Annotated in this window: 59 protein-coding genes and 1 pseudogene (2 of these 60 running past the window's edge); 38 read left to right on the top strand and 22 right to left on the bottom strand. The window is 57.8% G+C overall.

Annotation, left to right across the window (positions count from 1 at the left end; translation table 11 throughout):
* Together BW940_RS16220 and BW940_RS16215 are read right to left on the bottom strand one after the other, a co-directional pair.
* A protein-coding gene (locus BW940_RS16220; protein WP_076610256.1) for a saccharopine dehydrogenase family protein crosses the window boundary here: on the bottom strand, positions 1–240 show its beginning. It extends 1,020 nt beyond the left edge of the window; the window shows 240 of its 1,260 coding nt (coding positions 1–240); the start codon lies at positions 238–240; the stop codon falls past the left edge of the window.
* 77 nt (positions 241–317) lie between these two features.
* On the bottom strand, positions 318–878 hold the full coding sequence (locus BW940_RS16215; protein WP_084776792.1) for a DUF2703 domain-containing protein: 561 nt from the start codon (positions 876–878) through the stop codon (positions 318–320).
* Between the two features lie 140 nt (positions 879–1,018).
* Here BW940_RS16215 and BW940_RS16210 point away from each other — a divergent pair, with 140 nt between their 5' ends.
* Together BW940_RS16210 and BW940_RS16205 are read left to right on the top strand one after the other, a co-directional pair.
* A complete protein-coding gene (locus BW940_RS16210; RefSeq protein WP_076610255.1) occupies positions 1,019–1,432 on the top strand; it encodes a winged helix-turn-helix transcriptional regulator in 414 nt (137 codons plus the stop codon).
* Between the two features lie 169 nt (positions 1,433–1,601).
* On the top strand, positions 1,602–1,835 hold the full coding sequence (locus tag BW940_RS16205; protein WP_076610254.1) for a hypothetical protein: 234 nt from the start codon (positions 1,602–1,604) through the stop codon (positions 1,833–1,835).
* A 16-nt stretch (positions 1,836–1,851) separates the two neighbouring features.
* Here BW940_RS16205 and BW940_RS16200 read toward each other — a convergent pair whose 3' ends face one another.
* The 3 genes from BW940_RS16200 to BW940_RS16190 all read right to left on the bottom strand — a co-directional run bounded on the left by BW940_RS16200 (position 1,852) and on the right by BW940_RS16190 (position 4,526).
* Positions 1,852–2,346, bottom strand: coding sequence for a peroxiredoxin family protein (locus tag BW940_RS16200; protein ID WP_076610253.1), 495 nt, complete (start codon positions 2,344–2,346; stop codon positions 1,852–1,854).
* 340 nt (positions 2,347–2,686) lie between these two features.
* A complete protein-coding gene (locus BW940_RS16195; protein WP_076610252.1) occupies positions 2,687–3,466 on the bottom strand; it encodes a DUF547 domain-containing protein in 780 nt (259 codons plus the stop codon).
* A gap of 79 nt (positions 3,467–3,545) precedes the next feature.
* Complete coding sequence (locus BW940_RS16190; RefSeq protein WP_076610251.1) at positions 3,546–4,526, bottom strand: prenyltransferase; 981 nt, start codon at positions 4,524–4,526, stop codon at positions 3,546–3,548.
* 350 nt (positions 4,527–4,876) lie between these two features.
* On the opposite strand from BW940_RS16190, the gene gfo6 reads away from it, so the two are divergent.
* From gfo6 to BW940_RS16155, 8 genes are all read left to right on the top strand, one after another.
* Positions 4,877–5,956 carry a D-xylose 1-dehydrogenase Gfo6 gene (gene gfo6, locus BW940_RS16185; RefSeq protein WP_076610250.1) on the top strand — a complete coding sequence of 360 codons (1,080 nt, stop codon included), beginning with the start codon at positions 4,877–4,879 and terminating at the stop codon, positions 5,954–5,956.
* A 139-nt stretch (positions 5,957–6,095) separates the two neighbouring features.
* The gene (locus BW940_RS21870) at positions 6,096–6,266 is read left to right on the top strand and encodes a hypothetical protein (protein WP_173834903.1); all 171 of its coding nucleotides are present in this window, start codon (positions 6,096–6,098) and stop codon (positions 6,264–6,266) included.
* Positions 6,267–6,321: 55 nt separating this feature from the next.
* A protein-coding gene (locus BW940_RS20880) for an IS630 family transposase (RefSeq protein WP_216819671.1) occupies positions 6,322–7,451 on the top strand; the annotation gives its coding sequence in 2 pieces (ribosomal slippage) (positions 6,322–6,757 and positions 6,757–7,451; 1,131 coding nt in all).
* 144 nt (positions 7,452–7,595) lie between these two features.
* A complete protein-coding gene (gene trkA, locus BW940_RS16170) occupies positions 7,596–8,930 on the top strand; it encodes a Trk system potassium transporter TrkA (protein WP_076610247.1) in 1,335 nt (444 codons plus the stop codon).
* Between the two features lie 212 nt (positions 8,931–9,142).
* Positions 9,143–9,349, top strand: a complete 207-nt coding sequence (locus BW940_RS16165) for a hypothetical protein (protein WP_076610246.1) — start codon at positions 9,143–9,145, stop codon at positions 9,347–9,349.
* A 525-nt stretch (positions 9,350–9,874) separates the two neighbouring features.
* A complete protein-coding gene (locus BW940_RS21540) occupies positions 9,875–10,039 on the top strand; it encodes a hypothetical protein (protein WP_159440179.1) in 165 nt (54 codons plus the stop codon).
* A 6-nt stretch (positions 10,040–10,045) separates the two neighbouring features.
* Positions 10,046–11,866 (top strand): NAD(P)/FAD-dependent oxidoreductase, encoded by a 1,821-nt coding sequence (locus tag BW940_RS16160; RefSeq protein WP_076610245.1) that lies wholly within the window; start codon positions 10,046–10,048, stop codon positions 11,864–11,866.
* On the top strand, positions 11,863–13,329 hold the full coding sequence (locus BW940_RS16155; RefSeq protein ID WP_143823917.1) for a hypothetical protein: 1,467 nt from the start codon (positions 11,863–11,865) through the stop codon (positions 13,327–13,329). Before BW940_RS16160 ends, BW940_RS16155 begins: the two co-directional genes overlap by 4 nt.
* A 19-nt stretch (positions 13,330–13,348) precedes the next feature.
* On the opposite strand, the gene BW940_RS22400 is transcribed toward BW940_RS16155, so the two are convergent.
* Entirely contained in the window at positions 13,349–13,813 is a 465-nt protein-coding gene (locus BW940_RS22400) for a HalOD1 output domain-containing protein (protein WP_268875557.1), read from the bottom strand.
* A gap of 441 nt (positions 13,814–14,254) precedes the next feature.
* Here BW940_RS22400 and BW940_RS16140 point away from each other — a divergent pair, with 441 nt between their 5' ends.
* From BW940_RS16140 to BW940_RS16125, 4 genes are all read left to right on the top strand, one after another.
* Positions 14,255–17,227, top strand: coding sequence for a bacterio-opsin activator domain-containing protein (locus tag BW940_RS16140; protein WP_084776791.1), 2,973 nt, complete (start codon positions 14,255–14,257; stop codon positions 17,225–17,227).
* Between the two features lie 382 nt (positions 17,228–17,609).
* Positions 17,610–18,167, top strand: a complete 558-nt coding sequence (locus tag BW940_RS16135) for a hypothetical protein (RefSeq protein WP_159440177.1) — start codon at positions 17,610–17,612, stop codon at positions 18,165–18,167.
* Between the two features lie 421 nt (positions 18,168–18,588).
* The gene (locus BW940_RS22685) at positions 18,589–18,768 is read left to right on the top strand and encodes a DUF7331 family protein (RefSeq protein ID WP_076610239.1); all 180 of its coding nucleotides are present in this window, start codon (positions 18,589–18,591) and stop codon (positions 18,766–18,768) included.
* Between the two features lie 399 nt (positions 18,769–19,167).
* Positions 19,168–19,362, top strand: coding sequence for a hypothetical protein (locus BW940_RS16125; protein WP_076610238.1), 195 nt, complete (start codon positions 19,168–19,170; stop codon positions 19,360–19,362).
* A 238-nt stretch (positions 19,363–19,600) separates the two neighbouring features.
* On the opposite strand, the gene BW940_RS22475 is transcribed toward BW940_RS16125, so the two are convergent.
* Complete coding sequence (locus BW940_RS22475; RefSeq protein ID WP_328586630.1) at positions 19,601–19,909, bottom strand: hypothetical protein; 309 nt, start codon at positions 19,907–19,909, stop codon at positions 19,601–19,603.
* A gap of 214 nt (positions 19,910–20,123) precedes the next feature.
* Positions 20,124–20,357 (bottom strand): S1C family serine protease, encoded by a 234-nt coding sequence (locus tag BW940_RS22470; protein WP_328586631.1) that lies wholly within the window; start codon positions 20,355–20,357, stop codon positions 20,124–20,126.
* Between the two features lie 554 nt (positions 20,358–20,911).
* Here BW940_RS22470 and BW940_RS22520 point away from each other — a divergent pair.
* Entirely contained in the window at positions 20,912–21,334 is a 423-nt protein-coding gene (locus BW940_RS22520) for a winged helix-turn-helix transcriptional regulator (RefSeq protein ID WP_084776790.1), read from the top strand.
* Positions 21,335–21,763: 429 nt separating this feature from the next.
* Positions 21,764–25,045, top strand: a complete 3,282-nt coding sequence (locus tag BW940_RS16100; protein ID WP_076610235.1) for a bacterio-opsin activator domain-containing protein — start codon at positions 21,764–21,766, stop codon at positions 25,043–25,045.
* Positions 25,046–25,200: 155 nt separating this feature from the next.
* Here the strand turns inward: BW940_RS16100 and BW940_RS16095 are convergent, their stop codons facing one another.
* Positions 25,201–25,821 carry a MaoC family dehydratase gene (locus BW940_RS16095; RefSeq protein ID WP_076610234.1) on the bottom strand — a complete coding sequence of 207 codons (621 nt, stop codon included), beginning with the start codon at positions 25,819–25,821 and terminating at the stop codon, positions 25,201–25,203.
* Positions 25,822–26,213: 392 nt separating this feature from the next.
* Here BW940_RS16095 and BW940_RS21865 point away from each other — a divergent pair, with 392 nt between their 5' ends.
* Positions 26,214–26,387: a hypothetical protein gene (locus tag BW940_RS21865; RefSeq protein ID WP_173834902.1), complete on the top strand. Its 174-nt coding sequence runs from the start codon at positions 26,214–26,216 to the stop codon at positions 26,385–26,387.
* The gene (locus BW940_RS22680; protein ID WP_449406680.1) at positions 26,341–26,496 is read left to right on the top strand and encodes a DUF7563 family protein; all 156 of its coding nucleotides are present in this window, start codon (positions 26,341–26,343) and stop codon (positions 26,494–26,496) included. The genes BW940_RS21865 and BW940_RS22680 overlap by 47 nt, the downstream gene beginning before the upstream one ends.
* 75 nt (positions 26,497–26,571) lie before the next feature.
* Here BW940_RS22680 and BW940_RS16090 read toward each other — a convergent pair whose 3' ends face one another.
* Positions 26,572–27,591 carry a DUF4352 domain-containing protein gene (locus BW940_RS16090; RefSeq protein WP_076610233.1) on the bottom strand — a complete coding sequence of 340 codons (1,020 nt, stop codon included), beginning with the start codon at positions 27,589–27,591 and terminating at the stop codon, positions 26,572–26,574.
* Positions 27,592–27,825: 234 nt separating this feature from the next.
* Here BW940_RS16090 and BW940_RS16085 point away from each other — a divergent pair, with 234 nt between their 5' ends.
* Positions 27,826–28,812 (top strand): alpha/beta fold hydrolase, encoded by a 987-nt coding sequence (locus BW940_RS16085; RefSeq protein ID WP_076610232.1) that lies wholly within the window; start codon positions 27,826–27,828, stop codon positions 28,810–28,812.
* Between the two features lie 294 nt (positions 28,813–29,106).
* Positions 29,107–29,814 carry a hypothetical protein gene (locus tag BW940_RS16080; RefSeq protein ID WP_076610231.1) on the top strand — a complete coding sequence of 236 codons (708 nt, stop codon included), beginning with the start codon at positions 29,107–29,109 and terminating at the stop codon, positions 29,812–29,814.
* 53 nt (positions 29,815–29,867) lie between these two features.
* Here BW940_RS16080 and BW940_RS22395 read toward each other — a convergent pair whose 3' ends face one another.
* Positions 29,868–29,990: a hypothetical protein gene (locus BW940_RS22395; protein ID WP_268875556.1), complete on the bottom strand. Its 123-nt coding sequence runs from the start codon at positions 29,988–29,990 to the stop codon at positions 29,868–29,870.
* Between the two features lie 68 nt (positions 29,991–30,058).
* The gene (locus BW940_RS16075) at positions 30,059–31,462 is read right to left on the bottom strand and encodes an FAD-dependent oxidoreductase (RefSeq protein ID WP_076610230.1); all 1,404 of its coding nucleotides are present in this window, start codon (positions 31,460–31,462) and stop codon (positions 30,059–30,061) included.
* Between the two features lie 758 nt (positions 31,463–32,220).
* On the opposite strand from BW940_RS16075, the gene BW940_RS16070 reads away from it, so the two are divergent.
* Positions 32,221–32,874 carry a helix-turn-helix domain-containing protein gene (locus BW940_RS16070; RefSeq protein ID WP_084776789.1) on the top strand — a complete coding sequence of 218 codons (654 nt, stop codon included), beginning with the start codon at positions 32,221–32,223 and terminating at the stop codon, positions 32,872–32,874.
* A 125-nt stretch (positions 32,875–32,999) separates the two neighbouring features.
* Here the strand turns inward: BW940_RS16070 and BW940_RS22675 are convergent, their stop codons facing one another.
* Positions 33,000–33,332, bottom strand: coding sequence for a DUF7344 domain-containing protein (locus BW940_RS22675; RefSeq protein WP_449406681.1), 333 nt, complete (start codon positions 33,330–33,332; stop codon positions 33,000–33,002).
* A 327-nt stretch (positions 33,333–33,659) separates the two neighbouring features.
* Here BW940_RS22675 and BW940_RS16060 point away from each other — a divergent pair, with 327 nt between their 5' ends.
* The 9 genes from BW940_RS16060 to BW940_RS16025 all read left to right on the top strand — a co-directional run bounded on the left by BW940_RS16060 (position 33,660) and on the right by BW940_RS16025 (position 39,227).
* Complete coding sequence (locus tag BW940_RS16060) at positions 33,660–33,938, top strand: HalOD1 output domain-containing protein (protein ID WP_076610228.1); 279 nt, start codon at positions 33,660–33,662, stop codon at positions 33,936–33,938.
* A 26-nt stretch (positions 33,939–33,964) separates the two neighbouring features.
* On the top strand, positions 33,965–34,165 hold the full coding sequence (locus tag BW940_RS16055; RefSeq protein ID WP_143823915.1) for a hypothetical protein: 201 nt from the start codon (positions 33,965–33,967) through the stop codon (positions 34,163–34,165).
* Between the two features lie 311 nt (positions 34,166–34,476).
* A complete protein-coding gene (locus tag BW940_RS16050; RefSeq protein WP_076610226.1) occupies positions 34,477–34,782 on the top strand; it encodes a putative quinol monooxygenase in 306 nt (101 codons plus the stop codon).
* Positions 34,783–34,921: 139 nt separating this feature from the next.
* Positions 34,922–35,050 (top strand): hypothetical protein, encoded by a 129-nt coding sequence (locus BW940_RS22390; protein WP_268875555.1) that lies wholly within the window; start codon positions 34,922–34,924, stop codon positions 35,048–35,050.
* Positions 35,051–35,449: 399 nt separating this feature from the next.
* Positions 35,450–36,328, top strand: a complete 879-nt coding sequence (locus BW940_RS16045; RefSeq protein WP_394329405.1) for a sulfite exporter TauE/SafE family protein — start codon at positions 35,450–35,452, stop codon at positions 36,326–36,328.
* Positions 36,329–36,464: 136 nt separating this feature from the next.
* Positions 36,465–37,328, top strand: coding sequence for an SDR family oxidoreductase (locus tag BW940_RS16040; protein ID WP_076610225.1), 864 nt, complete (start codon positions 36,465–36,467; stop codon positions 37,326–37,328).
* Positions 37,321–38,343 (top strand): patatin-like phospholipase family protein, encoded by a 1,023-nt coding sequence (locus BW940_RS16035; RefSeq protein WP_076610224.1) that lies wholly within the window; start codon positions 37,321–37,323, stop codon positions 38,341–38,343. Before BW940_RS16040 ends, BW940_RS16035 begins: the two co-directional genes overlap by 8 nt.
* Before the next feature lie 20 nt (positions 38,344–38,363).
* Positions 38,364–38,933 (top strand): carboxymuconolactone decarboxylase family protein, encoded by a 570-nt coding sequence (locus BW940_RS16030; protein WP_076610223.1) that lies wholly within the window; start codon positions 38,364–38,366, stop codon positions 38,931–38,933.
* 87 nt (positions 38,934–39,020) lie between these two features.
* Positions 39,021–39,227, top strand: coding sequence for a hypothetical protein (locus tag BW940_RS16025; protein WP_076610222.1), 207 nt, complete (start codon positions 39,021–39,023; stop codon positions 39,225–39,227).
* Positions 39,228–39,776: 549 nt separating this feature from the next.
* Here BW940_RS16025 and BW940_RS16020 read toward each other — a convergent pair.
* From BW940_RS16020 to BW940_RS16005, 4 genes are all read right to left on the bottom strand, one after another.
* Positions 39,777–41,138 (bottom strand): dihydrolipoyl dehydrogenase family protein, encoded by a 1,362-nt coding sequence (locus BW940_RS16020; RefSeq protein WP_076610221.1) that lies wholly within the window; start codon positions 41,136–41,138, stop codon positions 39,777–39,779.
* 107 nt (positions 41,139–41,245) lie between these two features.
* On the bottom strand, positions 41,246–41,758 hold the full coding sequence (locus BW940_RS16015) for a hypothetical protein (RefSeq protein ID WP_076610220.1): 513 nt from the start codon (positions 41,756–41,758) through the stop codon (positions 41,246–41,248).
* Positions 41,759–42,089: 331 nt separating this feature from the next.
* Positions 42,090–42,707 (bottom strand): hypothetical protein, encoded by a 618-nt coding sequence (locus BW940_RS16010; protein ID WP_076610219.1) that lies wholly within the window; start codon positions 42,705–42,707, stop codon positions 42,090–42,092.
* Complete coding sequence (locus tag BW940_RS16005; protein ID WP_235847823.1) at positions 42,704–43,789, bottom strand: DUF3179 domain-containing protein; 1,086 nt, start codon at positions 43,787–43,789, stop codon at positions 42,704–42,706. The genes BW940_RS16010 and BW940_RS16005 overlap by 4 nt, the downstream gene beginning before the upstream one ends.
* Positions 43,790–43,907: 118 nt before the next feature.
* On the opposite strand from BW940_RS16005, the gene BW940_RS16000 reads away from it, so the two are divergent.
* The 5 genes from BW940_RS16000 to BW940_RS22465 all read left to right on the top strand — a co-directional run bounded on the left by BW940_RS16000 (position 43,908) and on the right by BW940_RS22465 (position 47,951).
* Positions 43,908–45,215, top strand: coding sequence for a YncE family protein (locus tag BW940_RS16000; protein WP_216819670.1), 1,308 nt, complete (start codon positions 43,908–43,910; stop codon positions 45,213–45,215).
* 180 nt (positions 45,216–45,395) lie between these two features.
* Entirely contained in the window at positions 45,396–45,698 is a 303-nt protein-coding gene (locus BW940_RS15995) for a hypothetical protein (RefSeq protein ID WP_076610216.1), read from the top strand.
* 59 nt (positions 45,699–45,757) lie between these two features.
* Positions 45,758–46,129: a helix-turn-helix domain-containing protein gene (locus BW940_RS15990; protein WP_076610215.1), complete on the top strand. Its 372-nt coding sequence runs from the start codon at positions 45,758–45,760 to the stop codon at positions 46,127–46,129.
* A gap of 202 nt (positions 46,130–46,331) precedes the next feature.
* Positions 46,332–47,405, top strand: a complete 1,074-nt coding sequence (locus BW940_RS15985; protein WP_076610214.1) for a hypothetical protein — start codon at positions 46,332–46,334, stop codon at positions 47,403–47,405.
* Between the two features lie 6 nt (positions 47,406–47,411).
* Entirely contained in the window at positions 47,412–47,951 is a 540-nt protein-coding gene (locus tag BW940_RS22465) for a cupredoxin domain-containing protein (RefSeq protein WP_076610213.1), read from the top strand.
* On the opposite strand, the pseudogene BW940_RS22120 reads toward BW940_RS22465, so the two are convergent.
* Both BW940_RS22120 and BW940_RS15975 read right to left on the bottom strand, forming a co-directional pair.
* Positions 47,940–48,500, bottom strand: a pseudogene (locus BW940_RS22120) (IS6 family transposase); the annotation flags it as partial. The gene BW940_RS22465 and the pseudogene BW940_RS22120 sit on opposite strands and share 12 nt — an antisense overlap.
* A gap of 960 nt (positions 48,501–49,460) precedes the next feature.
* The gene (locus tag BW940_RS15975; protein WP_076610212.1) at positions 49,461–50,471 is read right to left on the bottom strand and encodes an aromatic ring-hydroxylating oxygenase subunit alpha; all 1,011 of its coding nucleotides are present in this window, start codon (positions 50,469–50,471) and stop codon (positions 49,461–49,463) included.
* Between the two features lie 261 nt (positions 50,472–50,732).
* Here BW940_RS15975 and BW940_RS15970 point away from each other — a divergent pair, with 261 nt between their 5' ends.
* Positions 50,733–51,524: a hypothetical protein gene (locus BW940_RS15970; protein WP_076610211.1), complete on the top strand. Its 792-nt coding sequence runs from the start codon at positions 50,733–50,735 to the stop codon at positions 51,522–51,524.
* A gap of 60 nt (positions 51,525–51,584) precedes the next feature.
* On the opposite strand, the gene BW940_RS15965 is transcribed toward BW940_RS15970, so the two are convergent.
* From BW940_RS15965 to BW940_RS15950, 3 genes are all read right to left on the bottom strand, one after another.
* Positions 51,585–51,962, bottom strand: coding sequence for a hypothetical protein (locus tag BW940_RS15965; protein ID WP_076610210.1), 378 nt, complete (start codon positions 51,960–51,962; stop codon positions 51,585–51,587).
* A 52-nt stretch (positions 51,963–52,014) separates the two neighbouring features.
* Positions 52,015–53,148 carry an aromatic ring-hydroxylating oxygenase subunit alpha gene (locus BW940_RS15960; RefSeq protein WP_076610209.1) on the bottom strand — a complete coding sequence of 378 codons (1,134 nt, stop codon included), beginning with the start codon at positions 53,146–53,148 and terminating at the stop codon, positions 52,015–52,017.
* A gap of 221 nt (positions 53,149–53,369) precedes the next feature.
* The gene (locus tag BW940_RS15950; RefSeq protein WP_076610208.1) at positions 53,370–54,485 is read right to left on the bottom strand and encodes a hypothetical protein; all 1,116 of its coding nucleotides are present in this window, start codon (positions 54,483–54,485) and stop codon (positions 53,370–53,372) included.
* Positions 54,486–54,764: 279 nt separating this feature from the next.
* Between BW940_RS15950 and pabB the strand changes: the two genes are divergently transcribed.
* Together pabB and BW940_RS15940 are read left to right on the top strand one after the other, a co-directional pair.
* On the top strand, positions 54,765–56,276 hold the full coding sequence (pabB, locus tag BW940_RS15945) for an aminodeoxychorismate synthase, component I (RefSeq protein ID WP_076610207.1): 1,512 nt from the start codon (positions 54,765–54,767) through the stop codon (positions 56,274–56,276).
* Positions 56,273–56,382, top strand: partial view of an anthranilate synthase component II gene (locus BW940_RS15940; RefSeq protein ID WP_076610206.1) — the 5' end (the start) only. Its footprint extends 463 nt past the window's final position; the window shows 110 of its 573 coding nt (coding positions 1–110); the start codon lies at positions 56,273–56,275; its stop codon lies beyond the right edge, outside the window. Before pabB ends, BW940_RS15940 begins: the two co-directional genes overlap by 4 nt.

Below are 56,382 nucleotides of genomic sequence, written 5' to 3'. Positions count from 1 at the left end.
GATCTCCCGGAGGCTTTCGGGATCAGTTGCGTCACCGAGCACAATCGGGATCTCGCTCCACTCACTCTGGCGGGTGAGGTCCGAGACAAGCGCTTTGAGTCGCTCTGCGTTCCGTCCACCGAGCGCCAACGAGAGGGTGTCTGGCGAATACTGTTCTGTGAGGTATGTGGCCACGAGGCTGCCTGCAACGCCGGTCGCGCCCCACACCACGAGATCGTACTGCCGGTCCGTATCTGACACGTATATCACTGCACGGTACGCTGTCGAGTGGCAAAACGGACATGGTCACACAAGTTATGATCCTCGTGGTCTACTGGCTAGCAATCACAGCCACACTCCGATGTGTCGTCTTCTGTGTCGGTAAAGAAGTTTTTCACGTTCGACGAGAGCTGATAGGCCTGCGTCTCACGTGCGCCATCAAACTGCATCTGTTTCGGTGTAACGGCCTGCACTAGGGATTCGACGAGTAACTCAACAGGTGCCGTCGTGTACTCGTCACCACGGTACCGCCAGAGACGACAATCGACATCACCCTCACATGCACAGAACTCTCCACACGATTCGCAGGTGTTTTCGAGATAGTCGGGCTGGATATCTTGTCCATCGATACGGATCGTCGGTGACACGGCGAGTTGCGTCGTTTTAGCAGCCTCGAGTGTTGAGACATGAATGTCTCTGACGGTAATGGCGACATCCAGCGCATCGAGAATCGGTGCTACACGTTCGAGTGCCGTTTCGAGGGCATCTTCAGTCCCCATACACCGGTCACATGATTCGTTGTCCAGATAGAGGAAATCGACGGTGACCGTCCGCTGTGTGTACTCCTCGGCTGGTGGCTGTACAATCGAGACGATAGTGCTGTCTGTCGGGTCGTTCATCGCAGTTCGCAATACGTCTCGGCGGTATATACATTGATCAGTAATCAGACACAAACGGGGTTAGCGTATCGAAACTGCCAGAGTGAGATACAGCGAGGAACCACGAACGTATATGAAGTTATAACACTGTTATTGAGGTAATGAGCGAGAGCGAGCAATGGCAGGCAAAATGGCACGGGTTACAGGACATTCTTGGGCCGAAGTGGACTCTACACATCCTCCGTCTCCTCTCTGAGGAGTCGTACGGGTTCAACGCAATCCAAAACGAACTCCACGGTCTGACTGCGCCGATGCTTTCCAAACGGCTCAAAGAACTCAGGTGTCATGGCCTCGTCGAGCGATCCGTTGCAGAGACATCACCACCGACCACCACCTACTCACTCAGCGACCGGGGTGAACAGATCGCTACACACCTTCGGAAACTAGAGTCGCTGGTCGAACTGCACAACCAGACGGCAGACGATCATCAGACTGACGACTGCTCCGACACGGCAGCGGAGTGTCGAACTGAAGCACTCTCAGACGGGTGTGTAACGGTTGTCGACCAGTGTTGAATTCCGGTCACTAACCCAAGAGAACGGGTTGTTATCTGACCTCCTCAGTTGTCCGTCAGTATGACGACATCCATGTTAGATTCAGTATGGCTGCTGAAACCTATCATCGATTAAGGGTTTCAATACGGCCACGCGAGAGGAATTGGAACGTACTGCAGAACTGTACCCAATGGCACTGGACGTCGACGGCCCCCTCGAGGGAGCGTTGATCGTAGCCGAGCGCTGTGAGGAAGTGGACAGTCGACTAGCTGACACAAACGTCCGACGGGAGGGGGATCTGATAGAGATTAGCTTCTTTCCGTACCTGATGGCAGCAGTGACGGCTTCACCCGCACGGCAAACGACGTTGGTTTTCGCCTACACCACCCGCAAGCGAGTCTTCGACGTCGGTACAAGCGCCTGATTTATTTTACCGGAACTCACGCCGATCGCAGCTCGTCCAACTCTGCGATTAATTCGTTGATGTCGGGTCGGTCGAACGTCGATCGGCCCCGGTGGGTGGCGGCGATCACTGGCTCGTCACCGCGCCGGTCGACGATGACGACTGCGGGCATTCGGCCAAAGAAATCGCTGAGTGCGCCGAGAATTCCGAACCGAACGGGCTGATCGTAGGCGTCGCCGACCGACGCATCGGGGTCCGCGAGCAGGGGATACGGGAGGTCGTACCGGGACTGCCACTCCTCGACGTGGTCGACCGACTCCGGGACGATCGAGACGACTTCGGTGTCTCGCTCGTGAAACTCCTCGATGCGATCTGCGAGGTCTTGTACCTGACTGCGGCAGTTCGTACAGTAGTGGTCGCGCTGGAAGAACAGCGCGACGAACGCGACGTTGTCAGGGAGCGCGGACAGCGAAAACGGATTCGGTCCCGCTGCCACGTTCGGTCGGGAAAACTCCGAGACCGGGTCGGTCATAGCTAGATTCAGGGGTCGGCGACGCAAAACCGTTCGGTTGGGGGGCGTACGATACACGATCGGATCGTCCAGACGTGTCCCTCACGTTCCGATACGGACAAGCTGTGGTGGCAGTTCGAGGACGTCAGCCGTGTCACTATCAGTTCGAACCGTTCTCGAGCCAGGTTTCCTGGAGATCGAGCCAGACGACACCGCCCGGGGCCGACGAATCGTCTCGAAAGAATGCCGTGCTGATCCGACCAGTCGTGCTGTCGGTTGGTTCCTGCCACTCCTCGTACAGCCGTGAAATCGTCTATCTGCTCGACGACGCGACGGTTCTAATGCTTCGAGCGCCGTCCCGTCACTCGGTTCGATCGGTTTTCCCGAATTTCCGACCCGCTTTCGTCCAGTCGTATCCGTGAAACCGAAGCGACGGCGACGATTCAGGCGGAATCTGCTCGAACTCACGAAGGAGTTGTCGAACGCCCGATCGACCGCCGAAATCACTGATGAACCACAGACACAGCCGTGGGACCCGAACGCGGTTTCGGTCGGCGTCGTAGGTCACCGTCTCATCGAGATACGATTGCGTCGCGTAGTCCAGCGTTTCGTCGATCGTGTCGGGATCGTATGTGAGAATTGCCGGACAGCTCGCGGCCCCACAATTGAGTGCGAAATGGATCCGTGGATCCACCTCGAGCCGGTAGGACCGACCGAGCCCCGTCGACTCGAGTCGCGGAAGATACCCGAGTCCGTACTTTGATTTTCCGCCGCGGAGAACGCCGTGTTCGATGTCGTCGAGGCTGAGGTGGGTGCCGCCGACGGTTACCGCGTGTGCACGGAAGAATCGCAGGCGTGACTCGAAGCGTTCTGGACGGCGCTCGAGCAGGAGCTGAGTGGCTGCGTTGTAGACGTTGAGCCAGAACGCCAGTCCCGCTTGCCGGTCGGTTCGGACGGTAGTAAGATCGTCGTCGGTGGCGCCTGCGAGACGGTTCAGGAACGGCTTGGGCGGCGTCTCGTATTTGACGCTCTCGAGGAGCCGCGAGGCGGCTGTCGTCAGCGACAGATGCGTCGGCGTCGACCCGTCTACAGGAGCAGCTGCGGAAGCAGTTTCGGAATCCCCATCTGGGGGGTTTACCATACATGACAACGGCCATCATGATATAAAATCGTTGTGCGGTCTGGCACCGGCGTCGCGGGAACGGGAGGCCGGCAACGCGCTACGTGACGACGCCCGTCCACCACCACGCGATCGTTCCCGTCACCGCGAGAACGACCATCGCGAGGACGGCCGGGAGCGGCGACCGCTGTCGCGTGAGAACAGCCCAACTCCAGAGGACGAACGGGACCGGAGCGAGATGCGCGAGAGCGACCGCGTCAGGAAGGATCTCCTCGAGCCAGAGGATGACGGTGACAACTGCTGCAGTTGCAGCGAGTGTGGCGAACGCTCGGCGAATACGCGTTGGCGACCACCGAACCGCGAGCGTGCGTTTTCCGACGGCAGCATCTGCAGCTCTGTCCGGCCAGTGTGTCGCCAGGAGGTTACAGCCGACCAGTAATGTGAACGGGACGACCGCGAGTACGACGGTAGGTCGTGGAGACGCGACGACTGCGACACCGTACAACGGAAGCAACACACCACCGAGGACGGCGTTGACGACTTCCCCAACACCGCGTCGAACGAACGCGATCGGCGGCAGCGAATACGCAAGTCCGAGTCCGAAGATCGCCGCGAGCAACGCGATGGCATCGAGTGGAAAACCGCCGATCAAATCGACACCTGCCACAACGACCACCGCGAGCGCAGCCGAGCCCACTGTCGCCGATCGCAGGACCGACGGCGACACCCCCGCCCGATCGATTGCGCCGCTTCCACCCGAAAACGGCGTTCGAGTCGTCAGCGCGTCTGTCTCGACGTCGGCGTACTCGTTGGCGGAGTGGATCGCTACCGCGACCGGTAGAAGAGCGATTACTCCCATCAGAACCGTCTCGAGGAAATGGACAGAGTGTACGCCAGCGGGTGCTGAATCGGCCGCAATCAGTGGGGGACCAGTCGTCGCCATTCCAACGCCGAACATGTAGACCACCACGATGAGCGCGAGTTGGCTCGGTCGGGCAGCCGTCCAGAGCGTCCAGAGTCTCGGGAACCGATCCACAACCCACGAGTCAGTGGTCGATCGGTCGGCGTTCGAGCTGGTCACAGACTCCCTTCACGTCGTCCGACAGTAGCCCTATCGGTGCACTCGCGTTCGCCATCGATGGATGGTGCAGTGATGTTCCATGGCTCATACAGAACGTGCGAGTCGCGACCCTCGTCCTCGGGGGTTCAAATCCGCTTCCGATCTGTGAGACGTTGTCTCAGCACATCCGTCGTGCAATTCTGTGAACTGCCTCGAGGACCATCCGTTTCCAGGTGCCCGTCTCAGTCGGCCGTCCCTGAATCGGAGACGCTCGAAACTGCGCGGTAGTCCGCAACTGATCGCGTCTCTAGCACAAGACACACTGTTCATGCTTACCATACGACCTTACCAGTGGGGATCGTTCATTCGATATGGGACTCGAATCCTACTTCGAGGATTTCGCGCGCCGAGACTGGCAAGAGACTGTTCCAGACGGGACCGTTCGACTGGCGATTGTCGGAATCGGCGGGTTTGCGCGCAATCGCGCCTTACCCGCCATCGACGCGAGCGACTACTGTGAGACGACTGTGCTGGTGACCGGTTCGCCCGACTCGTCCCTCGAGATCGCGGACGAGTACGACGTCGAAACGGTCAGTAGCTACGACGATTTCCTCGAGGGCGATGCCACGGATGCGTACGACGCCGTCTACGTCGCAACCCCGAACGCGACCCACGGTGAGTACGCCGTCGCCGCAGCCGATCGTGGCAAACACGTCCTCTGTGAGAAACCGCTCGATACGACCGTCCAGCGCGCTCGAGCGACGATCGATGCCTGCGACGACGCGGGCGTCACGCTGATGACTGCCTACCGACTCCAGCTCGAGCCGTCAGTTCGACGCACTCGCGAACTGATCGAAGACGGCGTTATCGGGGACGTCGTCCAGATCCACGCTGGGTTTTCGAATCCACTCCTCGAGCAGGCTGGCCCAGAGTCGTGGCGACTCGATCCCGATCTCTCCGGTGGTGGTGCACTCGTCGATCTGGGCGTCTATCCGCTGAACACGATTCGGTTCTTGCTCGAACGTGACCCGATCGCGGTCACTGCGACGACCCACTCGACCGACGAGGCGTTCGCGGATGTCGACGAGCACGTCGCGTTTCAACTCGAGTTTCCCGGTGTAGTGACGGCATCGTGTACGGCAAGTTACAACTCACACCCGACGAGTGGGCTCAGAGTAATCGGAACCGAGGGTCTGGTCTCGGTTTCCTCGCCGTTTGGCGGCGTCGTTCCCCACGACATTTATGTCGAGTGTGGCGACGTTGGAATGGAGTACGGAGGGGCTCCAGGCGACGAAGTACTCGAAGAGTTCGACTACTTCGGGTACTGCATACTCACTGGAACCGAGCCCGAACCGGACGGCGAAGATAGTCTTCGAGATATCGTCGCCGTTGAGGCAACCTACGGTGCAGCAGCGTCGGGAAAAACCGTCGAGATTCCGAGTCTCGAGTGAGGTACCTCGATCATCCGTACCGTCGATCGTGATGCGTATTCGAGTTCCTCGAGCGACCACCCAATGGACGTTGGTCCTATTGCATCAAACTACAGAGGGAGACAACTCACAACAATCCGTGTCGTTTGTACCCACGTAGATGACATCCCACATCAAACTGTACGGGTCGAAAGGTGACCGATTCGAGGAAATCAAAGACAGTATCGAACGACAACTCGGATACGAGCCGTCGAATCCAGAGGTCGTCGGCCTCATCATGGCTGCCTACGAAACCGACGAATCTAGTGCGGCTTCAGCCCTGAACTGCTAGCTTTATCTGCGTAGAGCGCCTCTAGAGTGTGTTCAGAAATTTTCTGAAGTAAATCATGCCACGAACACAACAGTACTCTGTCGATCTGTCTGCCGATGAACGAGCGGAGCTGAATGCAATGCTTTCAGCGGGCACGTACAAAACGCGGGAACTCACACGCGCACGGTGTCTCTTGCACTCGGATGACGGCTTGACTGACCAGCAGGTCAGTGAAGCCGTCGGCTGTCATCCCGGCACAGTTGGACGCGTCCGGAAACGCTACACTGAGGACGGCCTCGCGGCGATCACTCGCCGCAAGGCCGACCGCGTCTACGAGCGTAAACTCGACGGACATGAAGAAGCACATCTCATTGCATTGGCCTGCAGCGACCCACCGGAAGGACGGTCTCGCTGGTCGCTGCATCTTCTAGCCGAGCGCTTTGTCGCCCTCACCGAGATCGACGTCGAGTCGATCTCTCACGAGACTGTTCGACAGGTTCTGAAAAAACACGACTGCACCCTCACCGATCAAAATCATGGGTGATTACGCCTGAAAACAGCGCCGCCTTTGTCTGCCAGATGGAGGAAGTCCTCGATCTCTATCACGAACCATACGATCCACGCCGCCCGGTCGTCTGTTTTGACGAGTCCAACAAGGAACTGCACAAAGAGGTCCGCGACCCGCTCCCGGCACGTCCGGGAGCGGTCGCTCGGTACGACTACACGTACGAACGGAATGGAACACGCAACCTCTTCGTGATGAGCGAACCGCTGACCGGCTGGCGACACGTCGAGGTAACGAAGCGGCGGCGCAAACAGGAGTTCGTCCAGCAAATGCAATCGCTCGTGGATGATCACTACCCGGATGCAGTCGGCATCCGGGTAGTAATGGACAATCTGAACACGCACCAACGGTACGCCTTCTATGAACATCTCCCGCCAGAAGAAGCTCGTCGATTGCTCAACAAGCTCGAATTTCACTTCACGCCGGAACACGGGAGTTGGCTGAACATGGCAGAGATTGAGTTCAGCGCCCTGTGGACGGAATGTCTTGATCGGCGCATTCCTGACGCAGCGACACTCCGTGCGGAGGTCGCTGCGTGGGAACGTACTCGAAACGAGGACGAATCCACGATTGACTGGCAATTCACGACCGACAACGCTCGAATCAAGCTCCGCCAGCTATATCCAACAAATCATGATTGAAGCCGTACTAGTGCGCTCAAGGTCAATAATGCGCTGTTATAAGACTTGTAGACACGAACCCTTTCGATCATTCTCCTCGACGTTTGCTCCAGTCGACTTCGCTATCGTTTCGTGCGACTTCGAACCGAATAGCGGGATCGTTCTATGTACGTGATCGTTGTCGGTGCCGGCGAGGTTGGCTGGGCGATTGCTGCCACTCTCCAGGAATCACACGACGTCGCTGTCATCGATCGGGACGGAACCGTTGTGGCGGCACTCACCAACTCCATGGATGTCCTCGCGGTCCACGGTGACGGTTCCGAGATCGACACACTCCGTGCCGCAGGCCTCGACGATGTCGATCTCGTTGTTGCCTGTACCGACAACGACGAAACCAATATCGTCATCTGTGGGGCTGCAAAGATCGAAAGTGACGCGTTTACCATCGCTCGAGTCAGTCGCTACTCCCTCCTCGAGACGTGGGGCTTATCAGAGGGCTGGCTTGGCGTCGATTTCATGGTCTGTACGGATATTCTCGTTGCCCAAGCGATTTGCCGTATCTCGGGGCTTCCGGCCGTCCAGGACGTGGATATCTTTGCAGGTGGGCTCGTTCGAATGGCGGAGTTCGACGTCAAGCCAGGCTCTTCGATCGCCAACCGCGCTGTCCGGGAAATCGATATTTACGACTCGCTGACCTTCGCTGCGCTGTTTCGAGGCGACGAGATGCTCATTCTTACGGGTGAGTCGGTTATCGAGGCTGGTGATCGAATCGTCGTTATCGGGAGCCCGGACGCGATCGATACCTTCGCCGACGATCTCACGATACCCGACCACGAGGCCGCCAAGGAAATCGTCATTCTCGGAGCGAGCGTGATCGGCTTCCACGTTGCCCGGGAGTTCGAAGCCCACGAGTACCGTACTCGACTCATCGAACACGACCACGAGCGAGCCCGTGAGGCCGCCGAGGCGCTTCCGAAGACACTGGTTCTCGAGACCGACGCAACCGACACCGAATTTCTCGCCAGTGCACACATTGCCGAAGCCGACATCGTCGTCGCAGCCCTCGACAGCGACGAAAAGAATCTCTTGGTTTCGCTGCTCGCGCGTGAAGCTGGTGTCGAGCGAACTGTTGCCGTCATCGAGAAGATCGAATACCTCGAACTGTTCGAGACCGTCGGTGTCACCGTCACGATCAACCCTCGAGAGGAGACAGCCGAGCAAATCGTCGGGTTCACCCGTACAGACCTCACCGAGAAAATCGCCTTTCTCGAACACGACCGTGCAGAGGTCATCGAAGTCGTCGTCGACGCGGACAGCGTTCTCGCCGGTCGTGAACTCGCCGAGTCGACATTGGAGCTCCCTGAGCGTGTCGTGATCGGCGCGATATCTCGAGACGGGGAACTTGTGACGCCTCGCGGAGCGACGGTCGTCAACCCTGGCGATCGTCTCGTGGTTTTCGTCGACACGGCGGTTCTCGAGGAAGCCAGAACGGTTCTTTGAGACGATCCACCGAATTCGTACTGCGTACGCTCGAAATCGAGCGGCCGCGATGTCGCGATTATCGGCCGGTGGTACCCGTGTTGGGCCTCCGAATACCACTGGTACCTATTCGACCAGTGCGGATGTTTCCGGTCCTGATGCTACTTGTTCCAGTTCTCCCAGTGCGGATTCCGCTGGTACCTGTTCGACCAGTGCGGGTGTTTCCGGTTCTGATGCCGCTCGCTCCGGTCCTCCCAGTACGGATTCCACTGGTCCCTGTTCGGCCGGTTCGGATCCCGGTGGTATTCGTTCCAGTCGTGTTGCTGCTGGTCGTTCCGGTAGTGCCGGTCCGGCTAGTGTTGGTGCTACTCGAACTCGAACTGGAAGACGTTTCCGAGGAACTCCTTCCACCAGAGCCTCTTGTGTTCGTCCTCGGCTGAGAGGTCGCTGCGACGGGTCCAGTCCCGGCCAGTCCGAATACGAGTGCGCCTGCTGTGAGGAATCCCTTCGTCAAGAGGGAACGTCGTGATTCATCGGATGATTCTATCGATTTATAGAGTTTTTTATCCATTGTTATCACTCGAGACGGGACTACGAAGACAATTGCTGTGATTTCGGTCATTTGTCGTTATCACGTGTTATCTGTCATATGTAGGCCCGCCCTGTTTTGCATTGGATTCCTGGACATTTAAATTCATGAAGTAGATAGTTAGAAATATATTCGGCAAGTTTCCCGATACAACTCCATTGATACTGTTTTGGTCACAGTGTTTACTACGAATCGCCTTCGGGCGTGTATCGTATCGATACTGTCTTAATATTGTCATAACTGTGTGGGTATCTGGGGACCATATTGTTCGAAACGTACTGAGAATTTGATTTTAGGGGGCGCATCTCCCTGTCTCTTCACCGTTCGTCGTCATTGTTCCTCCCGGCTTCAAAACGATCGCGAGTCATGTACGGGTATGAGTCGTCGAACGCTGCTGATAGCAGTTGCCGGAGTGATAATTGCAGGTCCCGACGAGGACGAACCCCTACCAGAGACGGAGACTGAATCGACAGAGAGCGAGAGAAAGGGTAGAGAGAGGGGAGATGAAAACGGTTCGGACGACAACGCCGACAGCGAGTGACGACGAATGACCGTCGTTTCACTGGTCACACTCGGTTCCGGCGTTCGAAGAACACTGTCTGCGGGGAGAGATCCAGTTCTCGAGCGCACGCTGCTCGCCGGGTTTGTGGCCGGTATCGTTCCCGGTATCATCCTTTCGACGATTATCGAGCCGTGGATACTGGGGGTCGCTCTCGGGCCGGTTTTTGGACTCCTGTACGGACTCGGATTCGGTCCGAGCACGGGCTCGTATCTTGACCACGCAGTCAGTGCTGCAGCAATGAGTGTCCCAGCGTGGCTGCTGGTCCACGTAATCGGGCTCCCCCTTGTTCACTCGAGGCAGCCAGAATGGGGGCTCGAGGGGAGTACTGCCCTCGCGCCCACGCTGGTGGGTTGGACCGTCGCCGGGACGCTCGTTGGTCTGTTGCTGGTGGCGGCGTCGTCTGTGCTCGAGGTGCGATACGGTCGCGTGAGCCGGAAGCCTCGGCAGCCGGCAATCGAAACGCGGATCGTTATTCTTGGTGGTGGCTTCGCCGGTCTGACCGTCGCAAAACGACTCGAGAAGCGATTCGGACCCGATCCGACAGTCCAATTTACACTCGTCAGTGAGACGAACGCAATTCTGTTCACGCCACTACTCGCCGAAGTGGCTGCCGGCGGTCTCGAGCCGACGCACGTCACTACGCCACTTCGAACCAGTTTGAAACGAACGGAGGTACTCATGGGAACGGCAGTCGACGTCGACCTCGAGGAGGGATACGTCGTTCTCGACACGGATGACGACTGTCCAGTCGACGGACGAAGCACCGACATTCCCGCCAACGAGACCCGGTCGATCGGGGATTCAGCGAGTCGAGATCTGGTCCCGTACGATCACCTGGTGGTAGCCCTCGGTTCTGTCGCCGATTACAAGGGGCTCGAAGGCGTTCGCGAGTTCGCGTTCGATTTCAAGACGCTTGCGGATGCGATGGCGATCCGAAACCATGTCATCGGCTGTTTCGAACGGGCCGAACGAACGGCTGATCCGGCGACTCGAGAGCGGTTGCTGACGTTCGTCATCGCCGGTGCGGGATTCGCCGGGGCGGAGTTCGCGGGCGCACTCAACGATTTCGTCCGCGGAACGCTCATTCATTATCCGACTATCTCTTCGGCGGACGTCGAGGTTGTCGTCGTCCATTCCCGCGACCGAATCATGCCCGAATTGAGCGACACGCTCGCAGCGTACGCCCTCGAGCGAATGCGAGACCGTGGCGTTCGCTTCGAACTCGAAACGTACCTCGAGACCGCAGATCGACGAACGGGAGTCGTCTCCCTCTCGACGGGGAAATCGATCGGGACTGAGACGTTGGTGTGGACCGCCGGCAATCGACCGAATCCGTTCGTCGAGTTGCTCGGCGTGCCTGCAGAGCGACCGGGTGCCATCACCGTCGACGCCTCGCTGTCCGTTCCGGGATACGACGGCGTGTGGGCCGCCGGGGACTGTGCGGCCGTACCCGATCCGGAAACCGGCACGCGATCGCCTCCGACCGCCGAACACGCGACCCGGGCGGGGACCGTGCTCGCGGACAATATCTACGCGTCGGTAACCGGCGGCTCCGTTTCAGAACTCGACTACCGGTCGCCGGGATCGCTCGCCGTCGTCGGCTACCAGACGGCGTGTGCGGAACTCTGGGGGAGGCAGTTCTCGGGACTACTCGCGTGGGTGTTGTGGCGACTCGTCTATTTGAGCAAACTTCCCGGAACGGATCGAAAGATTCGAGTGCTCGTTAGCTGGCTCATCGAACTCGTCTTTCCACGAGAGTTCGTCCAGACGATGGGGGAGCGACGACGCCCGCCGGAGGAGCAATGAGACTGACTCCGGCAGTCGATGTGGGTGGTTGGATAACCGAAGCCGATAGGAGACGACGGGGATCGGTCTCGGTGGACGGGTCGACGTCGATGATCGGTGGGAGTGCTGGTCTCCTCGGCGTTCTCTGGCTGATCGGTATCGGTCAGGGACGTGTATACTGGCTTCCTCTCGGAGTTCTCTACGGGATCGTCGTGACGGTCGTGATCGGGTCCCGAGCGACTGATCCGGGACGAGGGTTGATCTGGGGTCTCGGAACGGGAGTTCTCGCGTGGGTGCTCTCCGTGGGGACGTTCCTCTCTCTTTCGTCACTCCTCGGATTCGTCGAACTGACGACTGTCGACACTCACGTTCCGACCCTGATACGGATCCTTCTTGGTCTGGGAGCGCCGGTTGGTCTGGCCGTTGGACTGTGGCAGACGCGACGAACCGACGGCCCGCTCGAGCCAATCGATCCCGTTCGGGCGCTGTTCGCTGGTGGAATCGCCGGCGTCGTCGGTGGATGGGGATTCAGTATCTGGATGGCCGACGTCGGGATGTTTCCACTCGTCGCCGAACTGGTCGGCACGACCAGTCCGGGTCTCGGGCGGCTTGTTCACTTTCTCATTGCCGTCTTCATCGGCGTCACGTTCGGACTGCTCTTCCAGCGGGACGCGCGTGGTCACGGCTCGTCCATGACGTGGGGATTGGCGTATGGGTTGTTCTGGTGGCTTCTCGGAGGACTCACGCTCTTCCCGTTCTTTCTCGGCTCGACGGTCACGTGGACGGGAGCGGCGGTTAGTGGACAACTGGGTTCGTTCGTCGGTCATGCGGTGTATGGCATTCTCCTCGGCGTCCTCTACTCGATCGTAGACCGGACGTGGCTCACGTTGTTCTACGAATCCGATCCACTGAACCGGTCGGTGACTGCGCCCGGCATCACGGTGCTCCAGCGCACAGGGTGGGGTCTCCTGGCAAGTCTCGTCGGGGGGCTTATCTTCGGGGGTATCATGTGGACGACCGGAGACCTGGTCGCGGTCGCAGAGTTGGTAGGCCAGCCGTCTCCCACCGTGGGATTTCTTGTCCACATCGCGATCAGCGCGATCATCGGGGTTACGTATGGACAGCTCTATTGCTACGAGTCGTGGACCGTCGGTTCTGGCGTTGCATGGGGCTTTCTGTACGGACTCATCTGGTGGTTCGTCGGTGCACTCACGCTCTTTCCGGCGCTTTTGGGCGCACCACTCGCGTGGAGTGGGACTGCTATGGCGGCCGCCTTTCCGTCGTTGATTGGTCATCTCGCTTACGGTGGCGCGACCGGCGGCGTATTCTATTTGCTCGAACGACGCCAACGGAAGTGGGGACGACTCCATCCCCGATTCACCGACCGAGAACGTGACCGTCGCCGCACGGCAGGGACTCCCGCACCTGCAGCGTGGCTATTCATCCTCGGTCTCGGCATGTTCGTTCTCGTCGTCGTGTTGTGAATCCACGAGAAGGTGGTCTTCAAAATCGGTCCGTTCTTACAGTGCGCTCTCCATCTTTCTCGTGAGCGGGGTTCGTGATCTCGGAGATCGCGACTTCCAAGTCCGGACCCGCAGACCCGTTGCGAAGCGACCAACTTCCACAGACGTCAATTCCGGTTTGATGAGCAGTTTGAACGACGTTCGAAAGGGTCCGTTCGAAATCAGTGGGACAGTTAGCGAGGCCGATTCCGGCGGGCCGATCGGGAACGAGTTCGACGGGAAAGGCGACGATGCGCCCGTCCTGGTAGACGAACACTGCACATCTCGACAGTTCGAAACTCACGCACACCGACGATTCGGTAGTGCACTGGGGACTCGTTTCGACGAGGGTCCGTAACGCTTCTTTGTCGACGACCTCGCTAACTGGTTCGATCGAATTCGGAGTAGCACACTCTACCGCAGCGACGGCATTTCGGACTGTGGCTACCAACCGACCAGACGTCATTAGCTGTCGTTCCTCGTACAGTGGGGCTGTGTACATAACCATCTCTGCACCACGGTCGCTGCGAGAATAACGATGGTCGCTTGGTGAGTAGTACCGAGCGATTTCGATCACTATCGATCGAGATTTCCTCCGAGGAAGGGTGTTCGAACCGGAGTTGACCTATCAGTCAGTAAATTCTATCCACGTCGGTCGATAGATCCAACGTTCATAGGTACTTGATTCTCACGGCTCCGGCTCTCAGATACACAGTAATGTTGTCTCTGGTATCCCAGCCGTGCCGATGTAGTGGCTGCATCGAATCCAGCACCGGCATGGTGTCGACCGAGGTACAGCAATGACACTCTCCCGTCTCTGCCACTGGCACGTGGTCGATCACCCCTCGTTGAGCGGTCAGTCCCGCTCTGAGAGTCCTGTCGGTCATCATCTCACTTTGGAGTGACTATGGACTCGAGACAGGGTACGGTGGGTGCTGAGGAACCAATAACTGTTCTTCTCGTTGGCACCGATCCGACTGCGGGTGTGAATGTGGGCTCCGTTCTCGAAGACGAGTACGGAATGGACGTCGTGACGGCGACGACCGTCGCGGACGTTTTTGCTGTTCTCGAGGAAGCGTCGCTCGATTGTATCGTTAGCGATGGCCGGTTTCCCGATAACGCCGGTGAACGGTTACTGACGGCCGTTCGTTCGATGTATCCGACGCTCCCATATTTCGTGTTTACGGACGTTACCGCGGCGAATACCGTCAACCGAATTCTCGAAGCAGGTGCGACCGATTACGTCTCTACAAACAGCGGCGATCGGTATTATCGGCTACTGGCCTCGAGGATCGTCAGGACGGTCGAACGGAGAGGAGACGACGAACACCCGCCAAGCCAGCCACCAACGCCCGCTGGTAGCTGTTTGTTGGACGAGGAGTGTTCCTTTGTCGCTGTCAGTGAGGGGTTTGCAAACCCGCTTGGATACGGCGTCGAGGAACTGGTTGGAAACCCGTGGACTGACCTCTGGCCGGACGAGGATCCGAAACGAATCAAACGGAAAGCCACGTCTGACGGCCCGTACAGACGGACGTCCCGTAACGTAACTGCCGTTCGAAAAGACGGTACCAGAGTCCTCACGCGACGAGTAATAGATCGCATAGACGGCGAATATTTGTGCCTCTCCTCGGTGGCTGGCGGGAGGGAATTCAACGGGATCGGACCGTTTCGTTCGATCGACCCTCGACAGATCGTCTCCAAGTTCGTTCCGTCGTCAAACAAGAACCACAGCTTCGAGGCTCGACTCGAGCGAATCGTCTCGTACGCAGCCACCGAACTCGACTGCGAGTACGTGGGCATCTTCGAGCGACGAGCCGACGAGGAGACGATCACACTTCGGGCGGGGGTCGGATGGGAGCAATCAGCGATCGCACGACAGCTGGACGGTTCGGCGGATCCACACGTCGAACGGACGATAGCTGCGGACGAGCCTGTGGTTTTCGAAACCGGTCGGCCGGAGTCACCGTTCGACCGCTCGAGGATCCTCACTGCTCACGACATCGCGGGCGGAATCAGCGCTAAAATCGGGATAGATAACCGTCCCTGGGGGGTTATCGGCGTCTACACGGCAGAACCACGCGAGTTTTCGGTCGGCGAAACCGAGTTCCTTCAAACGGTTGGAACCCTCCTCACCATCGCTGTCGAGATGGAAGCCACGAGGCAAAACCTGGTGACACTCGAGCGGGGTCTCCAGACGGCCGGTGATTGTGACACACTGGAGACGATCTGTGAACTGGTTGTCGACGTCTGTGCGAGGATTCGAGGGCTGTCTGTTGCTGCAGTGTACCTCTACGACGAAGCTGACGACGTACTCCGACTCGCCGGGAAAACGTCACGGTTCGACACTGCATCCGACGAACTCCCGTTCGACGACGGCGGCACTGATCCGTGCTGGCAAACGTTTTTCGAACGTGAACCAGTCTCTGTCGCCACCCTGCTCCCGCAGCCGGCACGCCCCGTGGACGACCCTGCTCTCGGTCGCGGAATCGTCTTGCCACTGTCTGGCCACGGAATCCTCATTACTGGCGCTTGTAAAGGGGACCGACCGACCGCCCCGGAGCTCGCGATTGCACACGTCTTAGCGATGGTTACGAGGCTACTACTCGACGGTGTTGGCCGAAACGACCGGCTCGAATCGATCGAACGTGAACGTGCTACGGACACTGCAACTATCGATCGGCTCGTCGACGGTATCGAACTGATGCAAGACGTCGGGAAACTAATCGAGGACTCACGGACGCGTGACGCACTCGAGAGTGCTCTCTGTGAGCGATTCGTCACGGACGATTCCTGCACGTTCGTCTGGATCGGCGAAAACAATGAAGCAGGGGAGACGATCGTTCCACGAGAACGTGCCGGCCTCGAAAACGACTATTTAGAGCGGCTTCGAACCGGCGGTGACGACTGGGCAATAGAAACAGAGCCGTTGGTAGCGGCGATCGATACCGGTAAACCGCAGACGGTCGACCGTCTGATAGTTGATTCGTCGTCGGCACAGTGGCGTACCGAAGCGCTGAAACGTGGCTTTCGATCGATCTGTGCTTTTCCGTTTGTCTTTCGGGGAGTGTGCTATGGCGGGATCGCGATGTACGCCGAGCGACCAGGAGTCTTCAGCGACCTCGACCACGAGTTGTTCCAGTATCTGGGCTTGTGGATTGGGCATGCAATCAACACAATTGAAACGAAACGCACGCTCGTCGGTACCGACGTTGTTGAACTCGAGTTCCAGATCGAGGACGAACAGTTCCAGTTCCTCGAATGGACGACAGAGACGGATTGTACGATCACGTTCGAGAGCATGACGACCCGTCCTGACGGCTCTTTGCGTGGGTTTTTCACCGTCACCGGAGCGACAGTAGATGAGATACAAGCGCTGACGGAGCGGGCTACTGTCATAACGGATATGCGATTCGTTACAGAACGTGGCGACAGACACCTGTTCGAGTGTACGCTCACCGATGAGAGTGTTATCGCACGACTGCTCGATTACGGTGCTGTTCCGAAACGAATAACGGCATCGGAGGGTCGAGGGTCTATCGTCGTCCATCTTCCGACCGATGCCGACGTTCGCAGATTTGTCACCACATTCACGCGAACTTACCCACGTTCGACGGTCGTTAGACAACAGGATCGTGAGCGAACCGCCATCTCACAGCATGAATTCGGTGCAGAACTCGAACGTCGTCTTACTGATCGCCAGCTAGAGGTTTTGCAAACGGCCTACGCGAGCGGGTATTTTACGGTTCCACGCGAGACCACTGGAACGGACGTTGCTGCCATGCTCGAAATCGCACAACCGACGTTCAATCATCATCTGCGAGCAGCACAGCGAAAGCTACTATCAATGATTTTTGACGAAGGGTTAACTGGGTTGGATTGACCGTCTCGAGACGAACCAATGGAACTGTTGTCGACTCGAATCAAACCGCTCACACATCACTCGCAACGTCTCTCGGGTCGTTTCTCACCGATATCGGTTGGCCAAGCGGATCGCGATGTCGGATATTCGTCTGCAGAAAACCATCGGAACAATAGTATATCGTTGACAATACTGGTAGACTCGATGCAGAGCCATGCTTCGTGAGTAAAGAGAGACTGACCGCGACAACTCGAGCAAATCGACTGTGGCTACCTCTCCGTCCGCGTACCCGAGTTCTCGAACGGTCGGGAAAGGATTGCGTCGGTCGTTCTCGACAAGACAACGACTGCGAGTGATCGGGTCGATGCTACACCCGGGACTTACTTTAGGAACCGTTATCCAGATGAGTATGACTCGAGAACTGGACGATGACCACGGTGGACGGAATCTCAGTCACAGCGTCTTCGCCTGTGAATCCTGTGACACAGTCATCCTCAGTCGGAACGACCACGCTGATCGACTGCGCTGTTGTGACGAGTCGCTTTCTGAGGTGGCCACACCTGACGTCGCGACGCCGACGCTTGAGACGGTCAGTAGCGAGATGTTCGGGCTACCGAAGCGGGGATTCGATGTATCCCTTCGTACGAGCGAAATCGGAGCAGCAACTGTCGCTCAGGTTGCCGACGTGCTTGGAAATGATCGGTCAGTCGTCACTCGCTATCTCAATCAACTGGTTGATGTCGGTGTGCTTATGAAAACGAGACGCGTTCGGAAACAGGGCGGCGACGTGAACGTCTACTATCCGATTCCACCCACGAAAATGAGGCGCGAAACGATACTTGGCTGCTATGCGTGGGCGGGCATGGCTGCGGATTTACTGGACGAAATGAATCGAGAACACGCAACACTCGAAGCACACAGCGAACACGGGACAGAAAAGCTCGCTGTGATGTTCTGGTAGCCGTCGAGACGCACGATGCCGCGCAGTCTGTCATTCGTGAAGTATCGTACACCCACTGCCCGTCACTGCACATCCTCTCGCACGATGGGAGCGCGGTTCGGAGCGTGCGCGACCCGTGAGCGAGGACTCGAGCGAGAATTGTGGACAGTGCAATCTGTGTGTACTCGTTTGAGTTGTTACTATCTCACAGGGCTTGGCTCCGAGACGCTCACCGTCTTTTTGAAGAGCACCGAAGAGCATCATATTCTATAACCAACGGTTGACTGGCTTTGCCAGCAGCGACGTGTCCTGTCGCACCTACTTACTGGGGTGTCAACACGGAACTCCCGCGTACTAGCTATGCGAATAGGTTGTAACGAGAGACACAGTTGGGGTGAAACGTCATTCTACGAGCGCTCCTACTGTTCGTTGTGACTTGCTAATGTATCACGGAAACCACAATCAGGATCAGTCGTGTAGCACCCACGCGAGCGAACTGGATCGCCTCGCGTGTCTCGTTTCGTTCACCGTCGAAGACGGGTCCGCTGTTATTTACGATGTACGACAACCCACTGCGTGGATCAGCTCGGATCATCCCGTTCCAATCGAATCGGCTCCGTGATCGCTGCCGGATCTCAGGCAACGACCTCGGATCCGAAACATGAGATATGACGTGAACATATAAGATGGCCTACAGACATGACATCGGTACATCCGACAGGCGGAATCATCGGGCTCGGAAATATCGGACTGCTTCACGCCGACCGTTTCTAGGCTTTCTTCCTGTCGAAGCGGTCGTCGGGTCGACGCGCCGAGCACCCGAACACGAGTTCGATGTCGAAACTGTTGCAAGCGCGTTTATTACATATCATGGCGCTAGTTTATTTCTGTTGGATGCGTACACACAGTTCAAGGCGAATGCAGAATACAGTCCCGGGTCTCATGCCAGTAATTTCGGGTTTCATGTCAGTAACGGCATCTAAACAGTTCTTTTATTTGTCGAATAATCTCTAGTCCAAAAATGAAAAACCAACAATCGATCGAGTTTCCCATTACAACCGAAGCGGAATTCCATACCGCACTCTGTACGCTCGTTTTGAATGCGACGATAAACGACGTCTCCCCCGAGGGGATGTGGACGCATCGATGTGGTGACGTCGAACTTCCCGACTTCGATATCGAAATTTCAGAGGTTACGAAACCGATCGACGATTGATCCGGCTGCAACAGCGATTCGTTTCAGGAGCACTCAGACGGGTGGTTTCACGGAATACATCGCCATCACCGTCTCGCGTTCGTCTGACCTGCCAGACCTACACATGCCAAAGCCGGCGTCACCGGTCACAACTCTGGGCTATCCACTTCTGAACTGATTCGCTGAATCGAGGCGCGAAGAGCACTACCGCGTCGACCGATCGGCTCATTCTGCGATGGAGTCGGACGTTCACCGAGCGTTAGACCGAGGGTATCGGTGGCCCCATCACAACGGATTCCGACGGAAATCGTCTCGTCGGGGCTGGTCTCGAGCGCCAAAACGCCGTAAACGCGTTCCTGTCTGGGATGGGGTCGCCGTCGAGTTCGACAATAACGTCACCACCGACAGGAACGCTTTCGCCACGTCGTTCGACCGTGTCAGCGCTGCACTGGAGGATGTCCGACGTTGGACCGTCGTCGTCGATGTCCGTCACGAGAACGCCGTCCACCTCGGAGAGGTCGTTCGCATTGGCCACGAGTGGATCGACAGGAATCGTACTGATACCCATGAACGGGTGACGATACGTGCCCGTTTCGATGAGCGGCGGAATCACGCGATTCGAAAGCGCCGAAGAGACGGCGAATCCGATGTTGTTGCTGCTACCCGCACTGACGACGCCAACGACGTCTCCATCGAGATCGACCAGTGGGCCCCACTGTTGCCGGGGTTCAACGCGGCGTCGGTCTGAACGGCATTCGGAATCGAAACACCCGTTAGCGGATTCAGTAGTCCCGACCGACGCCACTAATAGTGCCGCGTGACATCGATCCCTCGAGGCCGAACGGGTTGCCGATTGCGATGACGTCTTGCCCAATCGATGGCGGGGTCTCGCTGAACGACAGTGGCGTCGCAGTTTCGGGCACCGTCTCGACCTCGAGAACGGCAAGGCCAGAGAAGACGTCGGTACCGATGAGCTCGGTGCTCGTCCACTCACCGGTGGTATACTGGAGATCGATCTCTTTGCCACCGCTTCCGACGTGATTGTTCGTGACAACGTGTGTATCCCCCGTGACGAACCAGATCCTTGCCCCTGTGATTCTCCGTCTTCGCCAGTGATTGGGTCGGCAACGCCGAACACTCTGGCGAGTGTGACAGAGTCGACTGTCCGCTGAAAGAGTTCGGTTGTCGAGTTACGTTGTTTTGTTTCGTCGTCGGTTTCGGTCGTGTTTGGGCCACTGGAGGCACCGAATACGGGCCTGGATGAACAGCCTGCAAAGGATGCCATTACACCGGACCCCACTACTGCAAGAAATCGCCGTCGAGTCGAGTTCGTTCCGTCCATGGGGAAGGGTTGGGTTGCGATGGCGTGAACTCGCTGCGGTAGTGCAATTTGTGTACCACTACCAGTGAGTTCCTTCGGGAGATGACGCAGAGTCGTTTACGAGTGTTGGGAGTCGTCGTATCCAGCTGTTCGGATGCACCCGCCCTAGAGACCTCGGTTCGAGAGATCGACTTGCATAGGGTTGTAATTCTCTATAATTGCGGTCTACTGTACTAGTGGTGAGTAGCTGTGAACAGAAACAACGCCAGTTCCCCCCGAACGGAGATCGGTATCAAGACCAAGACATCCAGCTCTGTCTCCCACTCGTACGAACGACAGGACCGTCTTGTCGCCGCAACAGATGTGCTCGGCAAAAAATGGCATCTCGTCATCCTTGATTTGCTACAGACGTCCGGACCGCTGGGGTTTTGCGATTTGGAGAGTGCGATCGACGGCATTTCGGCGAAAGTACTCTCGGACAGCCTTTGTGCGTTGGAATCGAAGGGACTGGTCGATCGCACAGTCCTTAGCGAACGACCAGTCCGTGTCGAGTACTCACTAACGATCGATGGTCACCGGTTTCAGCCAATCATCGCGACGATCCGAAATGACTTCGATGGTCTCGACTGGATCGACGCGGAACGACCTGTTAGTTCGGACCGCTGCGATTGAGGATTCCGACGACAACATACCAGTCACGCGACCCAAATACAACCATTCAACATGACATCCCACATAAAGCTCTACGGCTCGAAAAGTAACCGATTTGAACAAATCAAAGAAAACTACGCGAAGCAACTCGGCTACGAACCGTCGAATCCTGAAGTTGTCGGACTGCTGATGGCCAGCTACGAAACGGACAGGCCACAACCGATGCGGCAATCGACCACCAACACCCGTTTCCGATAGGACAGCAGATCAGACTCACAGACGAAAAATCAATATCGATGATAGATTCTCGATCAGCGCGATCGACTGGGACGTGTCGATCACGCGGACCAGCGGCACGAATACACCGCGGACATTCTGATTTAATAAGATAATAACTTTTATTTAAATATTCCACTACTGATTTATACTTACAAAGCACATATCCCTCGTATGGTCGCCGTCTCCTCTCAGGTCGATGAATCGTTTCCTTCTGGGGTGTTGACCGCAATACCGTACGGGGTCCTTGCAGTTGACGAAACTGGACTGGTTGTCTTTGCTACCGCTTCGATCGAGGGACTGCTGGGTTACACGCCGGAGGAACTCGTCGATCGCTCTCTCGAGGAAGTGTTTCCGGAGGATCAGTCGTCGTCGCTCGAGTGGGTCCATCGCGAGGCGGACACGGTAACGTCCGGTGGGTCTGAGATTCCGTTCTCGCTCGTCGACGCTCACGAGGACGATGTTCCCGTCTGGCTCTCCGTAACTGAAACGACGTACGACGACCAACGGTACTATGCGATTACTCTTCGAGAAGGCGCGGCGGAACACCGACAGGAACGACAGCTCGGCGGGGACGACCAGCCGCTCGAAAAAATCGTCGAACGAGCAACCGACGGCATCGTCGTAATCAATCCAGACGCTGGCGACATCGTCGAATGTAATTTTCAGTTCTGTGAACTGTTGGGCTACCCGTACGACGAACTGGTGTCTCTCGATCCGAACGATCTTTTTCACGACGAACTCGACCGAGTCCGTAAGCGTATCGAACAGGACGTCACGGCGGAGGCCGGGTGGAACGGCGACCTAGCGTATGACACCCGTAATGGTGATGCCATCTCGACCGAAACGTTCATTTCGCAAATCGAAATCGACGACCACCCGTTCTTGCTCGTGACTGTCCGTGGCAGTACGAGACGAGACGCATACGAGAAACAACTGGAGGCGATCAACGACGCCAGTCGCCGGCTGATGGACGCGGAGACGAACCGCGATATCGCCGACATCGTCCTCGAGGTCGTCCAGACCGTCTTCGGTCGGTCGCTCACTGCACTGTGGCTTCATGACGACCATACCGACGTTCTTCGTCCGGTAGCCGCGAGCGAGAAGGCATCTTTCCTGTCGAGCGGCGGTGCGGTCGACGCGATCGGCCCGATCACGTCGGAGACAGTCGAGATGGAAATCTTTTGCGACGGCGAGCCGAAACTACTCGAAGCGTACGATGCCGTCGATAACCCTGCACATCCGGAAATGTCATTGCAGGCACGCCTCGTGGTCCCACTTGGATCGTACGGATTGCTTGCAATCGGATCAACGACGGTCGCAGATATCGACCAGCCGCTCCGAGATCTCGTCGACATCCTCGCGCAGACGACGCAAACAGCATTCAAACGCCTCGACCACGACCGTGCAATTCGCCACCGGTCTGCGGCGATTGATGCCGCAACTGACAGCATCGGTATTAGCAACCACTACGGCGAGTTCACGTACGTGAACGGTGCGCTGGCTGATCTATGGGGATACGACGGGACGGACGACCTCATCGGAACGACGTGGGACCGCCTCTACAGTGACGACGAGGTCGAACGCTTCGAATCGGACATCCTTCCCACCGTCCAGCAACGAGGATGGTGGCGAGGAGAAGCGGTCGGCAAACGGACCGACGGCACGACGTTTCCACAGGAAATCTCGCTCAGCACGCTCGATACCGATGGACTGGTGTGTGTCGTTCGAGATATTACGAATCAGAAGGCACAGGAACACCAACTGGAGATGCTCAACGGTGTAGCACACCAACTGATGAAAGCCAACTCTCGAGAGGAAATTGCCGAAATCGGAGTTGACGCCGTCGAGGACGTTCTCGGCTTCGAAATCGCGTGTCTTCGCCTGTTTGATCACGAGAGATCGATACTCGAACCAGCCGTGCTGACGGCAGGGGCCGAGGAGTTGGTCGCCTCTCACACTGCATACGATCTCGAGGCCACGCTCGCTGGACGTGCATTTCGGGTATCAGAGACCGTCTCGACTATTCCGATAGCCGGCGAAGCCGACCGTTCCTCACTGGTTGAGTATCCAAGCGTTCATATCCCCATCGGAACGGACGGTGTCGTGACCATCATCGTTGAAGACACCGATGAGATCGATAACCGTGCTGTACGTCTTGCTGAGATACTAGCGGTTGCCGTCCGGACGGCGATCGAGCGGACTGAACGGGCGCAATTGCTCAGAGAGCAAGAACGCGAATTACGCCAGCAACACGACCAGCTCGAAACGCTGAACCGAATCAACACCCTTATTCAACTGATCGAAAAGCAACTCGTCGAGGCAACGACTCGATCCGAACTGGAAGCGACAATCTGTGGGCAGCTGGCAGCATCCGAGCTGTATAGTAGCGCGTGGATCGGTGATACCGAGGTGGCCACCGATCGAATCGAACCGCGAGCCGGGTCCGGAATAGCGGAGGCCAATCTCGAAGCGATCGGCGAGACGCCACTCTCGAGCCTCGGAAACGGAACCGTCGAAGCTGCGATCGAAACGGGTGACGTCCAGGTCGTCAGGCAGTACCGACTCAAGGGGGACGTGACCAACGTCGAGTCGGACGATCAGGTCGAACAGGTCGAAGCAACGGCTGCAGTTCCCATTACTTATAATGATCGAATATACGACGTGATGGTGGTTCACGGCACTACCGAGGACGTCTTCAGCGAAAAGGCGGTTCGAGGATTCGAGCTGCTCGGTGAAATAACTGGATTCGCGATAAGTGCGATACAAAATCGGACCATCTTACTCTCCGATTCGGTCGTCGAACTCGAGTTCGAGGTCACGGACCCACGGGTGTTTTATCTCACTGTGACAGAAGAGTTCGACTGCCGGTGTGAGTTCGAGCGGTCAATCCCCATCGACGACGGGAAGATCATGCACTATCACATGATTACTGGTGTACAACCAGCGGCCGTTCTCGAACTCGCAGCCGACTCCGATCACATCGAGGACGCGACTGCAATTGCCAAACGCGACGACGGTTTCGTCCTTCAGTCGACCACATCAAAATCCCCAGCCGAAACGGCGTTGCAAGCCGGGGCAACCTATCAGTCAGCCGTGGCCGAAGACGGCAGAGGACGATTAGTTGTCGAAGCGCCACAGTCTGCAGATATCCGTGAGATCGTCGCCGGGTTAGAGGAGGCGTTCTCGACCGTTGAGCTCCGATCGAAGCGAGAACGTGAGCGATCGATCCATACCGCCGACGAGTTTCGCGATGCTGTCGAGGCTCAACTCACCGAAAAACAGCGGACGGCGATCGAATCGGCGTACTTTTCGGGGTACTACGACTGGCCGCGCGAAATCACAGCCGAGGAACTGGCCGACTCGATGGGTGTCTCGTCGTCGACGCTCCATCAGCATCTTCGGAACGGCATCTGGCATCTCCTCTCGTCTTTCTTCCAGAACGAAGACGAGTGAGGGTGATCTCGTCGAATCGCGTTCCCAATCTCGGCACGGTGTCTCGTCGATGGGGATAGAACTGGTCTCTCCGTGTGGGAAAGCGTCGAGAAGAGTGCGGTCTCGGAGGCGCGACGGAGTTCGGACGTCTCCGAACGTATCGTTCAGGTAGTGGTTCAGGTTTCGATAAGGACGGTCGCCTCGCCATCGATCACGGAGTCGCCGTCCTCGTTTACGACCGTCGTCAAGAGACGATAGCGATCGGTGCCCAGCACCTCGACGACTTTACACTCTGCAGTGACGGTTTCGCCGGGGTAGACCGGCGCGTTGAATCGCAACTCCTGGGTGAGGTATACTGTGACCCCCGGAAGGCGGGCAAGAGCGGCGCTGATCGTCCCCGCGACGAGCGTCCCGTGGGCAATACGGCCAGCGAAGCGCGTGTGGGTGGCAAACTGTTCTTCCAGATGAAGTCGGTTCGTGTCACCGCTAACTCGTGCGAACGCCTCGAGATCACGTTCCGGAAGCGATTTTGTGAATCGGACGGAGTCCCCCACGTCGAGTTCGTCGACCGTATCCGCCGACCGCTCCATGGACCAGTCGGATACTGCGTAGGCCAGTTCGCCGATCGGCGCTTCGATCCGCTCGTCGCTCGTTGTCGAGGTCGGAAGGCCAAACGCGGAAAAGACTGCATCGTTGGCGTGTCGGTAACTGGTGATCGCATGCCGTGACGCGTCGGTCCATCGGGGTCTTGTCGGTTGGCGTTCAAACGAACTGGCGTCGGTTTCGTTGCTGCTCATACACTACTCTAGGAGCGGACACATAATGGACTGTGCGCCGAAGTCGTTGCGTGAGTGCCACCGAAGGGCATTGAAGACAGTCGTGAAACCACTCGTTTGAAGAACCAACGGTTCTCCGCTCCCGAGCATCCGGTTTCGGACACGATTGACCGGTATTTCTCCGGTGAGACGTCTCACTATGCCCAGCGAGACGGTCGTCACGCCCGCTGAACGAGCGCTGGAACGATCCGTCTCGAAACGGAACCCAAATGTCTAGGTCCGTCCCGAACAACTGCTTAGGGTGATGATTCTCTACCTTTCGGGTCGAAGGTATGATCGATGGTGGCCGATGACGGTTGCACGTTCCCGTCGTCGCTCACCCCCAAAATGCAAGCGAAACGATACCAGTACCCATGACCTCACACATCAAACTGTACGGCTCGAAGAGCGATCGATTTGAAGAACTCAAAACACACATGGCGGAACAACTCGGATACGAGCCCTCGAATCCCGAAGTTGTCGGGCTCATCATGGCGGCATATGAGACTGACGACCGCCCACTACAACTCGACAATGCCCGCCTGTAGCCGCTGTACAGCCGCTCTCACGCCGCGGTATGTCCTCGTATTTGGCGACAACGACAACGAAGTTGACGGCTGCCTCCACTGTTCTCCTCGAACGTTAGCAGTGTTCTGATACGCAGGTCGATCGCGGATCCACTTTTGTCTGGAACGAACCGACGACCACACCGAGCCGAGACTCGAGCCGTTGCTACCGGAGTTGCCAGAACGCTCTCTCGTTGCTCCCCCAGGGTGCAAAGTCGAAGATCCAGTACAGTTCCGAGACGCCGTCCTCGAGTTCGTAGGCGAGTTTTCCCTGCGTCTCCTCGTCGGTTCCGAGCGATTCGACCTCGAATCGGTCGAGTGCGCCGACTCCGGCATCGGTTTCGCGATAGCGGCGACCAATGCCGTCTTTGAGCGCCATCTGGGCCGGTTCGGAACTACGTTCACGACCGCTTTGGTTCGTAAGCTCGACTTCGATCACGACGACGTCACGCCCGTCGTCGGCCTGCATGAACCCACCGAGGTTGTTCCCCTGTTGGAGATTAGAGATCGTCACCTCGATTCCGTCGACTTCGACAGACTCCCCGAACCGATGGGTGTCGACGTCAAGTTTCTGGTCGAGATCGGAGCGTGGCTCCGCCTCCTGCTCGAGGTCGACGACAACCGGAGCGGTGTCCGACTCATCGAGCCCATCGAACACGAACGTGAGAGCAGACGCGTCGTCGGGTACCTCAAAAATAAGCTCGTCCCGGTCGACTTCGCCAGGCGCGAGCTGAGCGGGCATCGCTTCGTTCGTCGCGGTCGTGAACTGCGGATACGTGTCTCCATCCGCGTCGCGAAGTTCGACATCCTCCCGTTCGTCGGTCGGGACGATATCCGCAGTGGTGTTTTTTAGAGCGAACTCGAGCACGAGATACGCGGTCTCTTCGATCGCGTCCTCGTCAGCTGCCTCCGCAGCGACGGCATCGGGCGGTGACGAACCGCGTTGGACGTCACGAACGACTGCCTGCCACCCGTCTCGTTCGATGCGCTCTCCGACCACAAATTCGTTCTCGAGCGATTCGTTTGCGGACGCAGCGACGGCTTCTTGTTCCTGTGACTCGATCTCCGAGCCATCGTCTGTATCCGTTTCGGAACGATCATCGGCTCCGCCCTCTGTGCATCCTGCTGCGGCGACTGTTCCCATCGCGGCGATCGCGAGAAACGCTCGACGATCAATACGATTCATACCGATATACGGCTGCCAGCTGAATTATACACCGGGTGAACAGTGGCGTACGTTCGACGAGAATAGGGGCGCTACTGACCGTCAGTTCACTCACGGCCGTACGACTGTTGTGTGATCGATACAGATTCCATGTTAGCATCTATACGGAGACAGTGAATCCTCGAGAGCTGATACTCAGTGCAGCCGTGGTACAACAATTAAGTACACGGGGGGTGGGAGGTTCGATGACAGATCATGGAGAGCCACTTTGCCACCGTGCGTGACCACGAGATCCATTACCGACAGGACGGCGACGAAGGTCAACCGATCGTGATGATTCACGGTGTCCCCACGAACAGTGCCCAGTGGGAGCCAGTTCAGGAACTGCTCTCACCGTACCTCGAGACCTACAATATGGATCTACTTGGCATGGGAAAAAGCGACAAGCCGATAGACGAGTGGGAATATACGTGGGAAAACGACTCCCATATTTTGGCTGATCTGATGGACGAGTGGGGATTCGACTCGATGATCGTCGCTGGGGACGACTGGGGTGGCGGCATCGCTCTGGATTTCGCCGCACGATATCCCGATCGGACGGATCTGTGTATTGCCGTCGATCCGGTCGCCTACGACAACTGGCCCGTCGCCGAGATCGAATCCATCGGTCGCCTCGCGTTCATCGAAGACGACGAGGAGTTCCGGAAGGCTGTGGCTGACTTTCCGATGAAACTGGTCCAGACGCTCCGGACGATGGTCCACGATCCTAGCGTCTTCCGGGGTGGGAGTATCAAAGAAGACGTCCCGTCGGCCCGCACCACCCACGACCTACGGAAACTGCGTGAACCCTACGAGACGATCGACTACGCGGAGGGCGGTTCACAGTGGAATGGCGATGCTGCGTATGGCTCTCCGAAACTGGACGCTATTCGCGCGCTTGCGATCCGGGGCGCTTCGCTGGATCCGGACTGGATGCTCGAGATCCCCTATGAGGAGATCACCGCGCCGACCATGCTCCTGTGGGGGCTACAGGACATCATGATGGATTCGGCGATCCGATTCCGGTTCCGGTACGACATCACGAACGCACCGGTTCGCATTCGGCCCTTGCAACAGGCAGGCCATTTCGCCCTCGTCGACCAACCCCATCTGGGAGCCGACGCGATCCTCGATTTCGTCGCCGAACACCGGGGAGTCGATGCTCTCGCACAAAAATATATGGGCTTTCCTGAGATCCTCTAGTAGTAATACCAACACTGTAACTACTCGATCGCGTTCCGTAATAAATGAGCCATCCGACGAGAATCTACACCGATCGTCGCCGTAGTCCCCAGATCTTCGTCGCTATTTTAACCCACTGTCCGGTGGACGGTGGGTTGCGGGTATCGCTCTCGGACCACGCCCATGAGAGCCGGGACGGAGACAGTATCCCGGAATGATCGTGTTGCACGACCGTTTACCGATCGCATCGGTCGCGTCCGTAAACGAGCGTCGTAAATCACGAATCGAGAGAGCGGTACACCGATCGACAAAACTATGAAACGAGCATTCACACTGACGACAGTACTCGGGGTACTCCTCGCAGTAGTATTGGTAACGTCGGCGATCGCCCCAGTCGCCGCAACGCTTGACCACGATGACGACGATCCGTTCGACAGTGACGACGATTTCTTCGAACGTGACGACGACCATCATGACTCCGACTCCGATTTCGACGCGGGTGAGGACGACCTCGATGCCACGGACGCGATGAACGACGTTGCCGACGCACTGGAAGACGTCGAAGACGGAATCGAAGACGCCCACGATACCCTCGACGACGCACGTGAGGCGGACGACGATGACGACAGATCGGACGCGATCGACGACCTCGAGGACGACCTCGAAGAAATCGAAGACGCACGGGTCGACCTCGAGGATGCGATCACAATCGCGGACGACGCAGACCTGAGCGATGAGGCTGAGGACGCACTGGACGAAGCCGACGCCGCAGATGCCGAGACCGAAGCCGCCGTCGGCGAACTCCAAGAGTTCATCGACGAGGACACACAGGATATCGAAACGGCCGACCTCGACGACGCAGCCGACGTCCTCGAGACGGCGTTCGAACAGGTAACTACCGCTATCGACGAACTCGACGCTGTCGACGAGTTCGAAGCGGACGACGAAGGCGACGAAACTGAAGCGGACCCGTTCGACGACGACTCGAGTGAGAACGACGACGAGAGCGATGACGGCGAGTAACTATACGGGACGCTATCTCTCGTGAACGGCCTCGGCGCGTGACTCCGAGGGGTTCACTCGACGAGGCCGATCTCGTGGATGTGTTTCTCCAGGGCATCCGCCGAGTCGAATCGTTCATCACAGATGCCACAGACGAACTCGTCCGCCTCGTTCTCGTCTGCCTCGTGGTTGTTCATACGTCCTGTACGGTCCGTATCACAGTAAATCTACGCCGGTCCAGAGTAGCCGCCGGGTCCACGCCGGTTCACTCCTCGAGGTCGGCGGCAGCGTCGCGGAACAATCCGTCGAGGATCTCCGGGGTCGTCGGGTGGTACGCGCGGTCGGGGAGTTCGCGGACGTCGAGTCCCAGTTCGACGATGATCTGCATCGTCTTGGCCATCGCGTCGGCGTGATAGTGTAGCCCCTGCCAGCCGCGGACGGTCCCATCCGTTCCCACGACGAGCCGCCCGAGTCCGTCAGCCACGTTTTTGGTCTTGAAAACGCCGTCGCTGGTTACCTCTCTGGTCACCACGAGGTGTTCGATGTCACCCTCACGGGCCGACTCCGCCGAGTGACCGACGCGCGCGTACGGCAGGACGCCGAGTCCCGAGAATACGACGTGGTGGTGGACGTTCTCGTACGCCGAGAGCGGGTCGCCATCGCGGTGGGAACGAATGTTCTCGGCGGCGGTAAACCCCTGTTCTTTGGCGACGTGAAGGATCGGTTCCTTCCCGTTGGCGTCGCCAACGACGAACACCCGATCATCCGCCCGTGCTTGCATCGTCTCCCGAACCCATCCGGGTTCGGACGTGAGCTCAGTGTGCTCGAGTCCAAGCCGGTCGACCGCAGGCCGCCGCCCAGTGAAAGCAAACAACTGGTCAGCGTCGATCGCTCGCTCGGTCCCGTCTTCCTCGATGTACATCCGAACGCCGCCATCATCGGTTGGCTCGACGCGTTTTTCAGCTGTCTCGGTGAGGACGGTCACGTCGAACGCCTCGCGATAGTACTCGAGGAGCGCGTCGCCGAACGGCGGATCCGCCTCGTCAAGCGGCCGGGAGTCGTGTTCGATCACCGTGAGGTTCATTTCGCCGGCCTCGGCGAGATACGGGACCAGTTCAATGCCGATGTAGCCAAATCCCATGACGATTCCCGAGTCGCCGAACTCGGTTGCGTCGAGGACGTCGGCACTCGTCGATACCGGGACATCCTCGATGCCGGGAAGTGGCGGCACGAAAACGTTCGAGCCAGTCGCCACGACGATGTACTCGGGTTCGAGCGTCTGTTCACCGACTCGAAGCGTTCGACCGTCCACGAAGGTCGCGGTCTCGCGGAGCAACGTGACGTTCTCCCGGTCGGCCAATCGATCGACTGCAGCCCGGCGGTGTGCGGCGAAGTCAGCCGTGTGCTCGTCTTTTGTCTCCACGACACGCTCGAGATCGACAGTCGGCAACGCTCCCTCGAGTCGCGGATCGTGGCGAGCCGCGAACCGGTGTTCGGCGGCCGAGAGCACCTCTTTCGATGGCATACAGCCACGGAGGATACAGAGTCCGCCGCCGGGCTCACCATCGTCGACGAGCGTCAACCGAATGGTCGGGTCGTCTGCGAGTTGCTGTGCGACGGCGACGCCGGCGCTGCCGTACGCACCAACGATCGCAACATGCGTTTCCATAATGAAAAGAGCGTTTAGCGCGGACTTAATCGTTCGGTGACGTGGGACTCACCAGCTTACCACTTCCTCGATGGAACAACTCCGTTTCGTGGTTTCGACACACATGTTGCTAATGAGAAACACCGTGCCTGCTATCCACTCCGAACTGAAATGCGAGGAGTCCTCGGTAGGACAGCAGGCTGTTCTTTCGTTCCCGGAGACACTTCGATCGAGACGTCGTGTGTCGGGCCGCAAACGAATCATGACGCACTTCGGCACCCGTTCGTTCGCCGTAGGCCATGCTATCGGTCACATACCACCCGAAAATCGAGTAGCCGTTCGACGTAGGAGACAGCAACAACTGAATCGAGTGACACACGCATCGCACAGCTGTCGTCCGATGCGGCCTGCAGTGACGTCAGTGACTACCATAGATTCGTCGACGTGAGCAAACTCGAGACGGTTCCGGAGACACCAGTGTCTCGGCTCGAAGAAAAAATGGCCGCTTCCTGTGCAGCGACGGTGCACGACCGGGGTGGTGGTTCAGGCCCAGGCCTCGTAGCTGCGGCCATGGTCTCCAATCGTTTCTGGACCGCTCTGGCCGTGATCCGTACTCGTCCCTCGTCGGTGGCGCTCCCGTCTTGGAAGCCAAGGGGGTCGAGAGACGACGACATGGTTCCCATACTGGACGATCGAACCGAATCCCCATCGGCCGTTCCGAGCGTCAGTGCTGGTCCCGACCGACGGTGGACTGCAACGAATCGAGCGCCCCTCCATCGATGACGTCTGAGCAGCCGAGTGAGGATGAACTGGTTGAAGCACTCGAGTCGCAACGTTCGAAAACGAACGAACGGCAGATCAAAGACGAGTTCTACGGAATTTACGAGTGTGTGACGTGTTCGAATGTGTGTCTCACGATTCGGGATCCGCCAGAGACGATGACGTGTCACGGAGAGTCGATGCGTCGCGTGACGACGTGTTCGATCGATGTTCAGACACCCGAAGTAGAATCCGTGCTGTTGGAGGCGTTCGGATTGCCGAAGGCAGGAATCGACATCTGTACCTGCGTCATCAACCAGCGCGCGGCGTCGGCATCACAGGTCGCCGATCTGCTCGGATACGATCGGAGTACGGTAACTCGATACCTGAACAAACTGGTCGAAGTCGGGATGCTAGACCGTCATCAACTCAACCGTGAGGACGGGGGCGTTGTCAACGTCTATACGGGATTGCCGATAGAGGACGTGAAACGGGAGACGATCGTCGGGTTCTACGTCTGGGCCGGCGAAGCGGCAAAACTGATCGAGGCAGCGAATCTACAAAAAGAGCAACAGCTCGACGAGCGATCAAATACTGAAGACGAAGAAAAACCGATGCTCATCTGGGAGCGATTGAAAGAATCGATGCGATCTCGGTTCGAGGGCTCGGAGTAACGGCAGTCAGTTTCTCACGCTGCGAGATAGCAACTGCTGCGGTGGCAAATGATTCAAGAAATGTACGTGCTTAAAAATAGGGGACTTAGCGCCTCGATTCAGCGAACGGCGGGAGATGCAGCGTTTTAGGGCTTGATCGAACGCGCCCGATCTAGGATCGCCACTACTTGACCAGTCATCGCCGTTCTTTCGACTGTCTCTTGCTTGGCGTCGTACTGAATCAGTTCAGCGTCCGCTAACTTCGGAAGCTGTGCGTGATACAGGGACAGACGGATGGTTGCCGGTGTTTCTTCGTTCGGTCTCGGTATCCGCTCGACTAATTCGTCGACTGAGACGGTGTTTGAACGCTGTGAGAGATACGAGAGAACAAACTGACATCGTGAATCCGCCAACGCTTGAAACGAAGAGAGTGGTTGAACAGTTCGTCCCTCACGTTGTGGCTGATTATTCGTTGACATTATTTCCAGTCCGCACTCGGCCGACTGCATCGTCGTTCGCGATGCGAAGCGACCGAATACGAGTCAACCCAATGTGCGTCGGTACATTAACAGTAGCGTGGGTGTGGAAGAGTGCGAACACATCAGCGCCGATGTAACTTCGATTAAAAGACGTATTACCAACTACGTCGTTGACAACCGCTTGAATCCTCTTCGTTTCCGGTGGGTTGACCAACTGTATAGTGCTCACAGGTCAACTTGACCTAAGCGTATACGAATCGTCATTTCGGCCCGATTACACGGACGCGACACGGTTATTACTCTGACCACCATCGGTTCTGTCTCAGTATGTCCTGTATCGTACAGAATACGTTTGACGACGAAACACCGGCCAGCGTGGCTATAGTCGAAACCATCTGTACTATCAAAAATATCGATCCGGCGAAATCCATGGCGGAATTGGACTCGGTTCTGTACGATCACATTGATCCCGTCGCGCTCGACAACATCGTCGGTTCGAGAACGAGCACCGAACCGATACGTATCGAGTTCGAATTCGATGAGTATCACATCCGTGTCACTAACGCTGGTCGTATTTTCGTGCGTGTCTGTGCCGACAAAGAGTGATATCGACGTTCTGTGTCCGAAAATTCGTGGCGAGTAGGAACACTCCGCTCGGAAAAATATCACACATCCCCTACGAACCCTGGTCGTGTGCCGTTCGATTTCACGACGAGTACGTGATGACCGGAACGCTCTCGGATCAGCGCGTGATGGCGGAATTCGCTGGCCGCTATGGGGTCGAGTCGATCTGTACTGTCGACGGATCACGGGGACCGACGTTCCGTGTTTGACCGTTCTCGAGAGCAAATAAATCAAACAGATACCGAGCGTTTCGCCGGGATCTGGTGGCAATGAGCCGTCACGTAGACTGATCGTCGTCTCCAACACCATTCAGAGATCAGTAGCTCGTTTGAGAAAAGGAGTCTCCCACGGGTTCGGTAGTCCGTGGCGCTGTTCGGAGACTAACCGGACACATCCACAGCAACATTGATTCGGCCTCGAGTGGCCACATCGTCGATGAGACGGTACAGGAACGGCGGATAGTGCACGGCCAGTGCATAACCGGGACAGAAATTTATACCAATACATCAGAGTAATTATAATGCTCGTTATCCACGCGACATTCCCGATCGATCCGGATAGCCGTGACGAAGCTCTCGAACTCGTGCAAGATTTAGCCGAACACTCCCGCAAGGAAGACGGTATCGTCGACTACCGAGTCACGACGGACGTCGAGAATTCGAACGTGTTCCGTTTCTTCGAACGATACGAGGACGAGGCTGCCTTCGGCGTGCATGCGGAGACGGACCACTTCGCGGCGTTCGAAGCGGTACTCCCGGAGTTGCTTTCAGGTGAACCGGAAGTCACCCGATTTGATATCGAATCGGCATCGCCAGTCGAACTGTGACCATCGAGACGCGTAACCTTGCTTTCGAGTAGGAAACGCGGTGGCAACGGGCAACGGTACCCCCGACTCACTCGCCCTCACAATCGGGTTGGGGCCCGTCTACGGCATGATCCTCATACTTGGTGGGATGGCGTTCTAGATGTGGATAGTCCTCGGACTGGACTCCGATCTCGATACGATGGTGATGTTTGGAACGGCCCACGTCGTCTACGGCGTCGTTCTCGGCGCAGGGATCGTTGCTTGGTCGAATCGATCACAAGAGCGGTAACAAGACGAAATTATCCAGCGCCCCTCTACTGTACCAGATGATACACCACTCGATACTCGATCACGGGCCGCTTTCGGTAGCGACTCGAGACTTCGGCGCCGACCTGTCTCCGAACCACTTCTGGGAGACTGATCTCTCAGTGCACACTCCAGAGAGACTCGAGCCGTGTTCCATCGAACCCCATACTCCCCGAACGAAGGATGTGGTCCCCGCTGTTGTGGCTGAACAGCCGGTCAACGGCGACGAGTCCCTCGGATTCACACTGTTGCCCGTGAATAGGGGTATCGGAGGGCGATCACTGTGAGACGGTTCGTACTCGTTGCGGCCGGGGTCACGCTTGGGTCGTTGCTACTCGCCAGTTCGATCGGAACAACAGCAGCCTCGTTCGACAGCCCACTCGTGGTGAGTTCGCTACTCAGTTCGTTTCCAATGGAGGCGTTTCTCGCCCACTGGTGGGTGTTTCCGGCATCGATCCTGTTCTCGACGATCGCACTCGCATCGGGTGTGTCAGGAGCACTCTTTTTTAGCCCGTTCTTTCTGCTGGTCGTCGGGCTACAACCGGCACAGGCGATCGGTGCCGGACTTCTAACGGAAGTGTTCGGAATGGGAAACGGCCTCCGGTCGTACGTCAAGCAGGGCCTCGTCGACTACGCGGCGGCCAAGTGGCTTCTGCTCGGTGCCGTGCCATCGATCATCGTCGGCGCGTTCGCCGCGCAGTACGCCCCAGAAGGGGTATTGCGTGGGGTCTTCGGCGTCGGACTGGTCGTCCTCGGTGGATTTCTCGTCTACTACGAGCCGCCCGACAAGTGCGTTCCCGGTGAGGGAGAGGGGCCGTATCTGGAACGGAAGAACACTGGACGTGGCAAGACGGTCGTCGAAGCCGCCGACGGCGAGCGATACGTGTTCGACACCTGCTGGCGTCCACCCGGCGTGGCACTGGCGACAACAGGCGGATTCATTACTGGACTCATCAGCGCTGGCCTCCCCGAGATCGTCACGACACAACTCGTGATTCGATGTCGCGTCCCGCCTCGAGTTGCGATTGCGACGTCGGTCTTCGTCCTCGCCGTGGCTGCTGTTGCCGGAGCGGCCGTCCATGCATTGAGTGCGACACCCGTCTGGTATGTCGTTGCCTGGTCGATCCCGGGCGTCCTGATCGGCGGGACGATCGGGACTCGCGTCGGTAAGTACGTCCCGAGCGACCTCATGGAGGCCGGTCTCGGTGTCATCTTCGTCATCGTCGGCGGGATCGTTCTCGTGACGACGTTCCTGTTGTGAGTCGTGGTGTCCCCCCGACGACCGAACGGACGAAATCCGAGACAAGTGCTCGAATAGGGACCACCGGTTTCGCCCCCGTGCACTGTGAACGCAGCACCGCTGTGGTTATATAATACTTCTCGGAGTACGACCCCCTATGACGAACGGTTCCACTGAACTAACGCCACCGGAGTTCACAGTCGACGACGTTCTTCGGATTCCAGACGACCGCTTTACACCGGATACTGTCGCGGTCGTCACTGGCGGTGGATCAGGTATTGGGCAAGCGACGAGCGTTGCACTCGCACTGAACGGGCTAACCGTCGCTGCCGTGGATATCGACGAAGAAGGACTCGAGGAAACAGTTGACGTTGCAACGGCTCTCGACGCAGAGGGGCGAGTCGTCCCGCTCGAGGGCGACCTCACCGACGACGAGGCCGTAGAGGCAGCCATCGACGAAGCCGCCGACCTCGGGACGATCCGCTATGCCGCGAACATTGCCGGGATGCAACACATTGCGCCGATTGCTGACTTTCCGATGGAGACGTACGATTTCATGCACGATCTCATGCTTCGGTCGCCGTTTTTGCTGTCGAAGTTGGTCATCCCCCATATCGAAGCAACGGACGACGGTGTCGGTGCGATCGGGAACATGTCCTCAGTGCACGGCCATTACGCGACGCAGAACAAACCGGCGTACATCACGCTGAAACACGGGCTTACCGGACTGACTCGAGCGATCGCGGCCGAAGGTGGCGGATCACTCCGGGGATTCTCGGTGAGCGTCGGCTACGTGCTGACACCGCTGATGGTCGATCAGATCGAAGACACGGCCGAAGAGCGCGGCATCTCCGAACAGGCGGTGATCGAGGACGTCATGCTCGGGCAGGCTCGCACTACGGAGATGATGACGCCCGCGGAGGTTGCAAACCTGTTCGTCTTCGGGTTCTCGAGTCATGCGAAACACCTAAACGGCGCCGACTTGCTCTGGGACGGCGGCTACACCACGACATATGAGTGAGGCCGGTTCGAGGAACGTCGCGATCGCCTGTCAGGGCGGGGGGAGCCACACCGCGTTCACTGCCGGCGTTCTGAAGGGGCTGTTCCGCGAGTGGCCCGACGACTGCGAACTGGTCGGGATCAGCGGCACCTCCGGCGGCGCGTTCAACGCCCTCGCGGCGTGGTACGGGCTCGTTACGGCTGATGAGGCACGCGCCATCGAACTCCTCGAGGCGCTGTGGACCGATCTGTCGGCGACCGACGTCGGCGATCGGTTCCTGAACAACTGGGCTGCCGGGCTCTCGCGACTCGAGAGCAACGGAATTCCGATTCCACAGCTCAGCCCGTACCAGACACCCGGCTCGGAGGCTGGGAAAGATCGGATCCGGGAGACGCTCGAACGACATATCGAGTTCGCGGAAATTCCTGGCCTCTGTACAAAAAACGCTCCGAAGCTCGTCGTCGGAACGGTCGACGTTAACGCCGGTATCTTCGAGACGTTCGTCGACGAACAGGTGACGCCGCAGGCGGTGCTCGCGTCGGCTGCCGTCCCGACCCTTTTCGAGGCCGTCGAGATCGATGGCCACCTCCACTGGGACGGGCTGTTCTCCCAGAACCCACCGATCGACGACCTCATGGCCGGCAACGCCGGCCGCAAGCCGGACGAACTGTGGGTCATCCAGATCAACCCCCAAGAGATCGAGGGCGAGCCCACCTCCATCGAGGAGATTGCCGATCGGCGCAACGAACTCGCGGGGAATATTTCGCTGAATCAGGAGCTCCACGTCATCAAACGCGTCAACGAGTGGATCGACGCCGGACACCTCCCCGAGGACGATTTTTCGAGGACCGCTGTTCGACGAATCCCGATGGAAGAGAACTACCACTGTTCGACGAAAGTCGATCGGAGCCCGTCGTTTATCCGGGAACTGATCGACCTCGGTGAGACGCGCGCAGCCGCGTTTCTCGATGTCGGCCCGCCCGACGAGAGCGCCTACACTGTCTCGGAGCCACGCCACAATCATCCAATCGACTAACCGATCACAACCAAACCACAATGTCACGACTACCACTACTCGAACTCGACGACATTCCCGAGGCGTATCACCACCTGTTCACCGACGAGTATCTCGGCGACCGCCACATCTTCCGTGCGTGGGCGCACAACCCCGAGGTGCTCGAGGCAACCCTCGAGTATCTGAACACGCTCTACGACCAGCTTGGCCAGCGACGAAAAGAGCTGGTCATCCTCACTGTCGCTCGAGCGCGTGGCGCGCGCTACGAGTGGCACCAGCACGTCGACATCGCTCGCGAGAAGGGTGTTACACTCGAGGAGATGCGGGCGATCGGCGGCGACGACTTCTCGCTGTTCGACGACACTGAGTACGTCTTGCTCCAGTACGCTCGAGCCGTCGAATCGGGAACGGTGACGGACGAGATTCACGACGCGCTGGCTCGCGAGTATTCGCCGGCCGAAATCGTCGTCGCCGGGCTGCTCATCGATTTCTACGTCGGTCTCTGTAACTACATCGCCTCGGTCGACCTCCCGTTCGAAGGCGGCGAGTTCGTTGGCTGGACGCCCGACGACGAGGCGGTCGCCCGGCTTTTCGACGGGGACTCATCATAGTCAATTCGGTCGCTCCAGACACCTGAACGGACGATTTCGGGTGTTGCGGGCGGAACACTTTCGTCGCTCGTCCATGTCACTGTGTGTATGTCGACGACAATTACGACACCGAGTGTGGATGCGTCCTGTGCGTACTGCGAGTCGCGGATCTTCGATCACGATCCCATCTGTGTGCGCGACTGCACCGCCGACTGTGGCTCGCCGACGTACTTCTGCAACTACGCGTGTCTGTCAGCGCACATCGACGAGAGCGACCTGACTGCAGGCAACGTCTGCGAGTGGTCCTCCGATTGACATCCTCCTCCGCCTGGAGGCGGAGGAATCCCGAGCGGTGGGAGTTTCAGGTTTGCAACCAGGGACGCCGTCACTTTACGGGAACCCGTTTAACCCAGTCGTCGTGGTCGGTGGCTGACTGGCGGTGCCAAACCGCCGGTACTCCTATCCTCGGCGTCGTGGTCCCCATCTGTTGTTTTTGCCAGCAAGGAGTCGCTGACGCGTCAACGGACTCGGAGTTATCGTGGGCGTGCTCGACCGACGGGCACAGTGACGAACCCTTCAAGGATTCGCGTTCACCGCATCGGCGTTTCGGATATTGCCTCGTTAGATGGCGGGTGGACCGCCTCCGACGGTCGTTCGGAATCCGCTCCGTTCCGACCTGACCTTACTTCTGAGAAAGAGTTCCCCCAACTTGAAAGTACGGATTGGAAAGTCCAACTATGCTATCGTCAGTAGAACGTGACACGGAGTGACGGCGCGTATCCACGGCGTAAACACCGTGGTATTGCGCCTGCTCCGCATATAACGTCCGGGACTGTTGATTCTGGTCAATCTCGATGTTTCTCATCAGATCGAGACGTCCCTGAACGCGGCTTCAACGACTTTGCCCAGCGTCGGGTGGGCATGAATCGTGTTCGCCACCTCGTCGACGCTGGCGCCGGTTCGCATCGCGACGACTGCCTCGTGGATCAGCATCGACGCCTCGTAGCCGATAATGTGACAGCCCAGGATCTCGCCGTCAGGTGTCGCGAGCACTTTCACGAAGCCGTCCTCGAGTTTCTTCGCTCGCCCCATCGCCGAGTCGGCGTAGTCAGCGCGACCGACGATGTACTCACGGCCAGCGTCCTCGAGTTCCGCTTCGGTGGCTCCAACGCCAGCGATCTGGGGCTCGGTAAAGATCGTGTGTGGCATCGCCGTGAGATCGAGCTGGCGGCGGTCGTCGTGGACGACGGTATCGATCACGTGGCGTGTCTCGTAGTCGCCGGAGTGTTTGAACAGCGCGTTGCCAGCCACGTCGCCCTGCGCCCAGATGTTTTCGGCGGTCGTCTCGAGATAGTCGTCCGTTTCGATAAAGCCACGGTCGTCGACCTCGATGCTGGTTGCCTCGAGGTTCAACGCGTCGGTGTTCGGCCGTCGGCCGAGGGCAACGAGAACGTCCGACCAATCGACAGCGAGCGTCTCACCGTCGTCGGTCTCAGCGTGGACGCGGTACTCGTCTCCGATCTCCTCGACTGCTGTCACCAGATGGCCAGTGTGGACGTCGTGGCGATCGCTTGCGATTTCCGTCAGGGTCGTGGCGACCGCTTCGTCCTCACGTGAGACGAGCGAGTCGTTCTTTTCGATGATGGTGACGTCTGTGCCGATCGAGTCGAACACGTAGCCGAGTTCGACGGCGATGTAGCCACCGCCGAGGATGACGAGACTCTCCGGCGGCTCGGTCAGGTACAGCGCCTCCTTGCTCGTCAGATAGTCGATCTCCTCGAGGCCGTCGATCGGCGGCACGACGGGCCGACTTCCCGTTGCAACGACGATCTTTTCACCGGTTACCGCCTGCCCGTCGAGTTCGACCGTCCGTTCGTCGACGAACTGTGTTCGCTCTTCGAACAGCGTGAGCCCCTCCATGTTCCGGTAGCGGGCTGCCATATCCGAGGCGATCCCGCCCAGCAGGTCGTCCATCTCGTCGACGACACGTTCCCAGTCGATGCCCTCGAGACTGGCATCGACGTGAAACTGGTCTGCGTCCCGGACGTGGCTAACCGCGTTTGCGGCCTGAATCAGGATTTTCGATGGGTTACAGCCGCGATTGAGACAGGTGCCACCGAGCGGCCCGGGTTCGACGAGCGCGGTCTCGAGGCCGTGCTCCGCTGCCGCCGCGGCGACGTTGTTGGCTGTGCCACCACCGATGACGATGAGCTCAAAATCGGTCATTCCACCGGTATCGACTTCGGCAAGGTATAAATAGCGACCGGGGGTGTTCACCACCGAGACACGACCGACGAGACAGCGGTGCAAAGCGGCTGCTCGAACATCCAGTGCTAGTGTTCGGAGTCGGCGATTTCCGCGTAATACTCCGCTTTTGTCCAGTTGCCGTCGAGATACTCCCGAGCCCACTCGGGTTCGAGAAAGACCATGAAATCGACACTCCCATCGTCATCACGAGCGGTCGGCATCGCTCGCCGATCGAACCCCTGATCGACGATGTCGGCGTAGGCAGGTCCGAGGATTTCGATGTCGGCCTCAGGGCCACCGCTGTCGGTGTAGTCTGGAACGAACATCCCGTTTAATTCCCAGCCGGAGACCGAGAGTTCGTCGTCGATGGCGTCGACCATCTCCGCTGCGAGTTCGGTTGCCAACTCGCTGTCCTCGTCGGTTTCGCTGTTTTCGTCGTGGTCGTGATCGCCGTCATCACTGTGGGTGTCGTCCGATGCGCCGTCGCCGCTGTCGCTGATACACCCAGCGAGCGTGCCGCCGCCGATGGCAGTTGCAGTAGCGAGTACGGTTCGTCTCGAAATCCCGTTAGCTAGTTCGGATGCACTCCGCTGTTCCATACGGCCTGTCCGTAGTAGGCCAATAAATCGAGTTTGGTTCAACTCTCGAAAGTGTGGCGACAGGAGTTCTACAGCCGGACGGTTCCGCATACGAACGAGAACTGGGCCAGACTCTCATCATGCTCGCCACTCGAACTATGCTAATCACCCACACGAAGCCTGAAACCCGATCGTCATGTAAGTCTCCTCACATTTCGATGTTTTACACCTGTATGAATGTTATCCGGTTGGGCGTTGGCTACGAACACCCATCGAGATAATGTGACTGTAATGACATCACACAGGCGAGTCCGCAATTACGTCACACAGGCGATCGGCTCACGGCGGTGGTTTACAGCGATGGCGTCTCGCCTGAAGCGCCGGCAACGTCGATCCGTCCGGAAACGTACACGAGACTCAGCAGCATCAGGACAACGCCGAGCGGCAACAGCCACGCGAACATAGTCAACAGAAGGCCACTCGCCTGAATGCCAAGTGCGATCAAGATGACGGGGCCACAGCACACCGTTCCAGATAGTAGTGCGGGCACCGACGCGAACAGCCCGGATCCCGCGCCGATCCCGCAGGCTGCCGGCTGGACGACCGCGAGATAGGTCAGCCCGAGGTTGAGGCCGACGAGCCCAGCGATCACGAGCCCGATCGCCACGTTGACTGGCGACACCAGCACGCGAACGACACCGGTGTCGAGAAGTGCAACAGCCTCGAACGATGCCGGGCCGGTTCGGTCGAACATTCGGACCAGCGGCTCGTCGACCACGATCAGATTCGCCGCTACGTCCGGTCGGAAGGCGAGGTCACCGATCGCCCAGAGAAAAACGGCGAGGTAGACGATCGCGATGCCGACTGCGACCGACAGCGAGTCGCCTCGGCGAACAACGAGCGCCGTCGCAGCTCCCGTCTCGTCGAGTCGGCGCTTCAGATTTGGGCTGAACCGGGTATCCGTGCTCATTCGTGCACCACCGTCGACGGATAGTAGCCGAACCACGCGAACCACATCGCGTCGAACGCGATCTCGCGCTCGAGTGGCAGCGCATCCGGGTCGTACTCGTCGCCATCGACAGTGAACGTCCCGTCGTCGTATTCGACTGCCTCCGTGGCGGGATTGTGATACACGTAGCCCGTATCGAGCGCCTCGTCGTAGACGGTCACGTACGGAACGTCGCTTACTGTCCCCTCGATGACCAGTTGATCGCGGAGCGTCTCCTTGGGGACGGCCATCGCGCCGTCGGCGTTTCGCATCCCGATGACGACCGCCTTCGGTGGGAACTGGTCGTCCGTCGCCAACGGAGTAAACAGCGTGTTCTCGTTGTCGTAATACCCGCTTCTGGGATTGTACTCTCCATAGGGGTCGTCACCGTAATTACGAATGTGGCCGGTCTCCTCCGTGAGCACGACCGTCTCCGGATACTGCTCGCGCCATCGTCCCCACGTCGTCCAGGTTACCTGAAACTCCTCGAGGTATGCCCCCTCGAGCGGGCCGTTGAGTCCCCACGCAAGTATTTGGGGCCACCACGTCTCTGTCCCGCGGTCGAACATGACGAGATTGCTGTTGATCAGTTGGCCGGAGACGCCGAATTCGCTCTCGCCGCGATAAAAGCCCTGTGCCGTCCCGGTCAGGGGACAGTACGTGACCGCGACCGGCTCGCCGCCGACGACGTCGTTGACGATTTCGTGCCAGACGAGAATGTACTGGGGATAGGCCTTCGCTTCGCCGTCCATTTCGACGCCGAAGACCGGATCGTCCGCCTCAAGGGTCGCCGGTGGATCGTCGGCGGAGGCGAATTGCGGCTCGTCGATGGAGGGAATGCCGTCCTGTCCCGGCCCGCCGGAGAGACTCGCGGCCTCGAGTTCGTCGGCCGTGTACTCCTCGGGGAGCGACCGATCAGCTGTCGGTGGGCCACTCATCGACGTGGATTCGTCGTTTGTTCCGCGCTCGAGGATACTGGGGCCACCGAGACAGCCTGCCAGTGCAGAGAGACCGACAGCACCCGTCGCGCCGAGAACGCGCCGTCTGGATATGCCGTTTGTCATGTGACTGTCTCGCATAGGGACTAGCAGGATCCCATCCCAGATAACCTGCCGTCGGTTGTGTGTGCCGAACGCATAGCCGCGAGACAGTGTTTAGTCTCGGGCGATAGAACACACAGGTGTGGCCCGCACTCAGGAGACTGACACCGAAACGGACGGCGGTCGAACGAACGCAACGGCACGGGATCCGTTCCGAAACGGGATCGACCGACGCAGAGTACTGCAGTCATCGGCCGCCGTTGGGGCGACTGCAACGTTGGCCGGATGTCTTTCTGAGGCGGGCGGGCAACGGGCACCGACGATGTACGTGTTCAACACCGGTGATCGAACGCTGAGTCTCATCGATGTGGATACTGACGAGGTGATCGAGACTGTCTTCATCGGCACGACTGCGTCGTTCCCGGCCAATCAGTACGGGACCGGCATCGATTCGACGTACGACACGCTCTGGCTCAACGTCTCGGGCGGCGTCAAAGCCCTCGATCAGCAAACGGTAGACGAGGTCGCGACGATCGAGACGGGATTTGGGCCGAACTACCCCAATCTGACACCGGACGAGACCCAGCTGCTCGTCGCAAGCGGCGGGACGACGACGTTGGATCCCGACCCGGCAGATCCAGACGACCACGTTCTCGTTCGAATCGACGCTGATCGGGAGAGCGACACGTTCGGCGAGGTCACGGGCGAACTCGAGGTCGGCTACGCAGGCCCGTGTGATATGACACTCACTCCCGACGGTGAGTACGCGTTCGTCCCGAATATCGCAGACGAGACGATAAGCGTCGTTCGCGTCGATCCGTTCGAAATCGTCCGTCGAGTCGACGTCGGCGATCCAGCCGATCGCGGGAACGTGCTCCCGTTTATGACGACGGCGTCGTTCGACGGCGAGTATCTCCTGGTTGAAAACGGCGAGGGCGAACTGGGCTCCGATCCGGCGATTCCGCGCGAGGGTTCCGAAAGCATCTGGGATATCTCGACTCCCGAACAGCCAGTGGAGCTGGAACGCATTACCCGCGATGATGGGTTATCGGCACCCCCGATCACGAGTGAAGTCAGTCCCGACAGCGACGTCGCCTATCTCTTCACGCCGGCGATCGACGCGGTCACAGTGATCGACCTCGAGGAGCGAGCGGTCGTGCGAGACATCGACGTCGGTGGAAGCGCGATTTCAGGTGCGTGGGGTCCATCTCGTGAAAAGCTGTACGTCCCGGTGCAGACAGCAAACCACGTGGCCGTAATCGACCACGCCCAGCGGGAGTTGCTTACGACGATCGAGACTGGGGAGTCCCCGACTGGTGCCGTCGGTGGGATGGTCCGACCGGAGACGACTCCCAGCCAGCGGATCCAGAGTTCGCTTGCGTCCCTCGGACTCACAGTTGGCGAGCGAGAGCCGACGTTCTGTCCCGACGACAACTGTTACTGTGGCTGATACGGACTCTCGTCAGTCGGTGTCGGTCTCTTCGACGCTTGCGAGTGTCGTCCCGATGTACCGCGCGACGGCACTGCTCGTTCGAAGAGCGTCCGGTTCCGTTTGCAATGTTTATAACGATGGACCGCGTACGAAAAGAGAGACAACTACTGGCAGCCACCATTCGGACCACTTTGTACAATGACAGACACACACTACATCGAACGGAAGGATTTGACCGCCACGGAGATCATCGACGCGGTCGATGCTGGCAGTCGTATCGTCATCGAAATCGAGTTTCTTGGCAAACCGATTCGAATGGCTATTCGGAAACGAAACGAGACGTACTACTGTGATACACCGGTCAAACTGCTCACATACGACACCGAAGCGGAAATGCGAACCTGTCTCGAGCGATATCGACTCGCCAAGCCGGAGGGCGAATCCAGCCGCGAGGACGAACTCGAGTTATCCGGCCGCAGCGACAGTCACAACCCAAAATAGATCATCAGTACCGATACATACCTACGCATGACATCAGACACTCGGAGGGATGAGCCGAAATGACGGATCCCGACCCGGAGCTAGACGAGCTAATGCGTATCGACGACCCGGAGTTCGACCGCGTTCTCGAGTGCGTGTTCGGAATCCACGCCCACGAACGACGTACGTACTTCGCGCTGCTCGAGCTACCCGGTAGCACGGTAACCGAACTCGCTGACGAGCTAGACCGCGACCGAAGCAGCGTGAATCGCTCCCTGTCGACACTCTCTGAGAAGAAACTGATCGAGCGTGACCGAAAGATCCTGGACGGTGGTGGATACGTCTATCAGTATTTTCCGACGCCGATCCCGGACGCCAAAGCCCTGATGCACGACACAGTCGATCGGTGGGCGACACAGGTCCACGAGCGGATCGAGTCGTTCGATCCGTGACGAAGACGCGCTCGAGTAGGTACGGACTGCCAACTCGTGAGCCGCGATAGCGACAGCTGACCCGGGTTCCACTTCTACACGTGGTCGTCGCGCGATGGGACGTACAGCGAGGACCGGGGTCTATATAATCCTCTCGCGGTACGGCGGCGGTAATACACTCCCGAGATACCCTCAACTTCTACTCTCCCAATCATCTACTCGTATGCCAACCAATGTATCACGGTCCGTCGACCGCCGTCGATTGCTGCAGGTGCTAGGTGCGAGTGGGGCGCTTGCAGTCGCGGGCTGTCTGGGTGATGAGGAGTCCGATGAGCCAGCCGAATCCGACGACGGTACCGGAGCCGACGATATGGATGACGGTACGAGTGGCGCTGACAGCGAGGATCCAAACCTCGAGCCAGCGCCGACCGGTGCTGCACTGACAAACGACGAAATCCGGACACTCGTCGACGCGTTCGACGACAGAGTGTTCCAGGGTGAACAGAGCGATCCGTTTACGCCGTCACACGTGACGAAGTGGGTAAGCGACGACACGTTCATCTTCCTCCACTTCGACGAGCCGAATCCCGAAGAGGCGAACAACCTGCTTTGGGTCGGTGTCGGAACCAAGGGCGTCTTCTCGGAAGCGGGCCAGCCTGGTCCGGAGTTCACGCATTTCCACCAGTACGAGGCGGATGACTGGGACGGCGGGCACGGCGGCGAGGTCGGCGACGAAGGCTACTGGCTCACGCACATTGCTGTCGACGAGTTCGAGAGCCCCTTCGGCGAAACCGAACCCGGCGTCGACTACGAGTTCATGCCCACGCCGCCGGCAGCGTTCGACGGCGACTCGGTGGCGGATTTCGAGATCGAGGGGCAGGGCGGGCTCGATGACGACGATATCGAGACGCTGATCGAACTCTTCGACGACGAGCCCTTCGAAGGCGGACAGGCCGAAGACGGGTATCCGAACGTGCCAGCCCATATCGCCAAATGGGTTACCGAGGACGTGTTCGTCTTCCTCCACTTCGATGAACCGGATCTCAGGGAGGCAAGCGACCTCATCTACTACGGTATCGGCGTCCGTGGTGAATTCACAGCGGAAAGTCAGCCCCACGAGGACGACTTCACGCACTTCCACAAATGGAACGCCGAGTCCTGGGATGGCGGCCACGGCGGCCAGGAGGGCCAACACGGCTACTGGCTCGTCCACCACGCCGTTCGGCCACTCGAGATGCCGTGGGGTGACGTTGCGGTCGGTGTCGATCGGAACTTCATGCCGACGCCACTGGAGTGAGTGCACATGGGAACGAAGCGTTCAGAGTGGACGCGACGGAAACTGCTCCGTCGGTCTGGAACCGCCACGGTCGTTGCTGTCTCAGCGCTCGCTGGCTGTCTCGACTCCGAGACTGACGAGACCAATGAGGCTACCGATGATGCTGAACCGGCCGAGAGTGACGACTCGGACGACGATTCGTCGGCGACGGATGAGACAGCCGACGCCGATGACGGAAGCGACGTACTCGTCGACATGACGGGCGAAGAGACCATCGAAATCGAACTGGTCGATGGTGAGGAAAGCGACGACGGCGCGTTCGCGTTCAGACCCGACCACGTGCAGATCGATGCGGGGACGACCGTCCGCTGGATTAGCACCCACGATATCTTCCATACGATCACGTCGACAGACTCACTCGAGCAGAAGTCACCAAGCGGTGCCTTCCGAGAAACTGTCTCGACTGAGGGGGACAGTTACGAATGGAACGCCGACGAACCCGGAACGCAGCACTACTACTGTGAGCCACACGCCGGCTTCATGGATGGAACACTCGAAATAGTTTGAAAATACGATAGTTCGGCAATATATATTTCTGAAGACATATTTGATGGCGTTCCGATTTCCGTGTTTTTCGCATCTGAAATCGAAGCCATGCCGATGATACGTATCTTGTAACGAGTACGAATCATCGACAAGAAACACGGCGTCGTCGACCTCGTATTCCTCGCTAAATTCAGTGAGAAACAAATAAGCGAAATTCTTCGCTATCGTCGCTTCGGGCTTTGTATACAGTAATTTGTTTGTTTGTGGATCGACAGCGGCGTACAGCTAACACTTCTCGTCGTTCAGTTGGATCACGGTTTCGTCAACCGCAATGTGGTCCGATGATCATTCATCTGCCAGCTGTAGATTGGCCTTGTGGACCCAATTATGGACAGTCAATCGAGCACGCTCGACAGTAACTCTCTCAAAAATAGAGATAGTATTTGAAAGAGAAAGTTTTGCTAGAGATAGCTGAATACTCAATTTTATCAGTCGCGATGTCGCTTCTCGCTATACAAAATCCAGGTCGGTCTGGCTGAGACTACTACCGAGACACGCGTTTTCGGGTATAGATATTCAGAAAATGTGACTTCTCCCTTTTTATCATTATCTAAACACTGTCGTTGACCGCCGTTGACCGCCGTAGCTGGCGTCGAATTCGTTTCGTCGCCGTCCCGCTGGTAACTGGCTAGCACTATTCACAACGTTGGAATTTCAAAACATTCAAACTATTATAAAATAGTATTTGTTCCTACTGTTTACGGTCGGTGACGTGAGGTTGTGGTATTCAAACACCGTTGAAGCGTCAAGTGATTCGACCGACTGAGGCGGTGCCGACATACGCTCTTTTTTGTCATAGAACGTGTTATATACGAAGCAGTAGGGTGCAGAACGTGTGTCTAGCACAACTGTGGCTCCGAAAAATACAATTCTATTTATATTTCATCGAGCGTCGTTACTAATCTGCCTCTGCAGGCGGACGGGGGTGTCGAGACGTTCGCTGATCGATCTTCGCTCCACAACTGGGACAAATGAGGGAACGAACGCTGTCGTTCTGAACTTCGAGCCAGTCTTTGGGTATCTCTCCCTCGTGATCGCACTCGAAACAGAAGAGAGTCAATTTCTCTCGGGTGTTTTGATTGTGAATTTTGTTGCTTGCTCTCATTAGAGATAGTTACGTCTCTACAGTAATAGCGCTTATTCGAAATGAATAATGGTTGTATACATGCCGTGGAGACGGCGATATTTGTCTCGCTGGAATGCAAAATCTTGATGATATCGAAGAGAGTCTCCGAGAGGAAGGGTTTGACCTGTAGGCGTCTGTTCCGATAACTCCAGTCGGTGTTGTTTTGAGTCGACTGAGACTGCACCTCGATCGCGATCGACTTGGGTATCGGCAACGTGTTAAACAGTTAGCTGAGAATGCATTCTGAAATACTGACACGGACTGTTATAATCCGTTACTGCTGATAACCGACTCCCTCTCTGGTGATCAGCGGTAACTCGGTACAGCAGACCGTATGCGAGTCGCTACGAATTGTAGGCTTCCTGGGCGAGTTGATGAAATTTGTGGACAGTGTGTTCGTTGGGTCCGAGCTGGGCCTGAGCAAGCGCTCCTGTTTTGAGGCCGTCCCACTGACGTTCGACCAGTTCGAAATCCTCCTCTTGGAGCTGGCGACTCGTGCGGACGAACTCTCGTTCGTCTTCGGTGAGTTCACTGTCTCGGAAATAGTAGTCTGCAATAAGTCTGAATTGATCGGTGTCGATCGGATCAATAATGTAGGTCCCATAGCCGTCGGCAGTGCCGTACATGTTGATCGTAAAGTTCGGCCAGAGGTAGTGGAACTGAGCCTCACGTTCGTCGTGGATGCGCACCTCGTCATCGATATCCGCTTCGTGGGTGTAGTGGAGTACCCAGTGATAATCGTTGACCTCGAGTTCAGATTCGTCGAGCGAGATACCCTTGATCCAATCCTGATGGTTGGCCTGGCAGTGATCACACTCGGAGTAGTTGCTGGCGAACACCTTCCAGTTACATTCGACTTCTGAACTGATCCGACACGCATGTTCGTACTCTTCGAGTGGGAGTGCCTCGAGTCGGTCTTTCATGACGCCAGCCTGCTCGGCCAGCAGCATCGGATCGTCACGAGGGTTCACGAACAGTAACGGTCCGATACTATCGACGTGGACGTCGTCTGCGCTGTCGAGTTCATCGAGATCGATGTGTTCGGGATCAGTCATCGGGACGTCAGTCACGATCGCTGAACCGTCGCGGGCTGAGACGTTTTTGACGGCACGAACGGTGCCATCATTGGCTCGAACAACGAGCAACTCTCGGTTGCCGATAGTCCGAGTGAAGAACTCACCGGGGTCTTTGATGCTGTTGGCGTGGCCTGCGTACATCCAGTACTGGCCGAATATCTTCTCGTTTTCCATCTCGAAGACGTCGTCTTCGGTAAAGTACCTCGCTGGTAATGCGTTCGATTTCGCCGTGATGTCTGGGCTTACTGGCTTCGTCTGAGCGCTATCCCATTGGGTCATACGGTACCACAATTGAGTAAATTCGCAAAAAGGGTTGGCCAGTGATATAGCATACTGTTATATAATCTCAGTTCCTAAGCAGGCTGATAGAAGTCGTCGGGCGATGTGATCGATCCGTTGGCGATCAGTATAGCAGCCACTGACAGTCCCTGCATACCGATCGTACGACAGCTGTGCGAGTAGTGTGGAATCCGTTTCAGTTGTTACATATAGCCGCCGTAGACCACCAAACTGTAAATTGGCTCGGTCGACAGTATGTGTATGGACGACCGAAAACAGGCACGGTTCGGCTCCGGCGGCGAACTCCAGACAGACGAGTCCGACGACACGGACGACAGTTCAGAGGCCGCTCGTACCGACTTCGGCGACGAACTTGCGGAAAACGAGACGAAATCGGGGGTGAACCGATATACCGTTTCTAGCCTGCTCCAGAAGGCGGTTCGCCGGTCGGATGAGGAGACTGCGGCGTGGGCTGCGTGGGAACTGGTTCGATCGGGATATGCGTGGAACTTCTGGGATCGCATCAACCTCTACGTCGTCGAAGACCTGCGTGCCGGTCACGACGTTGCGCTCGTAGTGAGTCACTACGAGGAACTGGCTCGCGAGCGCTGGTCGGAAGATTCTTGGCGCGGACGTCTCTGTGCAGTTCACGCTGCGCTTGCGGCTGCTCGAGCACCGTCATCTCGAGAGTCTGCACACGCGGACGACTACTTCGGCGAACTTTCCGAAGAACGCGCGAGCGCACGTGAGGAAGGCCGTGAGCCGCGGTATAAGCACCCCGCCGACGAACTCGAGCCTGATGGAAAGTACGATGTTGCGTTCGACCAACATACCTACGAGGGAACGCGACTTGGCCGAGATGGGGCCTTCTTCAGAACCCACGGGGCACGAGTCGGTCCTGACGGTGAGCCGGAACTGAGTCGCCAGTGGCGCCTCCAGAGTATGCAACTCGAGGACCGCGAGTACACCGAGGAGGAACTGGCCCGCGCTGTCAGGCCAGTTGATCCGGCGGACAAGTGGTCTCAGGACGACGAACCCCGACGGGAGGATTAATCGTCACGAGACACCCCTCCGATCGGGTGCTACCCAGCATCAACCTACCAGCCAAACCTGCTAGAACGCACCAAGATGGTCGTCCCGTGGTTCGTACAGTCCACCGGTCATCCGCACTTTGTGAATCTCGTCCAGCGTCTCGCCGATCGAAGTGCCTCGCTCGCTCATCACCGCCGAGATGATGCCGATCGGAACACCGTTTTCGTACTGGTTTTGAAGTTGCCAGACGACGTCCTTGAGATCCGTGCCTGTGACTTCCTCGTCTAGATCCAGCTGCGTACGGTCGAACACTACGTGGTGGCCCGTCACGCGGTAGTGACGGCGGTAAAACTCGATAATTTCGTTCGCAATGTCCGTCTGGAACTCGACGTCGCACTCCGGACAGGTTGCGACGTATGCTGCCTGATCGTGTGTTGGTGATTGGTCTTGTGTACTCATAGGTTTTTGCGATCGTGTACTGGTTTCGGTCGGTCGGTGGCTTTTGTTGTGATCACGAGTTGTAGGCTTCCTGAGCGAGCTGGTGGAACCGGTGGACGGTGTGTTCGTTGGGGCCGAGTTGGGCCTGAGCAAGCGCTCCTGTCTTGAGGCCGTCCCACTGACGTTCGACCAGTTCGAAATCCTCCTCTTGGAGCTGGCGACTCGTGCGGACGAACTCCCGCTCGTCCTCGGTGAGTTCACTGTCTCGGAAATAGTAGTCTGCGATCAACTGGAACCGATCGGTGTCGATCGGGTCGATAATGTAGGTGCCGTAGCCGTCGGCAGTGCCGTACATATTGACCGTAAAGTTCGGCCAGAGGTAGTGGAACTGAGCCTCACGTTCGTCGTGGATGCGCACCTCGTCATCGACATCCGCTTCGTGGGTGTAGTGGAGTACCCAGTGGTAGTCGTTGACCTCGAGTTCGGATTCGTTGAGCGAGATGCCCTTGATCCAGTCTTGGTGGTTGGCCTGGCAGTGGTCACACTCGGAGTAGTTGCTGGCGAACACCTTCCAGTTGCACTCGACCTCCGAGACGATTCGAGTGGCGTGTTCGTACTCTTCGAGCGGGAGTGCTTCGAGACGGTCTTTCATGACGCCGGCCTGCTCGGCCAGCGGCATCGGATCGTCGCTCAAGTTCACGAAGATGAATGGGCCGATGGTGTCGACGTGAACGTCGTTGAGACCGTTCGTTTCGCAATCGAACTCCTGTACGTCCTCGTCCTCGAGGTCGGGGTTCAGACTCGCTTCCTCGAAACTCTTGGGTGTACTCTGGAGTTTTCCCTCCAGATCATACGTCCAGAGGTGGTACGGACACCGGATCCGACTCGTTTCGGCGGGATCGGTCATCGGTGTATCTTCGACCATTTTCGACCCACGGTGGGCACAGACGTTATCGAACGCTGTGACGTTGCCATCGTGGTCGCGGACGATTATCAGTTGGCGGTCACCGATGGTTCGAGTGAAGAACTGACCGGGGTCTTTGATGCTGTTGGCGTGGCCTGCGTACATCCAGTACTGGCCGAATACCTTCTCTTTCTCCATCTCAAAGACATCGTCTTCGATAAAATACTTCGCTGGTAATGCGTTCGATTGCTCCGTGATATCGTCGCTCACGTCTTTCGTTTGTGAATCGCTCCACTGTGTCATACGGTACCAACAATACAACAACTACTAAAAATGGTTCACCAGTGATATTGAACATGAATATAAGCGACCAAGACTTCCAGCTCCGAAGGCTGGTATTTGATGACGGTGATGACTCGGACGGTTTGCTGTACCGATGTCCCGGCGCATCCGAAGAACGAACGTGAACAGGTTACGTCGCTGTCGCTGTTGGGACGACGTATCGATGCCCGTTCGAACGAGTACTACTGTCCTGGGGTGATACTATTGCGAATCCGCTCGGCGATTTCGTTCCGAGAGGGGCGTCGCTCCGGTTCGTCTGTATCGTAGAGGCGCTTCGTGACGAGGTCTATCAGGTTCAACTGTTCCAGTAGCTCACGAGCCTGCTTCCGCTCGAGATCAAGTTCTCGGTGGACGTCGTACAATGTCATCGACGATTCGATCGCATCTATCAGTTCGTCGATTGCGATGTCTTCTGGGAGTCCGATCCCATCAGCGACGAGTTGGTTCTCGACAGCCGACTCGTCGGCACCGTCCTCGACGACGGTGTTCGTGTCGTACGATGCGGGTTCGTGGACGCCAGCGTCGATCATGTATCGACGAACGGTTTCGGATGCGACATCCATCTCGAGGATGTCTGCCATCGCGGTGAACGTATCGAACGTGTCGTACAGACACTGCAAATACTCGACGTCATCGTAGGGTGGCAGATCGTCGTTACGTGCGGATGCGAGCTTGCGCTCGGTTCCACTGTCCAGTGTGTGATTGTGCTCCGTTTCATTTTCAGTCTGCGTTTTAGCGTCCTGTGTGGGTTCGTGAGCGGACGCGTTCATGCCTTCGGTTGGCGACCTCGATTTCGATTCGTCACTGGATACTGCCGTTTCGATGTCGGCCGCTGCTCTGTTCTCATCCGTCTTTGGCCGTTCGGAGTACACGACCGTTTCGTCCGTATTGCCGTCAGGTGCAGGGGCGACGTCGGCCGTCATTCCAGCCGAATCCGGCTCCGTATCTGTGAACTCGAGAGCGAACGTTACGACGATGGTTCCATCCGAGATAACGCTGACTGACTCTCTGACACTCGACACGCCCGAAGGCGTGTACTCGTCGATCGGCGGCACGGCTGCTGGCGAAAACTCGATCTGTAATCCACCGTTCTCTTCGAGTGTCGCTGTTTGCGGTGTTGGTTCGGTTCCCGGATGAGCCGTCGTCGCTCCACAGAGCGGCACGGCAACATCGACCGAGACGTTGAGTTCGCCACCGTTCCCCCCAATAGTTGCGTCGACCTGATGGACCACCCCACCGTCGGACTCGTATTCCTCGATCGTTTGAGATAGCATCCCAACCGAGTCACTTACTACCATGGTATCTACAATCATCCAGTTGTTCGGGTTAAGACTGAGTGGGGAATAGTTCACACTATTAAATAGTCGGCGATGAATCTAAGTTACAGTTGTCGTCAAATTCCAGTTATTCGGGCGGTATTTTTCTTGTTCACTGTCCATAGACCACACAATCTTTTTATTCACTCTTCCTGTTCAGCCTAGACGAACGTTTCCGGGACGGTGATCGATTCCGGTGGAGGCAGATCCGCAAGGAAGCTATCACGGCCTGAAGTCCACGATTTCCACGCCATGGCAGCTATGAACACGATAACAATCAGTACCGAAAAAGAATCATTTGTCGAGATTGCAAAGGAAGCACCAGCTGGCGTTCGAATTCCCGTCGAAGTACGTCTGCCGGTCTCTGACCCCTTCGATGCCTATCGAACGGTCCGTGATACGAAGCATGATGGATTCTATCTCGAAACCACAGGCGGTCAGTCGGGATGGGGATACTTCGGTGTCGACCCCGTTGAACGAATTCAGGTGAGTGCGAACGTGGTCAATCGAGACGCAATGAGTCCATCGATTCAGGCGATTGACGCGCTCTTGGAACGCGAACGGCTGGTTCGCGGATCCTGCACAGTTCCATATCCATGCGGTGCATTTGGATGGCTCTCCTACGACGTCGCCCGGGAACTCGAGGAGTTGCCATCGACGACGAGAGACGAACGAGGCCTTCCGCGCCTCCAACTGGGCATCTTTGACCGCGTCGCAGCGTGGCAAGAGCCGCGAGACGGTGGCGTGGAACTCCGGATCACGGCGTGTCCCATCGTCGACGATGAACCGACCACTGCCTACGAGACTGGACGGGAACAGGCGCTTTCGCTGGCACAGGCCGTGATCGACGGTAGCGAGCCAACACACACGGCTCCGGCTTCTGCAGCGCGGGCGACGTTCGAGAGCGACTGCGGACGGGCGGCATTCGCTGACCGTGTCCAGCGGGTCAAACAGTACATTCGCGACGGTGAGACGTTCCAAGCGAATATTTCTCATCGACTGGTCGCGCCAGCAGCTGCCCACCCGGTCGACGTGTTCGACGCGGCCCGACGGGTGAACCCGGCCCCCTACTCGGGCCTGCTCGAGTTTCCGGGACTTGATCTCATTAGCGCGAGCCCCGAGCTGTTGCTCGAGGGGGCCGGATCAGAACTTGTCACGGAACCGATTGCTGGAACCAGACCTCGAGGCGAGACCCCAACGGCGGATACGGAACTGGAGAGAGATCTCCGTAGCGACGAGAAAGAACGGGCAGAACACGCAATGCTCGTCGATCTCGAGCGTAACGATCTCGGTAAGGTAAGCGAGTTCGGCTCTGTTGACGTGACGGAGTATCGCCGTGTGGACCGGTACTCGGAGGTTATGCACCTTGTCTCGCTCGTCGAAGGGAGCCTTCGGGACGACGTAAACCTCGCTGACGCTGTTGCAGCAGTGTTCCCCGGTGGAACGATCACCGGCGCACCCAAGCCGCGAACAATGGAGATCATCGACGAACTCGAGGCGACGCGTCGCGGTCCGTACACCGGGAGTATTGGGATCTTCGGTTTCGACGATCGGGTGACGTTGAACATCAGTATCAGGACGCTGGTCCGGCACGCCGACGAGTATCACCTTCGCGTCGGTGCCGGTGTCGTCCACGATTCGATCCCAGAACGCGAGTACGATGAGACCCTCGACAAGGCGCGGGCACTCGTTACGGCTGTCGATGAGGCACTCGGCGAACAGGCGTCGTTCGCCGTCGAAACTGTTCCTGATGTAGCTGGTGGTGTGGAATGATTCTGATTATCGACAACTACGACTCGTTCGCGTACAACCTCGTCCAGTACGTCGGGGAGTTCGAAGACGTAACGGTACGACGCAATGACGAAATCGACGTCGACGG

Origin of the sequence: Natronorubrum thiooxidans (assembly GCF_900156475.1) — an archaeon.
GTDB lineage: Archaea > Halobacteriota > Halobacteria > Halobacteriales > Natrialbaceae > Natronorubrum > Natronorubrum thiooxidans.
This window is presented reverse-complemented; position numbering and strand designations above follow the sequence as displayed.

What these genes read in the sequence shown, in the direction of transcription:
- BW940_RS16215 (WP_084776792.1), bottom strand. Translation starts at nt 878, where the DNA reads ATGAACGACCCGACAGACAGCACTATCGTCTCGATTGTACAGCCACCA.
- BW940_RS16210 (WP_076610255.1), top strand. Translation starts at nt 1,019, where the DNA reads ATGAGCGAGAGCGAGCAATGGCAGGCAAAATGGCACGGGTTACAGGAC.
- BW940_RS16205 (WP_076610254.1), top strand. Translation starts at nt 1,602, where the DNA reads ATGGCACTGGACGTCGACGGCCCCCTCGAGGGAGCGTTGATCGTAGCC.
- BW940_RS16200 (WP_076610253.1), bottom strand. Translation starts at nt 2,346, where the DNA reads ATGACCGACCCGGTCTCGGAGTTTTCCCGACCGAACGTGGCAGCGGGA.
- BW940_RS16195 (WP_076610252.1), bottom strand. Translation starts at nt 3,466, where the DNA reads ATGGTAAACCCCCCAGATGGGGATTCCGAAACTGCTTCCGCAGCTGCT.
- gfo6 (WP_076610250.1), top strand. Translation starts at nt 4,877, where the DNA reads ATGGGACTCGAATCCTACTTCGAGGATTTCGCGCGCCGAGACTGGCAA.
- BW940_RS21870 (WP_173834903.1), top strand. Translation starts at nt 6,096, where the DNA reads ATGACATCCCACATCAAACTGTACGGGTCGAAAGGTGACCGATTCGAG.
- trkA (WP_076610247.1), top strand. Translation starts at nt 7,596, where the DNA reads ATGTACGTGATCGTTGTCGGTGCCGGCGAGGTTGGCTGGGCGATTGCT.
- BW940_RS16165 (WP_076610246.1), top strand. Translation starts at nt 9,143, where the DNA reads ATGCCGCTCGCTCCGGTCCTCCCAGTACGGATTCCACTGGTCCCTGTT.
- BW940_RS21540 (WP_159440179.1), top strand. Translation starts at nt 9,875, where the DNA reads ATGAGTCGTCGAACGCTGCTGATAGCAGTTGCCGGAGTGATAATTGCA.
- BW940_RS16160 (WP_076610245.1), top strand. Translation starts at nt 10,046, where the DNA reads ATGACCGTCGTTTCACTGGTCACACTCGGTTCCGGCGTTCGAAGAACA.
- BW940_RS16155 (WP_143823917.1), top strand. Translation starts at nt 11,863, where the DNA reads ATGAGACTGACTCCGGCAGTCGATGTGGGTGGTTGGATAACCGAAGCC.
- BW940_RS22400 (WP_268875557.1), bottom strand. Translation starts at nt 13,813, where the DNA reads ATGACGTCTGGTCGGTTGGTAGCCACAGTCCGAAATGCCGTCGCTGCG.
- BW940_RS16140 (WP_084776791.1), top strand. Translation starts at nt 14,255, where the DNA reads ATGGACTCGAGACAGGGTACGGTGGGTGCTGAGGAACCAATAACTGTT.
- BW940_RS16135 (WP_159440177.1), top strand. Translation starts at nt 17,610, where the DNA reads ATGAGTATGACTCGAGAACTGGACGATGACCACGGTGGACGGAATCTC.
- BW940_RS22685 (WP_076610239.1), top strand. Translation starts at nt 18,589, where the DNA reads ATGTATCACGGAAACCACAATCAGGATCAGTCGTGTAGCACCCACGCG.
- BW940_RS16125 (WP_076610238.1), top strand. Translation starts at nt 19,168, where the DNA reads ATGAAAAACCAACAATCGATCGAGTTTCCCATTACAACCGAAGCGGAA.
- BW940_RS22475 (WP_328586630.1), bottom strand. Translation starts at nt 19,909, where the DNA reads ATGGGTATCAGTACGATTCCTGTCGATCCACTCGTGGCCAATGCGAAC.
- BW940_RS16100 (WP_076610235.1), top strand. Translation starts at nt 21,764, where the DNA reads ATGGTCGCCGTCTCCTCTCAGGTCGATGAATCGTTTCCTTCTGGGGTG.
- BW940_RS16095 (WP_076610234.1), bottom strand. Translation starts at nt 25,821, where the DNA reads ATGAGCAGCAACGAAACCGACGCCAGTTCGTTTGAACGCCAACCGACA.
- BW940_RS21865 (WP_173834902.1), top strand. Translation starts at nt 26,214, where the DNA reads ATGACCTCACACATCAAACTGTACGGCTCGAAGAGCGATCGATTTGAA.
- BW940_RS22680 (WP_449406680.1), top strand. Translation starts at nt 26,341, where the DNA reads ATGAGACTGACGACCGCCCACTACAACTCGACAATGCCCGCCTGTAGC.
- BW940_RS16090 (WP_076610233.1), bottom strand. Translation starts at nt 27,591, where the DNA reads ATGAATCGTATTGATCGTCGAGCGTTTCTCGCGATCGCCGCGATGGGA.
- BW940_RS16085 (WP_076610232.1), top strand. Translation starts at nt 27,826, where the DNA reads ATGGAGAGCCACTTTGCCACCGTGCGTGACCACGAGATCCATTACCGA.
- BW940_RS16080 (WP_076610231.1), top strand. Translation starts at nt 29,107, where the DNA reads ATGAAACGAGCATTCACACTGACGACAGTACTCGGGGTACTCCTCGCA.
- BW940_RS22395 (WP_268875556.1), bottom strand. Translation starts at nt 29,990, where the DNA reads ATGAACAACCACGAGGCAGACGAGAACGAGGCGGACGAGTTCGTCTGT.
- BW940_RS16075 (WP_076610230.1), bottom strand. Translation starts at nt 31,462, where the DNA reads ATGGAAACGCATGTTGCGATCGTTGGTGCGTACGGCAGCGCCGGCGTC.
- BW940_RS16070 (WP_084776789.1), top strand. Translation starts at nt 32,221, where the DNA reads ATGACGTCTGAGCAGCCGAGTGAGGATGAACTGGTTGAAGCACTCGAG.
- BW940_RS22675 (WP_449406681.1), bottom strand. Translation starts at nt 33,332, where the DNA reads ATGTCAACGAATAATCAGCCACAACGTGAGGGACGAACTGTTCAACCA.
- BW940_RS16060 (WP_076610228.1), top strand. Translation starts at nt 33,660, where the DNA reads ATGTCCTGTATCGTACAGAATACGTTTGACGACGAAACACCGGCCAGC.
- BW940_RS16050 (WP_076610226.1), top strand. Translation starts at nt 34,477, where the DNA reads ATGCTCGTTATCCACGCGACATTCCCGATCGATCCGGATAGCCGTGAC.
- BW940_RS22390 (WP_268875555.1), top strand. Translation starts at nt 34,922, where the DNA reads ATGTGGATAGTCCTCGGACTGGACTCCGATCTCGATACGATGGTGATG.
- BW940_RS16040 (WP_076610225.1), top strand. Translation starts at nt 36,465, where the DNA reads ATGACGAACGGTTCCACTGAACTAACGCCACCGGAGTTCACAGTCGAC.
- BW940_RS16035 (WP_076610224.1), top strand. Translation starts at nt 37,321, where the DNA reads ATGAGTGAGGCCGGTTCGAGGAACGTCGCGATCGCCTGTCAGGGCGGG.
- BW940_RS16030 (WP_076610223.1), top strand. Translation starts at nt 38,364, where the DNA reads ATGTCACGACTACCACTACTCGAACTCGACGACATTCCCGAGGCGTAT.
- BW940_RS16025 (WP_076610222.1), top strand. Translation starts at nt 39,021, where the DNA reads ATGTCGACGACAATTACGACACCGAGTGTGGATGCGTCCTGTGCGTAC.
- BW940_RS16020 (WP_076610221.1), bottom strand. Translation starts at nt 41,138, where the DNA reads ATGACCGATTTTGAGCTCATCGTCATCGGTGGTGGCACAGCCAACAAC.
- BW940_RS16015 (WP_076610220.1), bottom strand. Translation starts at nt 41,758, where the DNA reads ATGGAACAGCGGAGTGCATCCGAACTAGCTAACGGGATTTCGAGACGA.
- BW940_RS16010 (WP_076610219.1), bottom strand. Translation starts at nt 42,707, where the DNA reads ATGAGCACGGATACCCGGTTCAGCCCAAATCTGAAGCGCCGACTCGAC.
- BW940_RS16005 (WP_235847823.1), bottom strand. Translation starts at nt 43,789, where the DNA reads ATGACAAACGGCATATCCAGACGGCGCGTTCTCGGCGCGACGGGTGCT.
- BW940_RS15995 (WP_076610216.1), top strand. Translation starts at nt 45,396, where the DNA reads ATGACAGACACACACTACATCGAACGGAAGGATTTGACCGCCACGGAG.
- BW940_RS15990 (WP_076610215.1), top strand. Translation starts at nt 45,758, where the DNA reads ATGACGGATCCCGACCCGGAGCTAGACGAGCTAATGCGTATCGACGAC.
- BW940_RS15985 (WP_076610214.1), top strand. Translation starts at nt 46,332, where the DNA reads ATGCCAACCAATGTATCACGGTCCGTCGACCGCCGTCGATTGCTGCAG.
- BW940_RS22465 (WP_076610213.1), top strand. Translation starts at nt 47,412, where the DNA reads ATGGGAACGAAGCGTTCAGAGTGGACGCGACGGAAACTGCTCCGTCGG.
- BW940_RS15975 (WP_076610212.1), bottom strand. Translation starts at nt 50,471, where the DNA reads ATGACCCAATGGGATAGCGCTCAGACGAAGCCAGTAAGCCCAGACATC.
- BW940_RS15970 (WP_076610211.1), top strand. Translation starts at nt 50,733, where the DNA reads ATGGACGACCGAAAACAGGCACGGTTCGGCTCCGGCGGCGAACTCCAG.
- BW940_RS15965 (WP_076610210.1), bottom strand. Translation starts at nt 51,962, where the DNA reads ATGAGTACACAAGACCAATCACCAACACACGATCAGGCAGCATACGTC.
- BW940_RS15960 (WP_076610209.1), bottom strand. Translation starts at nt 53,148, where the DNA reads ATGACACAGTGGAGCGATTCACAAACGAAAGACGTGAGCGACGATATC.
- BW940_RS15950 (WP_076610208.1), bottom strand. Translation starts at nt 54,485, where the DNA reads ATGGTAGTAAGTGACTCGGTTGGGATGCTATCTCAAACGATCGAGGAA.
- pabB (WP_076610207.1), top strand. Translation starts at nt 54,765, where the DNA reads ATGAACACGATAACAATCAGTACCGAAAAAGAATCATTTGTCGAGATT.